This window comes from Streptomyces bicolor, from assembly GCF_000719285.1.
GTDB classification, from domain to species: Bacteria; Actinomycetota; Actinomycetes; order Streptomycetales; family Streptomycetaceae; genus Streptomyces; species Streptomyces bicolor.
On record NZ_JOFS01000025.1, the window covers coordinates 1 to 57,671 of the forward strand.

48 protein-coding genes and 2 pseudogenes (1 of these 50 running past the window's edge) are annotated in these 57,671 nt (G+C 70.7%); 24 read left to right on the forward strand and 26 right to left on the reverse strand.

Annotated features, from left to right (window positions below; all coding sequences use genetic code 11):
• Positions 1-402: 402 nt before the first annotated feature.
• Entirely contained in the window at positions 403-1,410 is a 1,008-nt protein-coding gene (locus tag IF78_RS0128825) for a stage II sporulation protein M (protein ID WP_031481217.1), read from the reverse strand.
• A gap of 130 nt (positions 1,411-1,540) precedes the next feature.
• Between IF78_RS0128825 and IF78_RS0128830 the strand changes: the two genes are divergently transcribed.
• Entirely contained in the window at positions 1,541-2,590 is a 1,050-nt protein-coding gene (locus IF78_RS0128830; RefSeq protein WP_031481218.1) for an RDD family protein, read from the forward strand.
• Positions 2,591-2,723: 133 nt separating this feature from the next.
• On the opposite strand, the gene IF78_RS0128835 is transcribed toward IF78_RS0128830, so the two are convergent.
• Together IF78_RS0128835 and ahcY are read right to left on the reverse strand one after the other, a co-directional pair.
• Complete coding sequence (locus IF78_RS0128835; RefSeq protein ID WP_031481219.1) at positions 2,724-3,338, reverse strand: hypothetical protein; 615 nt, start codon at positions 3,336-3,338, stop codon at positions 2,724-2,726.
• Between the two features lie 265 nt (positions 3,339-3,603).
• Positions 3,604-5,061, reverse strand: coding sequence for an adenosylhomocysteinase (gene ahcY / locus IF78_RS0128840; RefSeq protein ID WP_031481220.1), 1,458 nt, complete (start codon positions 5,059-5,061; stop codon positions 3,604-3,606).
• Positions 5,062-5,576: 515 nt separating this feature from the next.
• On the opposite strand from ahcY, the gene IF78_RS0128845 reads away from it, so the two are divergent.
• Positions 5,577-7,676, forward strand: a complete 2,100-nt coding sequence (locus IF78_RS0128845) for a fructose-specific PTS transporter subunit EIIC (RefSeq protein ID WP_031481221.1) — start codon at positions 5,577-5,579, stop codon at positions 7,674-7,676.
• A gap of 111 nt (positions 7,677-7,787) precedes the next feature.
• On the forward strand, positions 7,788-8,486 hold the full coding sequence (gene lepB / locus IF78_RS0128850) for a signal peptidase I (RefSeq protein WP_324617270.1): 699 nt from the start codon (positions 7,788-7,790) through the stop codon (positions 8,484-8,486).
• A gap of 69 nt (positions 8,487-8,555) precedes the next feature.
• Here lepB and IF78_RS0128855 read toward each other — a convergent pair whose 3' ends face one another.
• From IF78_RS0128855 to IF78_RS0128885, 7 genes and pseudogenes are all read right to left on the reverse strand, one after another.
• Positions 8,556-9,536, reverse strand: a complete 981-nt coding sequence (locus IF78_RS0128855) for a cation diffusion facilitator family transporter (protein ID WP_031481223.1) — start codon at positions 9,534-9,536, stop codon at positions 8,556-8,558.
• A 197-nt stretch (positions 9,537-9,733) separates the two neighbouring features.
• Complete coding sequence (gene manA / locus IF78_RS0128860; RefSeq protein WP_031481224.1) at positions 9,734-10,885, reverse strand: mannose-6-phosphate isomerase, class I; 1,152 nt, start codon at positions 10,883-10,885, stop codon at positions 9,734-9,736.
• A 121-nt stretch (positions 10,886-11,006) separates the two neighbouring features.
• On the reverse strand, positions 11,007-12,134 hold the full coding sequence (locus IF78_RS0128865) for an SIS domain-containing protein (RefSeq protein WP_031481225.1): 1,128 nt from the start codon (positions 12,132-12,134) through the stop codon (positions 11,007-11,009).
• Positions 12,135-12,535: 401 nt separating this feature from the next.
• A complete protein-coding gene (locus IF78_RS46570; protein WP_078662629.1) occupies positions 12,536-12,706 on the reverse strand; it encodes a Trm112 family protein in 171 nt (56 codons plus the stop codon).
• A gap of 322 nt (positions 12,707-13,028) precedes the next feature.
• Complete coding sequence (locus IF78_RS0128875) at positions 13,029-14,393, reverse strand: phosphomannomutase/phosphoglucomutase (RefSeq protein WP_031481226.1); 1,365 nt, start codon at positions 14,391-14,393, stop codon at positions 13,029-13,031.
• Positions 14,394-14,507: 114 nt separating this feature from the next.
• Positions 14,508-15,616 (reverse strand): annotated as a pseudogene (locus IF78_RS50935) (L-lactate permease).
• A 205-nt stretch (positions 15,617-15,821) separates the two neighbouring features.
• Positions 15,822-16,199, reverse strand: coding sequence for a DUF3499 domain-containing protein (locus IF78_RS0128885; RefSeq protein ID WP_031481227.1), 378 nt, complete (start codon positions 16,197-16,199; stop codon positions 15,822-15,824).
• Between the two features lie 343 nt (positions 16,200-16,542).
• Between IF78_RS0128885 and IF78_RS0128890 the strand changes: the two genes are divergently transcribed.
• Positions 16,543-16,992 (forward strand): metallopeptidase family protein, encoded by a 450-nt coding sequence (locus IF78_RS0128890; protein ID WP_107050031.1) that lies wholly within the window; start codon positions 16,543-16,545, stop codon positions 16,990-16,992.
• A 96-nt stretch (positions 16,993-17,088) separates the two neighbouring features.
• Here IF78_RS0128890 and IF78_RS0128895 read toward each other — a convergent pair whose 3' ends face one another.
• The 3 genes from IF78_RS0128895 to IF78_RS0128905 all read right to left on the reverse strand — a co-directional run bounded on the left by IF78_RS0128895 (position 17,089) and on the right by IF78_RS0128905 (position 22,722).
• Positions 17,089-18,597 (reverse strand): DUF5719 family protein, encoded by a 1,509-nt coding sequence (locus IF78_RS0128895; protein ID WP_031481229.1) that lies wholly within the window; start codon positions 18,595-18,597, stop codon positions 17,089-17,091.
• Positions 18,594-22,268, reverse strand: coding sequence for a glycosyltransferase family 2 protein (locus tag IF78_RS0128900; RefSeq protein ID WP_078662631.1), 3,675 nt, complete (start codon positions 22,266-22,268; stop codon positions 18,594-18,596). The genes IF78_RS0128895 and IF78_RS0128900 overlap by 4 nt, the downstream gene beginning before the upstream one ends.
• Before the next feature lie 190 nt (positions 22,269-22,458).
• The gene (locus IF78_RS0128905; RefSeq protein ID WP_003975777.1) at positions 22,459-22,722 is read right to left on the reverse strand and encodes a WhiB family transcriptional regulator; all 264 of its coding nucleotides are present in this window, start codon (positions 22,720-22,722) and stop codon (positions 22,459-22,461) included.
• A gap of 650 nt (positions 22,723-23,372) precedes the next feature.
• On the opposite strand from IF78_RS0128905, the gene IF78_RS0128910 reads away from it, so the two are divergent.
• The 4 genes from IF78_RS0128910 (at position 23,373) to IF78_RS0128925 (ending at position 27,349) form a co-directional block, all read left to right on the forward strand.
• Positions 23,373-23,879: a cysteine dioxygenase gene (locus tag IF78_RS0128910; protein ID WP_031481231.1), complete on the forward strand. Its 507-nt coding sequence runs from the start codon at positions 23,373-23,375 to the stop codon at positions 23,877-23,879.
• A 91-nt stretch (positions 23,880-23,970) separates the two neighbouring features.
• Positions 23,971-24,930, forward strand: coding sequence for a 2-phospho-L-lactate transferase (cofD, locus tag IF78_RS0128915; protein ID WP_031481232.1), 960 nt, complete (start codon positions 23,971-23,973; stop codon positions 24,928-24,930).
• Complete coding sequence (locus IF78_RS0128920) at positions 24,927-26,237, forward strand: coenzyme F420-0:L-glutamate ligase (RefSeq protein WP_031481233.1); 1,311 nt, start codon at positions 24,927-24,929, stop codon at positions 26,235-26,237. Before cofD ends, IF78_RS0128920 begins: the two co-directional genes overlap by 4 nt.
• A 98-nt stretch (positions 26,238-26,335) precedes the next feature.
• On the forward strand, positions 26,336-27,349 hold the full coding sequence (locus tag IF78_RS0128925) for a DNA-3-methyladenine glycosylase family protein (RefSeq protein WP_078662632.1): 1,014 nt from the start codon (positions 26,336-26,338) through the stop codon (positions 27,347-27,349).
• Positions 27,350-27,529: 180 nt separating this feature from the next.
• On the opposite strand, the gene manB is transcribed toward IF78_RS0128925, so the two are convergent.
• Together manB and IF78_RS0128935 are read right to left on the reverse strand one after the other, a co-directional pair.
• Positions 27,530-28,612, reverse strand: coding sequence for a mannose-1-phosphate guanylyltransferase (gene manB / locus IF78_RS0128930; protein WP_031481235.1), 1,083 nt, complete (start codon positions 28,610-28,612; stop codon positions 27,530-27,532).
• 384 nt (positions 28,613-28,996) lie between these two features.
• On the reverse strand, positions 28,997-30,490 hold the full coding sequence (locus IF78_RS0128935; RefSeq protein ID WP_031481236.1) for a peptidoglycan recognition protein family protein: 1,494 nt from the start codon (positions 30,488-30,490) through the stop codon (positions 28,997-28,999).
• Between the two features lie 141 nt (positions 30,491-30,631).
• Between IF78_RS0128935 and IF78_RS0128940 the strand changes: the two genes are divergently transcribed.
• The 4 genes from IF78_RS0128940 (at position 30,632) to IF78_RS0128955 (ending at position 36,853) form a co-directional block, all read left to right on the forward strand.
• On the forward strand, positions 30,632-31,387 hold the full coding sequence (locus tag IF78_RS0128940) for a TIGR03089 family protein (RefSeq protein WP_031481237.1): 756 nt from the start codon (positions 30,632-30,634) through the stop codon (positions 31,385-31,387).
• A gap of 238 nt (positions 31,388-31,625) precedes the next feature.
• Complete coding sequence (locus IF78_RS0128945) at positions 31,626-32,861, forward strand: LCP family protein (protein WP_078662633.1); 1,236 nt, start codon at positions 31,626-31,628, stop codon at positions 32,859-32,861.
• A gap of 226 nt (positions 32,862-33,087) precedes the next feature.
• Positions 33,088-34,872: an LCP family protein gene (locus IF78_RS0128950; protein WP_031481241.1), complete on the forward strand. Its 1,785-nt coding sequence runs from the start codon at positions 33,088-33,090 to the stop codon at positions 34,870-34,872.
• A gap of 394 nt (positions 34,873-35,266) precedes the next feature.
• Complete coding sequence (locus tag IF78_RS0128955; protein ID WP_078662638.1) at positions 35,267-36,853, forward strand: LCP family protein; 1,587 nt, start codon at positions 35,267-35,269, stop codon at positions 36,851-36,853.
• A gap of 69 nt (positions 36,854-36,922) precedes the next feature.
• Here IF78_RS0128955 and IF78_RS0128960 read toward each other — a convergent pair whose 3' ends face one another.
• A complete protein-coding gene (locus tag IF78_RS0128960; RefSeq protein WP_031481245.1) occupies positions 36,923-37,951 on the reverse strand; it encodes a glycosyltransferase family 2 protein in 1,029 nt (342 codons plus the stop codon).
• Between the two features lie 143 nt (positions 37,952-38,094).
• Between IF78_RS0128960 and IF78_RS0128965 the strand changes: the two genes are divergently transcribed.
• Positions 38,095-39,549: an LCP family protein gene (locus IF78_RS0128965; protein ID WP_078662634.1), complete on the forward strand. Its 1,455-nt coding sequence runs from the start codon at positions 38,095-38,097 to the stop codon at positions 39,547-39,549.
• 88 nt (positions 39,550-39,637) lie between these two features.
• On the opposite strand, the gene IF78_RS0128970 is transcribed toward IF78_RS0128965, so the two are convergent.
• Positions 39,638-40,195, reverse strand: a complete 558-nt coding sequence (locus tag IF78_RS0128970) for an acyl-CoA thioesterase (RefSeq protein ID WP_031481249.1) — start codon at positions 40,193-40,195, stop codon at positions 39,638-39,640.
• Positions 40,196-40,314: 119 nt separating this feature from the next.
• Here IF78_RS0128970 and IF78_RS0128975 point away from each other — a divergent pair, with 119 nt between their 5' ends.
• On the forward strand, positions 40,315-41,610 hold the full coding sequence (locus tag IF78_RS0128975) for an LCP family protein (protein ID WP_031481251.1): 1,296 nt from the start codon (positions 40,315-40,317) through the stop codon (positions 41,608-41,610).
• A 61-nt stretch (positions 41,611-41,671) separates the two neighbouring features.
• Here IF78_RS0128975 and IF78_RS0128980 read toward each other — a convergent pair whose 3' ends face one another.
• Both IF78_RS0128980 and IF78_RS0128985 read right to left on the reverse strand, forming a co-directional pair.
• Complete coding sequence (locus IF78_RS0128980; protein ID WP_031481253.1) at positions 41,672-42,034, reverse strand: four-helix bundle copper-binding protein; 363 nt, start codon at positions 42,032-42,034, stop codon at positions 41,672-41,674.
• A gap of 217 nt (positions 42,035-42,251) precedes the next feature.
• Positions 42,252-43,409, reverse strand: coding sequence for an acyl-CoA dehydrogenase (locus IF78_RS0128985; RefSeq protein ID WP_031481255.1), 1,158 nt, complete (start codon positions 43,407-43,409; stop codon positions 42,252-42,254).
• Between the two features lie 189 nt (positions 43,410-43,598).
• On the opposite strand from IF78_RS0128985, the gene IF78_RS0128990 reads away from it, so the two are divergent.
• From IF78_RS0128990 to IF78_RS0129015, 6 genes are all read left to right on the forward strand, one after another.
• On the forward strand, positions 43,599-44,942 hold the full coding sequence (locus tag IF78_RS0128990; RefSeq protein ID WP_031481257.1) for a UDP-glucose dehydrogenase family protein: 1,344 nt from the start codon (positions 43,599-43,601) through the stop codon (positions 44,940-44,942).
• Between the two features lie 365 nt (positions 44,943-45,307).
• A complete protein-coding gene (locus IF78_RS0128995; RefSeq protein ID WP_031481259.1) occupies positions 45,308-45,937 on the forward strand; it encodes a hypothetical protein in 630 nt (209 codons plus the stop codon).
• Complete coding sequence (locus tag IF78_RS0129000; RefSeq protein WP_078662635.1) at positions 45,934-47,253, forward strand: copper resistance CopC/CopD family protein; 1,320 nt, start codon at positions 45,934-45,936, stop codon at positions 47,251-47,253. Before IF78_RS0128995 ends, IF78_RS0129000 begins: the two co-directional genes overlap by 4 nt.
• Positions 47,254-47,280: 27 nt before the next feature.
• The gene (locus tag IF78_RS0129005; protein WP_031481263.1) at positions 47,281-48,336 is read left to right on the forward strand and encodes a cupredoxin domain-containing protein; all 1,056 of its coding nucleotides are present in this window, start codon (positions 47,281-47,283) and stop codon (positions 48,334-48,336) included.
• 117 nt (positions 48,337-48,453) lie between these two features.
• Positions 48,454-48,960, forward strand: a complete 507-nt coding sequence (locus IF78_RS0129010; protein ID WP_031481265.1) for a hypothetical protein — start codon at positions 48,454-48,456, stop codon at positions 48,958-48,960.
• Positions 48,957-49,664, forward strand: a complete 708-nt coding sequence (locus IF78_RS0129015; RefSeq protein ID WP_063762180.1) for a cupredoxin domain-containing protein — start codon at positions 48,957-48,959, stop codon at positions 49,662-49,664. Before IF78_RS0129010 ends, IF78_RS0129015 begins: the two co-directional genes overlap by 4 nt.
• Positions 49,665-49,761: 97 nt before the next feature.
• Here IF78_RS0129015 and IF78_RS0129020 read toward each other — a convergent pair whose 3' ends face one another.
• On the reverse strand, positions 49,762-50,262 hold the full coding sequence (locus tag IF78_RS0129020) for a CGNR zinc finger domain-containing protein (RefSeq protein WP_031481269.1): 501 nt from the start codon (positions 50,260-50,262) through the stop codon (positions 49,762-49,764).
• Between the two features lie 126 nt (positions 50,263-50,388).
• Here IF78_RS0129020 and IF78_RS0129025 point away from each other — a divergent pair, with 126 nt between their 5' ends.
• Together IF78_RS0129025 and IF78_RS0129030 are read left to right on the forward strand one after the other, a co-directional pair.
• Positions 50,389-50,748, forward strand: a complete 360-nt coding sequence (locus IF78_RS0129025; protein WP_031481271.1) for a VOC family protein — start codon at positions 50,389-50,391, stop codon at positions 50,746-50,748.
• 24 nt (positions 50,749-50,772) lie between these two features.
• On the forward strand, positions 50,773-51,159 hold the full coding sequence (locus IF78_RS0129030) for a VOC family protein (RefSeq protein WP_031481273.1): 387 nt from the start codon (positions 50,773-50,775) through the stop codon (positions 51,157-51,159).
• Between the two features lie 41 nt (positions 51,160-51,200).
• Here IF78_RS0129030 and IF78_RS47865 read toward each other — a convergent pair.
• From IF78_RS47865 to IF78_RS0129045, 4 genes and pseudogenes are all read right to left on the reverse strand, one after another.
• Positions 51,201-51,332, reverse strand: a pseudogene (locus IF78_RS47865) (membrane dipeptidase); the annotation flags it as partial.
• Between the two features lie 38 nt (positions 51,333-51,370).
• Positions 51,371-52,564, reverse strand: coding sequence for a dipeptidase (locus IF78_RS0129035; RefSeq protein ID WP_031481275.1), 1,194 nt, complete (start codon positions 52,562-52,564; stop codon positions 51,371-51,373).
• Between the two features lie 5 nt (positions 52,565-52,569).
• Complete coding sequence (gene purE / locus IF78_RS0129040; RefSeq protein ID WP_199921401.1) at positions 52,570-53,097, reverse strand: 5-(carboxyamino)imidazole ribonucleotide mutase; 528 nt, start codon at positions 53,095-53,097, stop codon at positions 52,570-52,572.
• Positions 53,094-54,233 carry a 5-(carboxyamino)imidazole ribonucleotide synthase gene (locus tag IF78_RS0129045; protein ID WP_031481279.1) on the reverse strand — a complete coding sequence of 380 codons (1,140 nt, stop codon included), beginning with the start codon at positions 54,231-54,233 and terminating at the stop codon, positions 53,094-53,096. Before IF78_RS0129045 ends, purE begins: the two co-directional genes overlap by 4 nt.
• Before the next feature lie 174 nt (positions 54,234-54,407).
• Here IF78_RS0129045 and IF78_RS0129050 point away from each other — a divergent pair, with 174 nt between their 5' ends.
• Positions 54,408-54,974, forward strand: coding sequence for a GtrA family protein (locus IF78_RS0129050; RefSeq protein ID WP_031481281.1), 567 nt, complete (start codon positions 54,408-54,410; stop codon positions 54,972-54,974).
• Between the two features lie 88 nt (positions 54,975-55,062).
• Here the strand turns inward: IF78_RS0129050 and IF78_RS0129055 are convergent, their stop codons facing one another.
• Together IF78_RS0129055 and IF78_RS0129060 are read right to left on the reverse strand one after the other, a co-directional pair.
• Positions 55,063-56,337, reverse strand: coding sequence for an ATP-binding protein (locus IF78_RS0129055; protein WP_031481283.1), 1,275 nt, complete (start codon positions 56,335-56,337; stop codon positions 55,063-55,065).
• A 54-nt stretch (positions 56,338-56,391) separates the two neighbouring features.
• Positions 56,392-57,069: a response regulator transcription factor gene (locus IF78_RS0129060; RefSeq protein WP_031481285.1), complete on the reverse strand. Its 678-nt coding sequence runs from the start codon at positions 57,067-57,069 to the stop codon at positions 56,392-56,394.
• A 412-nt stretch (positions 57,070-57,481) separates the two neighbouring features.
• On the opposite strand from IF78_RS0129060, the gene IF78_RS0129065 reads away from it, so the two are divergent.
• Positions 57,482-57,671 carry the 5' portion of a peptide MFS transporter gene (locus tag IF78_RS0129065; protein ID WP_031481287.1) on the forward strand. 1,310 nt of this gene lie beyond the right edge of the window, so 190 of the gene's 1,500 nt are visible here — the first part of the coding sequence; its start codon is at positions 57,482-57,484; its stop codon lies beyond the right edge, outside the window.

Sequence of the window (57,671 nt, forward strand, 5' to 3'; positions counted from 1 at the left end):
GCACGCTGTTGAGTTCTCAAGGAACGGACGCTTCCTTTGTACTCACCCTCTCGGGCTTTCCTCCGGGCGCTTCCCTTCGGTCTTGCGTTTCCGACTCTATCAGATCTTTTCTCGATCCGATTTCCTCGGCGCTTTCCAGGTTCTCGCTTTCGCGTTTCCCTTTCCGGCGGTTCCGACTTTATCAGAAGTTCCGGACCGGACTGACCGGCCACTCATTTCCGAATCATCGGGAGGGGCTTCTTGGGAATCGATGTTCCACTGAAGCAGATAGATGCTCACTCGGCCCGGCTGGACTAGGTCCATCTCCAGGCAACTGTTCAAATCTACCTCCCCAGTCGCTCCGTGTCAACGGCTCTTGTGGGGCGAAGAGGAGACTAGCAGTTCAACGGGTGTGTCCGCACATCAGGCCGCTGTTGGAACGGCAGCGCTGCGCTCGGCCGCCTCGACGTCGCCCGTCTCTCCGGCTCGGGCAGCACGGCCACCGAGGACGTAGACGTATGCGAGGAAGGCAAGCTCTGCGACGACACCGATGGTGATGCGCGCCCATGTCGGCAGGCCCGACGGGGTGACGAAGCCTTCGATGGCACCCGAGACGAAGAGGACCAGAGCGAGGCCTATCGCCATGCCGATCGCGGCTCGGCCTTCCTCGGCGAGGGCTGTGCGTCGGGTGCGGGGGCCGGGGTCTATGAGAGTCCAGCCAAGGCGCAGGCCGGTGCCGGCTGCTACGAAGACCGCGGTCAGCTCGAGGAGACCGTGCGGCAGGACAAGGCCGAGGAAGGTGTCCAGGCGTCCCGCCGAGGACATCAGACCGAAGCCGACAGCGAGGTTGAGCATGTTCTGGAAGAGGATCCAGAGGACCGGGAGGCCGAGGAAGACGCCCAGGATCAGGCAGAGGGCGGCGGCCCAGGCGTTGTTCGTCCAGACCTGGGCGGCGAAGGAGGCCGCGGGGTGGCTGGAGTAGTACGTCTCGTACTGGCCGCCGGGGCGGGTGAGCTCGCGAAGTTCGTTGGGGGCCGCGATGGTCGCCTGCACTTCGGGGTGGGTGCCGATCCACCAGCCCAGGAGGGCTGCGACGAGGGTGGAGAGGAGTGCTGTGGGTACCCACCAGTGGCGCGAACGGTAGACCGCGGCTGGGAAACCGTGGGCGAGGAAGCGGGTGACGTCGCGCCACGAGGCGCGTCGTGTGCCTGTCACGGCACTGCGCGCGCGTGCCACCAGCTGGCTGAGCCGGCCCGTCAACTGGGGATCGGGGGCGCTGGACTGGATCAGGGAGAGGTGGGTGGCGGTGCGCTGGTAGAGGGCGACGAGTTCGTCGGCCTCTGCGCCGGTGAGACGGCGCTGGCGCCCGAGCAGGGCTTCGAGGCGGTCCCACTCGGCTCGGTGGGCGGTGACGAAGACGTCGAGGTCCATCTGCTTTCCTGCTCCCCGGCTGTTCGTCGGCGACTCGTCGTGGATGTCAGCTTGTCGTACTGCGGCGCGATGCGCCCTCAGCTTGGCAGACTGGCCATTCGAGGGGCAGGTCAGGGGAAGGATGGACGGTGTGAGTGAGCTGGTCACGGGTGAGGCGGTGGCCCTTGAGTTGCGCCCCGCGAAGCTGCCCAGCAGGGCGCTGGCCGTCCTGGTCGATCTGGCGGTGGCCGTGATCGCCTATATCGCCGTGACCATTGGCGTAGTAGCTGCCACCGCCTCTCTGGACGAGGCTGCGCAGACCGCGCTGTCGATCGCGACGTTCGTCCTACTGCTGGTCGGCGGGCCGATCGCGGTGGAGACGCTCAGCCATGGGCGTTCGCTCGGGAAGTTGGCGTGCGGGCTGCGGGTGGTTCGTGACGACGGCGGGCCGATCCGGTTCCGGCACGCGCTGGTTCGGGGTCTCATCGGTGTGATCGAGATTCTGATGACGCTCGGAGTCGTCGCCGTCATCGCTTCACTGGTGTCCGCGCGCGGGCGGCGGCTCGGTGATGTCTTCGCCGGGACTCTTGTCGTGCGGGAACGCGTGCCCCTCGCGCGGACGGGCTTCGTTCCCCCGCCTCCGCCCTGGTTGGCCGGACGGTTCTCGGGGCTTGATCTGTCTGCGGTTCCCGATGGGCTGTGGCTCGCGATTCGCCAGTACCTGACGCGCATGCAGCAACTGGACCCCCAGGTCGGTTGGAGGATGGCGGAACAGCTCGCGACGGACCTCGCGGCGCGGACGGGTACCCCGGCGCCTCAGGGCGTGCCGCCGGCCGCGTATCTGGCGGCTGTTCTGCAGGAACGGCAGACGCGAGAGGCTCGGCGCGCCTTCGGGAACGGGCCGGGGTCGGGTCGGGCGGCTGCTGGTGTCGGTGCTGTGGGTGGTGCCGGCGCTGTGGTGAGCGGGGCGGGGCCTGCCGCTGGTGCACCGGGTCCGTACGGCCCGCCGGTCGTCCCACCCGGCGCTGTGCCTCCGCCGGGCGCGTACGGCGTGGGGGCTGCTGCGGTCGGCGGTCAGCTGGGAGTGGGACCGGTAGTGGATCGTTCCCCCGTACCGCAGGACGTCGTAGAGCAGGCCCCGGCGCCGCAGGACGCGTCATCGGCCGATGGTCCCGCCACCGGGTTCGTGCCACCGGCGTAGGTCTTCTCCTCCCTCCAAGCGCATCGCCGCGACGGACTTGCGGTCGCGCGGTCCAACCCGACCGTGCGATCTTCCTGACTCCTCGGTCCGCTCCCCAACCGGCTCTCCCATCGACCCATCTGCGCGGCCTCGCTCAAGCGAACGTGGACGGCGGCGATTCCAGGTCCTCCAGTTCGAGGCCGGGGGCCGCCAGGACCACGTCGCCCGCGATGTGTACGGCGTGCTGCTCGCCCGTGTCCAGGGCTGTGACCTGGTATTCGTCCACGGTCAGGGGGGTGTTGTCAGTGGCGTGTGTTTCTCTGTTCACCAAGGCCCAGGACTGGTCCACGGTGCGCGGGGCGAGGACCGGGTCCGTGAAGGCCACAAGGCGTACCCGGGTTGCCGAGGCGGAAGGGGTGAGGCGCAGGAGACGAGTGGTGGCGATGAGGAACGCCGGGGATGTGCCGGTGAAGGCATGGGCGCGCACATTGCCTTCGGTGGCGTGAGCCCCGGTGGGGTCGGTACGGACCCAGGTGACGCCGTCGAGGGCGGCACCGCGTACCTGCCAGCCGCCGGCGTGGAGTTCGAGACGGATGGGGCGGCCGAGTTCGTCCAGGGCGAGGTCGACGGAGCCGCTGTGATCGCCCGCGGGAGTGGTCAGCTGGGAGACGTAGCGCCAGCCGGAAGGGCCGGGGGCGCAGTGGAAGTGCTCTTCTGCGAGGGGGGTGTGATCGTGCGGATCGTGGAGCGAATATCGGCCGCGGGGCATCGGGGTCCTGGGGCTTGACGGGTTGGTCCGGTTACACGGCCGACGGGCCGCATGAGCCAAAGGGGCAGGCCCCCGGCACGGGGGTGCGGGGGCCTGCCTCTGAGGACGTGCTGCTGAAGGACGCGCCAGTGCACGGGCGCGCCCGCCGGGAGCCATCGTGCGGACCGCGCTCGCCGGAGGTTGCCGTACGCCGTACGAATTCCGTCGCACGGCAACCTGGCTCACACCGTTCGGCGCCGACTGGTCGGTCCGGTGACGGTTCGGCTCAGTAGCGGTAGTGGTCCGGCTTGTACGGGCCCTCGACCTCGACGCCGATGTACGCGGCCTGCTCGGGGCGGAGCGTCGTCAGCTTCACGCCGAGCGAGTCCAGGTGGAGGCGGGCGACCTTCTCGTCCAGGTGCTTGGGCAGCGTATACACACCGGTCGGGTAGGCGTCGGGCTTGGTGAACAGCTCGATCTGGGCCAGCGTCTGGTCCGCGAAGGAGTTGGACATCACGAACGACGGGTGGCCGGTGGCGTTGCCCAGGTTCAGCAGGCGCCCCTCGGACAGGACGATGATCACCTTGCCGTCGGGGAAGGTCCAGGTGTGGACCTGGGGCTTCACCTCGTCCTTGACGATGCCCGGGATCTTCGCGAGGCCGGCCATGTCGATCTCGTTGTCGAAGTGGCCGATGTTGCCGACGATGGCCTGGTGCTTCATCTTGGCCATGTCCGAGGCCATGATGATGTCCTTGTTGCCGGTCGTGGTGATGAAGATGTCGGCCTTGTCGATGACCTCGTCGAGGGTCGTGACCTGGTAGCCGTCCATCGCCGCCTGGAGGGCGCAGATCGGGTCGATCTCGGTGACGATCACGCGGGCGCCCTGCCCGCGCAGGGACTCCGCGCAGCCCTTGCCCACGTCGCCGTAGCCGCAGACGACCGCGGTCTTGCCGCCGATGAGGACGTCGGTGGCGCGGTTGATGCCGTCGATCAGGGAGTGACGGCAGCCGTACTTGTTGTCGAACTTCGACTTGGTGACGGCATCGTTGACGTTGATCGCCGGGAACAGGAGGGTGCCGTCGCGCTGCATCTCGTACAGGCGGTGGACGCCGGTCGTGGTCTCCTCGGTCACGCCGCGGATCTCGGACGCCAGCTGGGTCCACTTCTGGGGGTTCTCCCCCAGGGTGCGGTGGAGCAGTTGGAGGATGACGCGGTGCTCGTCGGACTCGGCGGTCTCGATGGCCGGGACCTGGCCGTCCTTCTCGTACTCGACGCCCTTGTGGACGAGGAGGGTGGCGTCACCGCCGTCGTCCAGGATCATGTTCGGGCCGCCGGTGGGGGTGTTCGGCCAGGTCAGGGCCTGCTCCGTGCACCACCAGTACTCCTCCAGGGTCTCGCCCTTCCAGGCGAAGACCGGGACGCCCTGCGGGTTGTCCACCGTGCCGTTCGGGCCGACGGCGATGGCGGCGGCCGCATGGTCCTGGGTGGAGAAGATGTTGCAGGACGCCCAGCGGACCTCGGCGCCCAGGGCGACCAGGGTCTCGATGAGGACGGCGGTCTGCACGGTCATGTGCAGGGAGCCGGTGACGCGGGCGCCGGCCAGGGGCTGCGCCTCGGCGTACTCCTTGCGGATCGCCATCAGGCCGGGCATCTCGTGCTCGGCGAGGGTGATCTCCTTGCGGCCGAACTCGGCCAGGGAGAGGTCGGCGACCTTGAAGTCCTGTCGGTTCTCGACAGTCGTCATTGCGAGCTGCTCCTCGGGGTTGGGTCGAGGGTGGGTACGGCTGGTCTGCGCGGCGGCGGTAACCGGGGTGCCCGAAGAGGACACAGGCATGCCCGCGTACGCGCAGCGCAGTCCGTCGGAGGCCCTCTCTCCCTCGGTCGGTCCGTGTCGGGACCGCCCGACCGCCATCAGCAGCGACGTCTGGCTCTGTCCCAAGCTACACCGGGAGGTCCGGGCGGCCCCAGTCCGCCTACGTACGGATCGCGCCATCAAGGGGCTGTGGGCGGTTGGGGCGAGGTTTGTTCATGGGGTGGTGGCGGGTGGGTGGCGTCGAGTGTGGGGGCGATGGGCGGGAGCGATAACAGGACACCAACGAACGGCCGCCAGGAGGCGGCGAACCGGGATTATTAGGGATCTTCGGGCCTTTGAGCCTGCGGCTAGGTGGTGCAGGATGCCCAGGAGATCTGAACAACTGATCGATCTTGCGGAGCGTCCGGGACGGCGATTCCGCATGACAAAGGCGTTAGGAGATCGATGTGACCAGTCCGGCCGGCCCTCCCCCCACGGGCAGCGGCGGTGGCGAGCGGAAGCGGTTGAAGCTGCTCGCGGTGACCGCGTGCCCGACCGGCATCGCCCATACGTACATGGCGGCTGAGAAGCTCGCGCAGGCGGGCGAGAGCCACGGTATCGACATGAAGGTGGAGACCCAGGGATCCATCGGGGCTGAAAATGTTCTCGATGACAACGATGTCAAAACCGCCGACGGCATCATCGTCGCCGCGGACAAGGACGTGGACCTGAGCCGTTTCGTGGGCAAGCGGGTCCTCACCGTCGGGGTGACGGAGGGCATTCACCACCCGGAGCGGTTGATCGAGCAGGTGCTGTCGGCGCCCGTGCACACGGCAGGGGGCGCCCCCACGGCCTCCGCGGCCGGCCGTGGCAAGGAGCGGAGCGTCGGGTACAAGGCGTTGATGAACGGGGTCAGTTACATGATCCCGTTCGTCGTGGTCGGCGGACTGTTGATCGCGATCTCGCTCTCGCTCGGCGGGCACACGGACCCGTCCGGCGGTCTGGTCATCCCGAAGGACTCCTTCTGGATGGACGTGAACAACATCGGCGTCATCGGCTTCACGCTGATGGTGCCGATCCTGTCCGGCTACATCGCGTATGCGATCGGGGACCGCCCCGCCCTCGTGCCCGGCATGATCGGTGGCTGGATCGCCAACACCGGTGAGCTGTACGACTCCAAGGCCGGGGCGGGCTTCATCGGGGCGATCGTGACCGGCTTCCTCGCCGGGTACCTGGTGCTGTGGATCAAGAGGGTCAAGGTCCCGAAGTTCGTGCAGCCGATCATGCCGATCATCGTGATCCCGATCGTGGCGACCACGGCGCTCGGGCTGTTCTTCATCTACGTCATCGGCAAGCCGATCTCCTGGGTGTTCGAGCATCTGACCAGCTGGCTGAGTGGGATGACGGGCACCAGCGCCGTTCTGCTCGGCGCGATCCTCGGGCTCATGATCGCGTTCGACATGGGCGGGCCGGTCAACAAGACGGCGTTCCTGTTCGGTGCCGGGCTCATCGCGACCGGCAACCAGACGGTCATGGGCATGTGCGCGGCCGCGATCCCCGTCATGCCGCTGGGTCAGGGCCTGGCCACGCTGATACGGAAGCGGCTGTACACCGAGCAGGAGCGGGAGACGGGGCTCGCCTCGCTCTTCATGGGCTGCTTCGGTATATCCGAGGGAGCGATCCCGTTCGCCGCGGCGCGACCCGCGCAGGTCATCCCCGCCAACATGCTGGGCGGCGCGGTCGCCGGCGCCATCGCCGGGATCGCGGGCGTCGAGGACGCGGTGCCGCACGGCGGGCCGATCGTGGCCGTGCTGGGCGCGGTGAGCGGCGTGCCGATGTTCTTCGCGGCCGTGGTGATCGGCTCGGTCGTCACGGCGCTGACCACGGTCGCCCTGGTCGACCTGCGTGAGCGCGGGCGGCGTGGGGAGGCGTTCGCCGACACGGGTACGGCCGGACCCGCGCCGGCGCCCGCGCTGGTCGGGGCGGCGGGTGTCGGAGCGCCGGGGACCGGTGCCGACGGTGCGGTGCCGGGTGCCGGGGCCGTCGTAACGCAGCGGGGCGTACGTGAGCCGGAGGCTGTCGACGTCGCCGGTGCCGGTGACGTTCCGGGCGGGGTTCTCTCGGGCTATCTCACCGAGCGGACCGTGAAGGTCGAACTCGACGCCGCCGACAAGGAGTCCGCGATCCGGGAGATGGCGGGGCTGCTCGCGCGTACCGGCAGGGTCGCGGATGTGGACGAGTTGGTGGCGACCGCGCTGCGGCGGGAGGCGCAGGGGACCACGGGTCTCGGTGAGGAGATCGCGATTCCGCATGCCAAGACGGATGCGGTCACCGCACCGGTCGTCGGTTTCGCGCGGTCCGCGGAGGGCGTCGAGTGGGGCTCGCCGGACGGTACGAAGGCGAGGCTGGTGTTCATGATCGCCGTACCGGAGGCGGCCGCGGGTGACGAGCATCTGCGGATTCTGGCGCTGCTGTCGCGGAAGTTGATGGACGCGGGGTTCCGGGAGCGGTTGCTGGCCGCGTCGGATGCGTCGTCCGTCCTCGGAGTACTGCGCGAAGTCGGGTAGCCGCGCGAAGCCGGGTAACCACGCGATCGGGTCAGTGTCCGTACGGGGGGCGCGGGCCCGCATCGCACGTTCACAGACGCCCGCTACTCTCAGCGCCCGCGGATGGGCCGCATGGGGAGGAACGAGATGTCGGGCAAGGGGCGGGGACTGGGGATCGCAGCCATCGTGGTGGGGCTGGTGGGGTTGTTGCTGGGGCTTGGCGGTCTCGGCTATGCCCGGCAGGCCTTCGGTGGCTCCGTCGTGTCGAGCGACAGCATGACGCCGACGTACGGGCCGGGCGACCGGATCTTCTACGAGCGGATCGACGGAAGCGAGGTGCGGCCCGGGGATGTCGTGCTGCTCTCGGCGCCGGACCGGTACGGCTTCGACGGTCTGGTGATGATGCGGGTCATCGGCGCGGGCGGCGACCGCGTGGCGTGCTGCACCGGGGAGGGAGCGGGTGCGCGCGTCACCGTGAACGGGAAGCCGCTCGAGGAGCCGTATGTGAAGGGCGGGGACGTGCACGGCGGGTACCCCGCGCGTTACGACGTGGAGGTTCCCGACGGGCGGCTGTTCATGCTGGGCGACCACCGCGCGAACTCGCGTGACTCGCGGGCCTTCCTCGACGATCAGGGCGGGACGCTTCCGGTGTCCGCGATCCGGGGAAGGGTGATCGACGACTACACCGTGCCGGCGGTACTCGGAACGGCGATGGTGCTCGGCGTGGTGCTGGTGCTCGTCGGCGTCGGGCTGGGGATCGCCGCCCTCGTCGTGCGACGGAGGGCACGGGCCATGGTGCCGCCCCCGCCGCCATGGGCGGTGCAGGTCTGAGGAAGCGGCCGCAGGACAAGGCCGAGGGGCCCGCCGGGATTCCGGCGGGCCCCTTCTGTGTCAGTCGGGTCAGTGCTCGTCACCATGCGATGCCGGTCCCCCGGGCGTCGCGTCGCGGTCGGCGCCCTTGGCTGCCTCGGCCTCGCTGTAGATGTCGGGCTCGAGGTAGATGACGCGGGCGATCGGTACGGCCTCGCGGATGCGGGCCTCGGCGGCGTCGATGGCGGCGGCGATCTCGGCGGCCGTGGCCTCGCGCCGGACGGCGATCTTGGCGGCGACCAGGAGTTCCTCGGGACCGATGTGCAGCGTGCGCATGTGGATGATGCGGGTGACCGCCTCGCCGTCGACGACGGCGGCCTCGATCTTCTGGACCTCCTCGACACCCGCGGACTCGCCGAGCAGCAGCGACTTGGTCTCGATGGCCAGGACGACCGCGATCAGGACGAGCAGGACGCCGATGCAGATGGTGCCGATGCCGTCCCAGACACCGTCGCCGGTGATCAGGGCCAGGCCGACGCCACCCAGGGCGAGGATCAGGCCGACCAGCGCGCCGAGGTCCTCCAGGAGGACGACGGGCAGCTCAGGGGCCTTGGCGTGGCGGACGAACTCTTTCCAGGACTTCCTGCCCCGCAGGACGTTGGACTCCTTGATGGCCGTCCGGAAGGAGAACGTCTCGGCGATGATCGCGAAGACGAGCACGCCGACCGGCCAGTACCAGTGCTCGATCTCGTGCGGGTGCTTGATCTTCTCGTAGCCCTCGTAGAGGGCGAACATGCCGCCGACCGAGAACAGGATGATCGAGACGAGGAAGGCGTAGATGTAACGCTCGCGGCCGTAACCGAAGGGGTGCTGCGGGGTCGCCTCGCGCTGCGCCTTCTTGCCGCCGACCAGCAGCAGGGCCTGGTTGCCGGAGTCGGCGAGCGAGTGCACGCCCTCGGCGAGCATCGACGACGAACCGCTGAACGCGAACGCCACGAACTTCGATGCCGCGATCGCGAGGTTGGCGGCGAGTGCCGCCACGATCGCCTTGGTACCGCCTGACGCGCTCATGTGTCGCGTTGTCCCTTCGCCTTCGTATGCGTGCGTACGCCGTGCAGGACGTCGCCTGTCAACGGGCGCTGTGTCAGAGGCTTCGCCCGTCGTCTGCCGCAGGCTTCGTCCGTCTTCGGCTTTGCCCGTCCTTTGCCGGTGGGCCATTGTTGCAGCCCGGTCCGACAACGGCGCGCCGGGTCGTCGGATGGCCTCGGTCAGGCGACGACCGTGGCCCGGAAGACCGTACCGGCCCCGGACACTTCGGCCTTTTCGCCCGCCGGGACGAAGACGGAGCCGCCGGGCGTCAGTTCGTGCTCCCCCGCGCGGACGGAACCCGCGGTGCACAGCAGGATCTGCGGGGTCGCGCGCGTGAGGTCGTGGGCGGCGGTGCCCTCCGGGAGGACGTACCGGGACAGGCGGAACTCGTCGATCGGGGTCTCGTAGACCTCCTCGCCGTCCGGGGACGCCTCCGGGCGCAGCACACCCGGGTCACTCGCTTCGAAGCGGACGATGCGCAGGAGTTCGGGGACGTCGACGTGCTTGGGGGTGAGGCCGCAGCGCAGGACGTTGTCGGAGTTGGCCATGATCTCGACGCCGAGGCCGTTGAGGTAGGCGTGCGGGATGCCGGCGCCGAGGTACAGGGCCTCGCCGGGCTGCAGGCGGACGTAGTTGAGGAGCATCGCGGCGATGACGCCGGAGTCGCCGGGGTAGTGGTGGGCGATGTCGGCGTACGGGGCGTAGGCGCCGCCGAGGCGGGAGCAGGCGGCCGCGGCCTCGGCGACGGTGCTTGCCATGTCGTCCGGGTCGGCGGTGAGGATCGCGGTGAGCACCTCGCGCAGGGCCGCGTCCTCGGGGTGCGCGTGCAGCAGGTCGACGTACGGCTTGAGGGAGTCGACACCGAGGCCGTCGAGCAGGTCGGCGGCCTCGACGGGGTCGCGGAAGCCGCACAGGCCGTCGAACTCGGTGAGCGCGCAGATCAGTTCGGGCTTGTGGTTGGCGTCCTTGTAGTTGCGGTGGCCCGCGTCCACGGGGATGTTGCGCCGCTCCTCGTCCTCGTAACCCTCCTTGGCCTGCTCCAGGTTGGGGTGCACCTGGAGGGAGAGCGGGGCGCCGGCGGCGAGGATCTTGAGGAGGAAGGGCAGGCGGGGGCCGAACTTCGCCACGGCCGCGGCGCCGAGCTCGCGCTCCGGGTCGGCCTCGATGACCTCGACGAGCGTCCCGCGCGCGGTGCGCGAGGGTGCGCCCGGGTGTGCGCCCATCCACATCTCCGCCTGCGGTTCGCCGGTCGGCTCGACTCCGAGGAGCTTCGGGATCGCGGTGGTGGAACCCCAGGCGTAGGGGCGGACGGTGTTGTCGAGGCGGTCCATGCGGTTGTCTGCCTGCTCTCTGTGCGGACGGCGTGGGTTCTCTTCGGGTAGGACGCGGGTTCGCCTTGTGTACGACTGCCGGTTCCTTGTGCGTACGGCTGCCAGGGCGCCCTGGGATAGATCAGGCTCCCGAGGCGAGCGCCAGGTAAACGGCGGCGAAATCCGTGATGGCGATCAGTTCCGCGAGCGTCTCGAGTTCGCCGCCGGCCTCCGGCTCCAGTTCGCTGATCGGCGTGTCATGGCTCAGGGCCAGGTCGCGGGCGGCGGGCGCGGCGGTGATTCCGCCGATCGGGCGGTCGCGCAGCAGCAGCACGCGCGCGTGCAGTGCCGGTGTCTCCTCCACGCGGTCGCGGAAGAAGTCGTCCGGGTCGGCGCTCGCGGCGAGCCGGCCGGCGAGCAGGGCGCTGTGCGAGGCGAGTGCCTCGGGCAGTTCGGCGACGAGAGCGGGGTGGCCGGAGAGCTCGGCGAGCGCGGCGGCGAAACGGCGGCCGGCCGGGCCGGCGGAGACGCCCTCGGTCCAGATCAGGGGAAGCGCGTCGGCGAGTTCGGCCGCCAGGGTCTTGGCGGGGTTGCTGTACGTCGCGATGGCGGGGCCGCAGCGTTCGGCGATGTGGTCGAGGCGGTCGGCGATCTTCTCGAGGGCCTCGGGCGGGGCGGCGAGCAGGCCGGTGCGGTCCAGGAGCGCCAGGAGCGGGGTGAGCAGCGCCCACAGGACGCCGGGGGCGGAGGCGGCGAGGGGTGTGTCCTGCTCGTAGGGGGCGGTCGCCATCGGGACGAACAGGCCGTGGTTGTCGTGCACCGCTTCGGTGAGCGGGGAACGGGCGGGGGCCACGGCGACGACCGTGCAGCCGCGGCGGTACGCCTGCTCGGCGAGGAGGCTCAGGCCGGGTTCGCTGCCGTCGGGGGTGGCGATCAGCACCAGGTCCACGGAACCGGCCCAGCCCGGCAGCTCCCAGCGCAGGGCGCCCGCCGCGGGGGCGACGCCGGAAGGAGCCAGTCGGGTGACCGGGCTGGTGGCGCCGGCGAGTGTGCCGAGGAGATCGGCGACGCAGGTGGCGGCGGCGCCGGGGCCCGCGATCAGGATGGCGCGGGGGCGGCCGTCGGGCTTGAGGTCGTTGACGCCGGCCTCGGCGGCGTGCCGGGCGGCGGTGCGGACGCGGGCGCCTGCCTCGGCCGCGCCGCGGAGCAGGGCGCGGTGGTCGGCCTCGGCGAGCGCCTCCGGCGCGTCGAGCAGCGATTCGTCGAGCATGGGCGACAGCCTCCGATCGCCGGGTCTTGTGGGGCGGGGCGGGTGTCTTGCGCGGGTGTGTTCGCCGGGGGGTGCTCGGTGGCGGGCGGCTTTGGAGTGGGTTTGCTTGGGGTGGGGGTTGTGCCGCCGGTTTGCGGATGTGGGTGCGGGTGCCCGTTTAACAGGTGCTGGTAGCGGTTTGCGAGTGCCGGTTCGTGGGTGCGGGTTGCGGTGGCCGGTCGTCTTCGCTTCGGTGACTGTGGCGTCCGGCCAGTGGTTGTGGCGTCTTTGCGAGGGTGGCCGTGGCGTATCCGCGCCGGTGGCTGGGGCGTGTTCATGCCGGTGGTCATGGCGCCTCTACGACGGTGACCTTGGCGTCCTTACGCCGGTGGCCTCCGTACGCCGGTGGCCTTCGCCTCGCGTCATGCGGGGCGGCGGGCCTCGTCCACGAGCAGGACGGGGATGCCGTCGCGGACGGGGTACGCCAGGCCGCAGTCCTGGCCGGTGCAGATCAGCTCGGCGTCCTGCTCCTTGAGGGGGGCGTGGCAGGCCGGGCAGGCGAGGATCTCCAGGAGGGCGGCTTCCAGGGGCATGAGGGGTCCCTTCTGGGGTGGTTGGGTGCGGTACGTGCGTGTGTGCGGATGTGCCTGGTCAGCGTACCGCCGGTGGGGGCGGGGTGCCGGGGTTGGGCGGGGGAGGGGGTCTGGGGGGCGGGTGGGGGTGCGCGTTTGGTTTTCTCGCCCCCGCCGCCGCCCCTACCCGTCCCATCCTGAAGGGGTGCCGTCCCTTCGACCCCGGTCCCTTCTGGGGGCTGCCGCCCCCAGACCCCCGCTTCGGCCCCTAAAGGGCCTCGTCCTCGAACGCCGGACGGGCTGGGCGGTGCGGACCGGCGCCTAGAGGTGAGCTTGCTTGGGCTCAGCCTCTGATGATCCCCAACGCCTCGTCCCGCACCTTCGCCATCGTCGCCTCGTCCCGCGCCTCCGCGTTCAGGCGGAGCAGGGGTTCCGTGTTGGACGGGCGGACGTTGAACCACCAGTCGGCGGCCGTGACGGTCAGGCCGTCGAGTTCGTCCAGTTCCACGCCCTCCTGGCCCTCGTATGCGGCCTTGATGGCTGCCAGGCGGCCCGCCTGGTCGGCGACCGTGGAGTTGATCTCGCCGGAGCCGGCGTAGCGGTCGTACTGGGCGACCAGCGACGAGAGGGGGCCCTCCTGGCCGCCGAGGGCCGCGAGGACGTGGAGGGCGGCCAGCATGCCCGTGTCGGCGTTCCAGAAGTCCTTGAAGTAGTAGTGGGCGGAGTGCTCGCCGCCGAAGATCGCGCCGGTCCTGGCCATCTCGGCCTTGATGAAGGAGTGGCCGACGCGGGTGCGGACCGGGGTGCCGCCGTTCTCCTCGACGACTTCCGGCACCGACCAGGACGTGATCAGGTTGTGGATGATCGTGCCCTTGCCGCCGTGCTTGGCGAGCTCGCGCGAGGCGACCAGGGCGGTGATGGCGGACGGGGAGACCGGGGCGCCGTGCTCGTCGACGACGAAGCAGCGGTCGGCGTCGCCGTCGAAGGCGATGCCGAGGTCGGCCGATTCTTCGCGGACCCGCTTCTGGAGGTCCACGATGTTCGCCGGGTCCAGGGGGTTGGCCTCGTGGTTGGGGAAGGTGCCGTCCAGTTCGAAGTACATCGGGACGAGCGTGAGGGGGAGGCCGGCGAAGACCGTCGGCACCGTGTGCCCGCCCATGCCGTTGCCCGCGTCGACGACGACCTTCAGGGGGCGGATGGAGGTCAGGTCGACGAGGGAGCGGAGGTGGGCCGCGTAGTCCTCCAACGTGTCGCGCTGTGTGATCGTGCCCGTCCGCGCGGCCGGTTCCGGGGCGCCCGACTCGGACCAGCCCTCGACCAGTTCGCGGATCTGCGCGAGGCCGGTGTCCTGGCCGACCGGGGCGGCACCGGCGCGGCACATCTTGATGCCGTTGTACTGGGCTGGGTTGTGCGAGGCCGTGAACATCGCGCCCGGCAGGTTCAGCGCGCCCGAGGCGTAGTACAGCTGGTCGGTGGAGCACAGGCCGATCTCGGTGACGTCGACGCCCTGGGCCGCGGCTCCGCGCGCGAAGGCGCGGGACAGACCGGGCGACGAGGGCCGCATGTCGTGCCCGATCACGATCGCGCTCGCGGCGGTCACCTGGACGAAGGCGGCCCCGAAGAGCTCGGCCAGCGGCTCGTCCCACTGGTCGGGGACGACCCCGCGGACGTCGTACGCCTTCACGAGCTGTGACAGATCAGCGGCCACGGCCAACCCTCCTGAAAGTCCTGTCGGTCACCACAAACTACCCGCCCGCACTGACAGTGCGCTGTGTGCCCACTGAGTGGACCCCGAGCCGTAACCTCAAGGTCAGCGCGGACGTCAGGGCAGCATCCAGTCCAGCACCGGTGAACTCTGTCCGACCACGATCAGGCACATCACCAGCAGCAGGCCCAGACTCCACGGCAGCACCCGCCGCAGCAGGTCGCCCTCCCGGCCCGCGAGCCCCACGGCCGCGCACCCGATGGTGAGGTTCTGCGGCGAGATCATCTTGCCGAGCACACCACCTGAACTGTTGGCGGCGGCCAGGAGTTCCGGCGCCAGCCCCGATTCCCGAGCGGCCGTCACCTGCAGGGCGCCGAACAGCGCGTTGGCCGAGGTGTCCGACCCCGGACACGGCCACCCCGAACCAGCTGAGCACCGGTGACAGGAACGCCAGCCACGTCGGCGCTGTTCACTCGATCGAGTGGGAGTTGACTCAACTCCGTGGCAGCGATGCCAAGTTGGCCGCCCCAGCGCGCGAGCCCCTGAAGGCACAACTCCGGATGCGTCCGGTGGACCCGGTTGTACGGGGTGTCGACCACGCTAGGTGCGGGCGCAGTCAACGCCCCAGCTCCTCGCTCCGCGCCCCGGTCAGCACGGAGGCGCGTACGGCGTCGGCAGCGGGCACGCGCGCGCGGTACGGCGACCAGGGCGCCCGCACCGGCCAACGCGGCGCCGATGTCGGCGAGATGCGCGGAGACATAGTTCGAGGCGGCGAACTGTGCGACGGCGAAGGCGACTCCGCACACCACGGCGGGCACCCAGGTCTCCCGCAGCCCACGCCGCCCGTCCACGAGCCCGACCAGCACGAGCGGCACGGCCAGGGCCAGCAAGGGCGTCTGACGCCCCACCACGGAGGCAACGTCGTCCAGCGGAAGTCCGGTGACCTGAGCCAGTGTCACCACCGGTGTGCCCATCGCCCCGAAGGCCACGGGCGCGGTGTTGGCGACCAACGCGACGACCGCCGGTCATCCGGTACACCCACAGCGCGTTGACGACGATCCACAGGATGCGACCAGTACGGCCGCCAGGAGCCCCGTGAGCCCCGCCAGATGCGCCTTCATCCGGACCCCGCCCAGCAGGACGAGGACGATCACCAGCGGCAGTGCGGCAACGAGCGCGGACAGGCCGAGCGAGCCTGCGACGGGTTCCAGTTCCTGGACGTACACGGGCGCATCCCCAGATTCCGTCATGCGGAAAGCGATTTCTCGTTCCGGTATAACGGAATGGTCGTGTCCGCGCCAAGCGCGCGTCAATGCCTGTGCATCACTCAACGAAACGGATGCGCGAGGAAGGGCCGCACAGGCACAAGCAAGGACCCCCAAGGGGAAGGCCCCCACAAAGGGAGGACCCACAAAGAGGGGAAGCCGCCCGTCAGTTGTCGGGTGACCGCAGCACTCGCAGATGCCCCCGCCGCGCGACCTCCATCGGGTCGGCGCCGCGCGCCCCGCCGCCACCGGCCTGGGCCGCCCGCTCCTGCGGACGAGCCGCCTCACGCACGGCGTTGGCAAGCGCTTCCAGGTCATCGCCGCTCGGGCGGGCCGGAGCCGAGCCGTCCAGCAAGCGCACTACCTCCCACCCGCGCGGGGCGGTGAGGCGCTCGGAGTGCTCGGCGCACAGGTCGTAGCAGTGCGGTTCGGCGTAGGTGGCGAGCGGGCCGAGGACCGCCGTCGAGTCGGCGTAGACGTACGTCAGCGTCGCTACGGCGGGACGGCCGCAAGCGGTGCGCGAACAGCGACGTACAGGGCTCACGACGTTGGACGGTACCGCACTCTTGAGCGGGCCGCGACGACTCTCCCCCAGGCCACTCCCCCGTGTCGTGCTGTGAAACACCCCACACACCCCTTCCGTCCCACGGCACTGACCTGCGCGGAAGCCCGAGTCCGAGATCCCGAACGCGTTCCGAACCGGTCACCACTCGCTACAAACCCCAACAATTACCTCGAGCTCGCCGGTCTCGGAGAGAAGCGGAATCGAGCCCAACCTTGGCTGGAATGGTCATCTGCCGACATGCCGTACCAGCGGACGGACACCGCCCCGGCCACCACACGCCGCTCGGACACGCACCCGTCGCGAGGACTACCCTTCACCAGTGATGGACACCCCTGTACCGCCCCGTGCCGTCGGCCCCGGGCCCCGTCGCCGTGATCGTCACGGGCGGGGCATGCGCGGCCCGATCGCACCACCCCAGGTCCCCCTCGCTGCGAGCCGTGCCGACGCCTTCGCCGACCTCGTGCAGGACTCCGTGGAACGCCTCGAGCGCCGGTGGCCGCAGCTCGCCGACATCGATTTCCTGGTCCTCGAGGTGCCTCGGTTGGACGGCCCTGGCCGCACTTGGAACGACGAGGCGGTTCCTCTCGGCGGGACGATCCCTGCGCGCGAGGGGCGGCCGGCGCGGGTTGTCATCTACCGGCGGCCCGTGGAGATCCGTACCAAGGGGCGGGACGAGCGGGCTGCGCTGGTGCATGAGGTGGTCGTGGAGCAGGTGGCCGAGCTGTTGGGACTGACGCCGGAGACGGTGGACCCGCGGTACGGGGAGGACTGACGGCGTCGGCGTCACGGCGAGGACCGATGCGGTCGGCCGTGAGGTGCCGCCCCAGCGGCACGACTGCCCGCAGGCTGGGCAGGCTGCGGCGGCTGCCTACTTCTGCAGGACCGACAGGTCCTCGGCCGCCTCCGGCACCGCCACCATCCCCCGGTCGTCCGGCAGTGTCTGCACCGTGAAGCCGGGTACGCCCTCCGAGGTCACCGCGAGCATCCGAGCCCCGTACACCGGGCCGCCCGCCACGGTCTCCACCGTCAGTGCGTACGTGCCCTTCAAGCCGCTCGGCACCGGTAGCTCCACGTCCTGTGTGGTCCCGGACTTGATCGTGTACGTCTTTGAGGACGCCGTGCCGCCCTCGCTGCCCGCGGACGCCGTGACCTTGATCTCGGCCGAGCGGAACGGCGCCGTGAGGGACAGTGTCGTGCCCTTCGCCCTGTTGTCGACCACCGTCGCGCGCGTGCCGATCGGTCGGCTCGCCGGGATGAAGGCGGTCTCCTGCTTGGCGCCCTCCCCGCGGACCACCCGCACCGCCGCGACCACCGGCACCGCATGATCCGTGGGCGTCAGCACCAGCGAACCCGCCTCGCCCCGCATGACTTCCCCGAGGTCCACCGCGCTGGTCATACCGGCCTTGACGTGCAACGTCTCGTTCCCCGCGGGCGTGATCTGCCCGGACGGCGAGGCGAGCCGTACCTTCAGGTCCGCATCCGCGTCGCCCGGCGTGAAGGCGACCAGCCGTACGGCCTTGGCGTCCTTCGGGATACCGGGGACCACCAGGCTCCCCGCGGGATCGGCGGACGCGGCCAGCCAGTCCCCGCCGAGCTTGTCGTCCAGCGCCTGCACCGAGGCACCCACCCGGCCGCTGCGCACACTCACGTGCACGGTCACGTTCTCCAGCTTCTCACTGGTGAGCGTCGACAGCAGGATCGGCTCGTCGGAGCGCGGCTGAACCGTGATCTCCTCCCCCACCGTGGTCTCCAGGGCACCGTCCTTGCCGTACAGCTCGATGTCGACGACGGCGGCGGAGTCGTCGGGGTTGGTCAGATGGACGTAGTCCGTACGGTCGGCCGCGGTGCTGGCTCCCGGGAACCAGAACTCGGTGTCCGGCGCGGTGCAGTTGACGCCCTGCAGCCCACGCCCCGTGCCCGCCGCGACCTCCGTGCTCTCCTGCACGGTCCAGCCGGGCGCGAACTTCCCGTCGGCGCTCCCGATGAGCGCCGGCGAGTCCGCGCCGGACACGTCCTCGGTGACCGGCGTACCCGGCTCCTTGGCCGCCAGGACGGGCTTGTCGGCCTTGCCCGTCGCGTCGGCCTTCTCGCCCTTGGCGTCCGTCGCGCCGCCCGACGCCTTCGCCCCGGACCGCAGTTCCGCCTTCCCGTCGCTCCCCGTCCCCTTCGTGACGGGTGTGAACGACGTGTACGTCGTCTCGGCGAGGTCCGAGGTGCTCGGCGCCGGACACACCAGGCTCGAACGCTCCACGGGCAGCTCGGCGGCCGCCTTGGCGGTGTTCGTCCCGGACGCGTGCGGCGTGGTGAGCGCCGCGACCCCGGTTATGGCCGCGAGGGCCGTGACACCGGCGATCAGGGACAGGGTCGTGCGGTTCACTGCTGGCTCCCGTCGGAACGCTCACTGCCGTGCGGATGCGGCTGCGCCGGGTCGTACGTGGCGTCGTAACCCTGCTGGTACGTCTGGTCGTACGAGGCGTCGTAGGAGGTGTCGTACGCACCCGCCTGGGACTGCCCGCCGTACGCGTACGGGTCGTACTGGCCGCCCTGGTACGGGTCCGCCTGATAGGTCTGGTCGTAGGCGCCGCCCGCCGGGTACTGCCGGCCGTCCGGGTACTGCTCGCCGCTGTAGCCGCCGTACTCGGAGCCCGCGTAATTGGGCGTGTCCCAGTCGCCGTAGGACTGCTGCTGGGGAATCGCCGGGGCGGCCTCCTCAGCAGGAGGAGACGGGAACTCCCCTTCCTGACCGGTCCCTTCGGTCTCGGCCTGGGCGCGGAGGCGACGGGCGCGCCGTCCCTCGCCGGCCATGGCCTCGGCCGGGACGGCCTGCTCCTCGGGCAGATCGTCGTCGATGTCACGGCGGCGTCCGGGCAGGGCCATCACCACGAGGACGAGGGCGAGGAAGCCCTGGGCCCACAGCCAGGCGGTGTGGCCGATCGGGTCGTCGTAGGTGACGTCCAGCCTGCCGCCGTCGGAGGGGAGCTCGAAGCCCTGGGCCCAGCCGTCGACCGTCGTCGGGGTGAGCGGCCGGCCGTCCAGGGTGGCCGTCCAGCCGTCGCCGGCGCTGTCGGCGAGGCGCAGGACGCGTCCGTCGGCGCCGGCGGGAATGGTGGTGTGGATCTCGACGGGCCCGGCGGCGACGGGCTGGGGCTCGGCCGAGCCGGATCCCGAATCGGCCCCGGAGACGATGGCCGCCCGCGACACCTGCCGGTCGACCCGCCACAGCGCACTGCCGTTCTGCTCGCTCAGCCGCTCCAGCCCCGGCGTGGCGTCCAGCACGCGCGTGACGTCGCGAGGCGCGCCCTTGAGGACGAGGACGTAGCGCACCGCGAAGGCGCCCAGTTGGTCGGCCTGGTCGGCGCCGGAGCCGGCGACGAGGTTGGCGACGATCTTGTCGAGCTTGGCGTTCTCCCCGCCGGCGGCGGCGAGTTCGGCGTCGCCGAGACGCGCGCCGGAGCCGCGGACGAGCATGTAGCCGACCTGGGCCGCGGACTCGCTGTCGAGGACGAGGGTGCGGGCCTGGTCGCGGTTGCCGGCGTCCTCGGCGACGAACGCGGGCACCTGTACGGGGTCGCGCCGCTCCAGCGGTCCGTCGGCACCGCGGATCATCCAGCCGGCGGCGACGAGCAGCGGGCCGGCGGCCGCGGCGAAGGCGACCAGCGCGGCGACCGGCTGGCGCCAGCCGAAGCTCTGCTCGGCCACGCGCGAGCGTGCCCCGTCGGCGCCGAGCAGCGCGGCGGCCAGGAGGGCGATGCCGTAGACGAGGGTCGCGGGGCCGGCCCAGGTGGAGCTGTTGGAGAGGACCGCGAAGACGAGGCCGACCAGGGCGACCGCCCAGGCGGTCCAGATGCCGAACTGGCGCTCGGAGCGCATCAGGGCGGCCAGCGCGGCCAGTACGACGCCGACCAGCATCAGTCCGTTGACCGTGCCGGGCCCGCCGGGGCTGGCGCCGAGCAGGGCCAGGGCGGATGCGGCCGTGGAGCCGTACTCCAGACCGGCCTCCTGGAAGAAGCCGAACGGAAGCAGCGACAGCGACCAGGGCGCGAGCACCAGCAGGGGCACCCCGAACTGGGCGAGGAAGCGCAGGCCGTACGCGGTGATCTCGGTGCGCCGCACCGCCAGCAGGCCGAGCCCGAGCACCAGCGCGATCGGCCACACGATCGGCGTGAAGGCCGTGGCGATCGTGAGCAGCAGTGCGTACGCCCAGGTCGCGCGCCAACTGCCGCGCGCACCGGAACTGTTCGCCAGGCCGCTCGCCGCGACGCCGGCGCGCGCGATGAGCGGCAGCAGGACGGCGAGTACGGCAGTGCCGATGCGGCCGCCGGCGAGGGCGCCGGTGGCGGCGGGCAGGAAGGCGTAGACGACGGCCGCCCACGCGCGCAGGAGGCGGGACTCGACGAGCGGACGGGAGGCGAAGTAGGCGGTGAACCCGGCCAGCGGCACGGAGCAGACCAGCAGGATCGTGACCGCGAGCCCGGTCGAGCCGAGCAGGGTGGAGGCGAGCATCGCCACGATCGCGAGATACGGCGGCGCGGACGGGGTGCCACCGGCGCCGACCGGATGCCAGGCGTCCAGGTAACGGGACCACAGTTCGGCGGAGTCGGCCGGGGCGGGCAGCAGCGCGCCACCCGCGAGGGCGCCGCCGCCGAGGAGTTCGCGGCAGGCGATCAGCGAGACGAACAGCAGCACCAGGAAGAGCATCGGGCCGGGGTTGCGGGCGATGCGCTTGAGGCGCGCGAACTGCTCTATCTCCATGAAGTCGGCGTCGTCGCCGCCGGGCCCGGACTCGATCGCGCCGCCGTGCCGGCCCGCTCCGGAGGCCACCTCGGGGTCGGAGCGGCCCACGACGCTGCTCGCGACCTGTTCGACGGTTGCCCGCACGGTCGCGCCGGGCGGCGGGAACAGCGCCCGTAGCTCGCCCTTGTCGATGACGGGAGTCCCGCGCCTGCGCCGCCCGGCGATGATCCGCTCGGGGCGCAGCAACGTGCCCATGAGGCCGCGGATCTCGTCGAGGGCCTGTCCGGGGACCTTGCCCACGAGGTAGGCGAGGGTGCGCAGGACCGTGCCGAGGACCAGGCGCAGCAGGACCCAGGGCAGCACGGCCGTACGACTGTTGACCAGCAGGGTGTAGACGGCGCCCGCCTTGTCGACCTTGTGCGGGGAGGCGGCGGTGCGGCCCACGCAGTCGACGGTGCGGCGCTCGCGGGAGGCCGCCTCGGCGTGGCGTACGACTGCTTCGGGGGCGATGAGGACGCGGTGGCCGGCGGCGGTGGCGCGCCAGCACAGGTCGACGTCGTCGCGCATGAGGGGCAGCCGCCGGTCGAAGCCACCGAGTTGTTCGAAGATGTCCCGCCGGACGAGCATGCCGGCGGTGGACACGGACAGCACGGAGCGGACGTGGTCGTGCTGGCCCTGGTCCTGTTCGCGGCGGTCGAGGCCGGTCCAGCGGCGGCCGGAGTTGGCGATGGTGACGCCGACCTCGAGGAGCTGCCGGCGGTCGTACCAGCCGCGCAGTTTGGGGCCGACGACGGCCACGTCGTCCCGCCCCAGCTCGTACTCGTTCTCCACGACGCGCAACAGCTGGGCCAGGGCGTCGGGTTCGGGGGCGCAGTCGTCGTGCAGGAGCCACAGCCACTGCACCGGCTCCCCGTGCGGGAGTTCGGGCATGTCGTAGGCGTCGTCGCGCCACGTGCGCGTGACGGGGTCCCAGCCGCTCGGCCGCTTCAGATAGGTCAGCTCGTCCGGGGTGAGGACCGGGGCCGTGCGGTTGGCCTCCTCGACGGCCTGGCCGAACCCGGTGCGCCGGGCGAGGTGCAGTACGCGGTCGGCGCCGAGGGCTTCGGTGACCAGTTGCGCGGAGTGGTCCGCGCTGCCGGTGTCGGCTCCCACGGCGAACTGGACGGGGCGCTCCTGGCCGAGCAGCCCGGCGAGCGCGTCGGGCAGCCAGCGGGCGCCGTCATGGGAGACGAGCACCGCGGTCACCACATGACGCGCAAACTCAGGTGTGGCAGCGGAGTCGTGCTGGGCTGCCGGGTGGCTGTGCACGGACATCGAGGTACGGGCCCCGGTTCGATGGACTGCGGTGGACGCCTGTGCCCCGAGGGGACAGCGGTGCGTCCCGGACGAGCGACCACACTATCGGCTGGGCATGAGAGCGGCCCGCCGCCTGTGGATAACCCACCGCGACGGGCCGTACGTGCGTATGTACGTGCGGTTGTACGTGCCGTTCTGAGCCGTTTCGTCAGACGGCGGCCTTCTTCAGCCGGCGGCGTTCACGCTCGGACAGGCCGCCCCAGATCCCGAAGCGCTCATCGTTGGCGAGGGCGTACTCGAGGCACTCGGAGCGGACCTCGCAGGCGAGGCAGACCTTCTTGGCCTCGCGGGTGGAGCCGCCCTTCTCGGGGAAGAAGGACTCGGGGTCGGTCTGGGCGCACAGCGCGCGCTCCTGCCAGCCGAGTTCCTCGTCCGCGTCGTCGACCAGCAGTTGCTGCACCAGCTCGGTCATGTGCGCCCCTCGTCTGTCTTTCGCGTCCCCGTGATGTTGCCGTTACCGATTTCGGCTGAACGACACGAGTGAAATTACAAGTGTGCTGCTCCGGGCGAGTCAAGCCGAGATCTGCTATTGAGCCCCTTATTCACTCTGCGGAACCAAGGCCTAGCGGAAAGTGTTCAAATCGGCCTAAACCTTGACAAGCAGACGAGCCCCGGGAGGGCCTCCGGCCCTCCGCAGAGCCTGTACGGAAAAGGACGCCCAGAAGTTCGATCTCGTTGCACACGTGCGGAGAAGCGAACCGGATCACAGTCGGATCACAGGATCACAACGACGCCCGCGCGCCGGTTGTGCGCCATGTGTCCCGGCTACTCCAAGAACAAACCTTTCACCACCAAGATGAACCGGATGAGGTGAAACATGCGCCACATCGCCGGGCGTCGAGTTGACAGTGAAGGCATGAACCGATGTCCTTGTGGGCATGCACGCGAACTCGGCACTCACCTCGACCCGCACCGCCGGGTCCCACGGTGCTGCCCGCGCTCGCTGTAGCTGTTGCTGTCCCAGCTGTTGAGCCACATCTGCTCCAGCTGTAGGCCGAGTCCTTCCTGATGCTCGGCTGCCGTTCCCTCTGACCTTCTTTCACTGAGGAACCACGACACCCCATGAACAGCGACAGCGACCTCCAGATCGCCGGCGACATCCTCGAAGTCCCGCACCTCCTCCAGGCGCCGCGCGAGCACCCGGCCACCGTCGCCGACTTCGTCGGCCTGGCCCGCTCCATCGCCGCCGACCGCTCCCAGTGGGAGCACCTCGTCCGGTACGACGCGACCACCCGCTGGTACCACCGGCTGCGCACGGGCCCCGGCTACGAGGTGTGGCTGCTGTCCTGGGTCCCCGGGCAGGGCAGCGGACTGCACGACCACGGCCGGTCCTCCGGCGTCCTGACGGTCCTGGACGGCACGCTGACCGAGCGCACGGAGCGCGGCACGCGCGCGTTGGCGGCGGGCGCGCAGCGGGTGTTCGCGCCGGGTTATGTGCACGAGGTGGCCAACGACGCGCTGGAGCCCGCGGTCAGCCTGCACATCTACTACCCGGGCCTGACCGAGATGCCGATGCACACCTCCACCGCCTGCGAGGCTCGTATCGAGCCGCGTCCGGTGACTGCCTGACCCGTTGTCGTACCCGCCTGCAACACTGGCCCACCCGTCACCCGACCACCACCCCTCAACGAGTCAGCCTGACGGCTGACACACTGTTTGAATGCGCATTGTGGTTCTGGCAGGCGGCATCGGCGGTGCCCGTTTCCTGCGCGGTCTGAAGCGGGCCGCGCCGGACGCGGACATCACGGTCATCGGCAACACCGGGGACGACATCCACCTCTTCGGCCTGAAGGTCTGCCCGGACCTCGACACGGTGATGTACACGCTGGGCGGCGGCATCAACGAGGAGCAGGGCTGGGGGCGGGCCGACGAGACCTTCCATCTCAAGGAGGAGCTCGCGGCGTACGGCGTGGGCCCGGAGTGGTTCGGGCTCGGCGACCGGGATTTCGCCACACACATCGTGCGGACGCAGATGATCGGCGCCGGTTATCCGCTGAGCGCCGTGACGGAGGCGCTGTGCGACCGGTGGAAGCCGGGAGTCCGCCTCATCCCCATGACCGACGACCGCGTGGAGACACATGTCGCGGTCGAGGTGGACGGCGAGCGCAAGGCCGTCCACTTCCAGGAGTACTGGGTACGGCTGCGGGCCCAGGTGCCGGCCGAGGCGATCGTGCCGGTCGGGGCCGAGCAGGCCAAGCCGGCGCCGGGCGTCCTGGAGGCCATCGCCGAGGCGGACGTCGTCCTCTTCCCGCCGTCCAACCCGGTCGTCTCGGTCGGCACCATCCTCGCCGTGCCCGGCATCCGTGAGGCGATCGCGGACGCGGGCGTGCCGGTCGTGGGCCTCTCACCGATCGTCGGGGACGCGCCCGTGCGCGGGATGGCCGACAAGGTGCTCGCGGCGGTCGGCGTGGAGTCGACGGCCGCGGCGGTCGCAGAGCACTACGGCTCCGGGCTCCTCGACGGCTGGCTCGTCGACACCGTCGACGCGGGTTCCGTGGAGCGGGTCGAGGCGGCCGGCATCCGCTGCCGTGCCGTACCGCTGATGATGACCGACGTCGACGCGACCGCGCAGATGGCCCGCGAGGCGCTGACGCTGGCCGAGGAGGTGCGGGGCGCTTGAGCGAGGTGTCTGCCGACGGCTACCGGGTCTGGGCCGTCTCCGGAATCCCCGAGGTCCAGCAGGGCGACGACCTCGCGAAACTGATCGCCACCGCCGAGCCCGGCCTCGCCGACGGGGACGTGCTCCTGGTCACCTCGAAGATCGTGTCCAAGGCGGAGGGGCGGATGGTCGAGGCGACCGACCGGGAGGCCGCCATCGACGCGGAGACCGTGCGGGTGGTGGCGCGCCGCGGCACGCTGCGGATCGTCGAGAACCGGCAGGGGCTGGTGATGGCCGCCGCCGGGGTCGACGCCTCCAACACACCCGCCGGAACCGTGCTGTTGCTGCCCGAGGACCCGGACGCGTCCGCGCGGGCGATCCGGGACGGGCTGCGGGACGCCCTGGGCGTCGACGTCGGGGTCGTCGTCACCGACACCTTCGGACGGCCCTGGCGCTCCGGGCTCACCGACGTCGCGATCGGGGCCGCGGGGGTGCGTGTGCTCGACGATCTGCGTGGCGGCACGGACGCGTACGGCAACCCGCTCAGCGCGACCGTCGTGGCGACGGCGGACGAACTCGCCGCCGCCGGTGATCTGGTGAAGGGCAAGGCCGCCGGTCTGCCCGTCGCCGTCGTGCGCGGGCTGGCGCACACGGTGGCCGAGGAACACGGGGAGGGGGCGCGGGCCTTGGTGCGCGGCGCGCGTGACGACATGTTCCGGCTGGGGACGTCCGAGGCGGTACGGGAGGCGGTCACCCAGCGCCGTACCGTAAGGGCCTTCACGGACGATCCGGTCGACCCCGGGGCCGTACGAAGAGCGGTCGCGGCGGCTGTCACGGCTCCGGCGCCGCATCACACCACGCCCTGGCGGTTCGTGCTGCTGGAGTCGGCGGAGTCACGGACGCGGCTGCTCGACGCGATGCGGGATGCGTGGATCGCCGATCTGCGGCGGGACGGCAAGAGCGAGGAGTCGATAGCGAAGCGGGTGCGGCGCGGGGATGTGCTGCGGAACGCGCCGTATCTCGTCGTGCCGTGTCTGGTGATGGACGGTTCGCACACGTACGGCGACGCGCGGCGGGACGGGGCCGAGCGGGAGATGTTCGTCGTCGCCGCCGGGGCCGGGGTGCAGAACTTCCTGGTCGCGCTGGCCGGGGAGCGGCTGGGCTCGGCGTGGGTGTCGTCGACGATGTTCTGCCGGAGTGTGGTGCGGGACGTGCTGGGGCTGCCGGAGGAGTGGGATCCGATGGGGGCGGTGGCGGTCGGGCATCCGGCCGAGGAGCCCAGGCCGCGGGCGGAGCGGGATGCGAAGGCCTTCATCGAGGTGCGGTGACGCTCCGCTGGGACCTGGCTCGCGGTACGCGCTGTCGGGTGCCGTGTGAGCGCCTAGGCTCGTAGCTCTCGTCGGTATCTAGCATCCCGGGATTCTTCGTGGCAGGACGTTTCACTCCGCGGCCCACGCGTACGACTGTGCGCGGTGGGCAGGTCGGTGTGCCCGCGGGTGTGCCTCGGCAGGCTGTCGCGCCGGGGAAGGTGCCGGGGAAGGTACGGACGGTGGTGCCGGACGGGCCGCTCGATCTCGGGCTGGTGCTGGGGCCCTTGCGGCGTGGGCCGGGGGATCCGACGTTCCGGGCGATGCCCGACGGGTCCGTGTGGCGGGCCTGCCGTACGCCGGCCGGGCCCGGGACGCTGCGGGTCGGTGTCCGGGGGGTCGAGGTGCGGGGGGAGGCCTGGGGGCCGGGGGCCGAGTGGCTGCTGGAGCAGCTGCCGGAGCTGCTCGGCGCCGCCGACGATCCGTCCGTGTTCGTGCCGCGGCATCGGGTGGTGGCGATGGCTCGGCATCGGCGGCCGGGGCTTCGGCTGACGCGGACCGGGCTGGTGATGGAGTCGTTGATTCCGTCGGTTCTGGAGCAGAAGGTCACGACCGATGAGGCGTATCGGGCGTGGCGGTTGCTGGTACGGAAGTACGGGGAGCCGGCGCCGGGGCCCGCGCCCGGGCGGATGTGTGTGATGCCGGATGCGGGGACCTGGAGGCTGATTCCGTCCTGGGAGTGGCATCGGGCCGGGGTCGACAACAAGCGGGCGTCCACGATTCTGCGGGCCGTGCGGGTTGCTGCGCGGCTGGAGGAGGCGGTGGGGATGTCTCCGGCTCAGGCGCAGGCTCGGTTGGAGGTTGTGCCGGGGATCGGGCCGTGGACGTCGGCGGAGGTCGTGCAGCGCAGTCATGGGGCGGCGGACGCGGTGACCGTGGGGGATCTGCATCTGCCGGGGATTGTGGGGTTTGCGCTTGCCGGGGATCGGGATGCGGATGACTCCGTGATGCTGGAGTTGCTGGAGCCGTATGCGGGGCAGCGGCATCGGGCGGCTCGGTTGATTCTGTTGAGTGGGCGGGTGCCGGGGCGGCGGGCGCCGAAGATGCCTCGGGTGGATATCGGGCGGCTGTGACGGGGTGGCGGGCCGGGCTGCGGTTGCCGTCGGCGGTGTTTCGCCCCCGCCGCCCCTACCCGTCCCATCCCAGGGGCTCTGCCCCTTCGACCCCGCTGGGGCTGCCGCCCCGGACCCCGCTTCGGCCCTGAAGGGGCCATGTCCTCAAACGCCGGACGGGCTGGAACACGCGCGGCAGCGTCAGAGGTCCGGCGAGAAGCGCACCGCCCCCGCCGGGATTCGGGCGTCGCACCACACCCGTGCGCCGTCCCTCAGTTCGTTGTCGGCGCCGATCACCGCGCCGTCGCCGATGACCGTGCCGGTGAGGACCGAGCGTTCGCCTACGCGGGCGCGGGTGCCGATGAGGGAGTCGGTGATGATGGCGCCGGGTTCGATGACGGCGCCCGGGAGGATCGTGCTGCCGAAGACGCGCGCGCCCTCGGCGACGAACGCGCCCTCGCCCACCACCGTGCCCCCGGTCAGCTTGGCGTCGGGGGCCACCCTGGCCGTGGGCAGGACCAGGCGGTCGCCGCAGCGGCCGGGGACCGCGGGGGACGGGGCCCGGCCCAGGACGAGGTCGGCGGAGCCGCGGACGAAGGCCGCGGGCGTGCCCAGGTCGAGCCAGTACGTCGAGTCGACCATGCCCTGGAGGTGGGCGCCGGCCGCGAGGAGGTCCGGGAACGTCTCGCGCTCCACCGACACCGGGCGGCCCGCCGGGATCGTGTCGATGACCGAGCGGCGGAAGACGTACGCCCCGGCGTTGATCTGGTCGGTGACGATCTCCTCGGGGGTCTGCGGCTTCTCCAGGAACGCCGTCACCCGGCCCGTGTCGTCGGTGGGGACCAGGCCGTACGCCCTCGGGTCGGTCACCTTGGTGAGGTGGAGCGAGATGTCCGCGCCCGTCGTCTCGTGCGTGCGGACCAGGCCCCTGATGTCCAGGCCCGTCAGGATGTCCCCGTTGAAGATCAGCACCGGGTCGTCCGGCGCGGAGTGGAGACGCGACGCCACGTTGCGGATCGCGCCGCCCGTGCCGAGGGGCTCCTCCTCCGTCACGTACTCCAGATGGAGGCCAAGCGCCGAGCCGTCGCCGAAGTACGGCTCGAAGACCTCGGCCAGGTACGACGTCGCGAGGACGATGTGCTCCACCCCCGCCGCTCTCGCTCTCGCCAACTGGTGTGTGAGGAACGGGACCCCTGCCGCCGGGACCATGGGCTTCGGCGTGTGCACGGTGAGCGGGCGCAGCCGAGTGCCCTTGCCGCCGACCAGGAGGATCGCTTCTGTCACCTGTCGTCTCTGCTTCCTGCCGGGACCGGCCGAACTGTCTTTCGGCCGGCCAGTGTATGCAGACCGTTGTGTGGCGTCCTCGACGGCGGTGCGATGCGATCGTTCCGCATTCCGCCACTTGTCCTACGACGGCGATGAATGCGGCCCCGTTCCCCGTACATGCCCCCGCACATACCCCGTTACCCCCGCGGTTGCCCCCGGCACGCCCCCCACATGGCCCCCAATTGCCCCTATATACCCCTTGGCACGCCCTTCCGTACACCTCCCGGCGCACCTTCCCGTATCCCCCGACGCGCCTTCCCCTGCGCCTCCCGCCCGGTCGGCGCGCCACTCCCCCGAGTGAACTCCCCCGAGTGAGCTCAGCCGAGTGAACTCCGGCGATCCTCAGCGCCCCTGGTAGCGGGCCGCCGCGGCACGGGCCGTGCCGAGCTTGCGATAGAGCTGCAGGCCGGGGCACTCCGTGGCGAAGCCGTCCCGGTGGCCCGAGATCGCGTTCAGTCGTACGTTCGTTCCCTTTCGGTAGAGGTTGCCGCCGGCGGACTTCAGGTATGTCTTGCCGCGCGGATTGACGCCGAAGAGGCCGAGCTTCCAGGCCGTGAGCCGGGCGACGGCGCGCACCGCGGCGGCGGACGGCTTGCTGGAGCCGTAGCTGCCGAGGACGGCGATCCCCATGCTGTTGGTGTTGAAACCGAGAGTGTGGGCACCCAGGACCGGCTTCGCCACTCCTCCGGCGCGCCCCTCGTAGATGTTTCCGCACTTGTCGACGAGGAAGTTGTAGCCGACGTCGCGCCAGCCCATGCTCTTGACGTGGTAGCGGTAGATACCGCGAATGAGCGAGGGAACCTGCGTGCACCAGTACTTGGAGCCGGTCGCCGTGTGGTGCACGAAGGCCGCCTTCACGCGCTTCGTGTAGACGAAACCCTTCTCCCGCAGCCCCTCGTTCGCGCCCCATCCGCGCCGTGTGACGATGCGCGGCCGCGGCCCGATGTACGGCTTCGCCCGCTGCTCCTGCGTCAGCTCGCTGCCGCGCAGGACCTGCAGTTCCGCCTCCGTCTCGGTGCGGCCGAGCTCCGGGATCTCGGTGGCGCCGAGGGGGGCGAGTTCGACATTGACGGCGGAGGCGGCGGCGGCCGCGGTGGCGGTGACGCCGAGGGCCTCGGCGGCCTCGTCGGTCCCGGTCGTCAGGGATCCCGGGCGGGGCGCGCCGGGGTCGTCGGGTGGGAGCGCCGCCTCGCCGGGATCGACGAGTTCGAGCCGGAGGCCGGCGGGCAGCGGGGAGGTGACGGCGGTGCCGGCGGTCGGCGTCGGGTCACCGGCGCCCGGTGCCGGACTGTCGGGCCGGGTCACGGCGGCCTCCGACGTGACCCGCACCTCCACACCGTCGGACTCCCCGACCCACAGCGGTGCCGTGGAGCCGCGCACCCGGCCCGAGGAGCTTTCGGCCGTGTCGGGGTCGGCCGCATGGTCGGCGTTGTGCGTCTCGACGTCCTGCCAGTCCGACCAGGTGCCGGTACCGACCGAGCGGGTGCGGACCTGGACGCGGCCGTGCAGTTCGACGTTCGGGTCGTCCCAGATGACGCCGACGAGGGAGAAGTGCGGTACGTCCCGTCGGGACAGGCCCTGTTCGGCGGGCTCACCGAGGATGCGGTCGTCGTTGAGGGGGATGAGGGGCAGCGACTGGGTGCTGCCGGGGACGGACGGCTCGGCGTTCTTACGACGCGCTGCCTGCCCGCGCACCATGGCCACTGTCTCGGCGCTCGTGGCCACTTCCGCGCCGTGCGCCGGTCTCGCGGTCGCCGCGACGGCGGGTGGGGTGAGCGGGAGAGCCAGAGCGGCCGCGCACGTGACACCGATGGAGGAAGCAAGGAATCCACGCATGCTCCCGATGGTGGACATCGTCATACAAACCTGTCCATTTGGGAATTGATGGGGCGTTGGCCGGCGATTCGTTCGAACCGGTGACGGCCGGGTGCGGCCAACTGGGGGTGCGCGGGGGCGGGTCCGCGTACCCTTGCGCGGGTGAACGCCACCGATCGCACCCCTGCCGACCTGCTGCGTTCCGCGCTTGCCGCGGATCCCGGACGCCCTCTGGTGACCTTCTACGACGACGCCACCGGGGAGCGCGTCGAATTGTCCGTGGCCACCTTCGCCAATTGGGTGGCCAAGACCGCGAATCTGCTCCAGGGCGATCTCGGGGCCGGGCCCGGCGACCGGGTCACTCTGTTGCTGCCCGCGCACTGGCAGACGGCGGTGTGGCTGCTGGCGTGTTCGTCGGTGGGCACGATCGCGGATGTCGGCGGGGATCCGGCGGCGGCCGACGTGGTCGTGAGCGGACCGGACTCGCTGGAGGCCGCGCGGGCGTGCCGGGGGGAGCGTGTCGCGTTGGCGCTGCGGCCGCTGGGAGGCCGCTTCCCGCAGCCGCCGGCCGGTTTCATCGACTACGCGGTGGAGGTGCCGAGCCAGGGTGACCGCTTTGCGCCGTACGCCCCGATCGACCCCGAGGATCCCGCACTGATCGTCGCCGGACGGGAGTTCAGCGGCGCCGAGGTCGTCGAACGGGCGGGGGCCGAGGCGACGGGGCTGGGGCTTACGGGGCCGGGCTCACGGATCCTGTCCGCCTTGCCGTACGACACATGGGAGGGACTGAATGCCGGGCTGTACGCGGCGCTCGCGACCGGTGGGTCGGTGGTGCTGTGCCGGCATGTGGAGTCACTCGGCGAGGAGGCGCTGGCCAAGCGGATCGAGAGTGAGCGGGTGACGGCGACGGCGCGGTAGGCACGGCACGGGTACTGCCTGAACCGGTACTGCCTGATCCCGGGGTGCCCGGTGTGGGGGCTGGGCGGGGGTGGGTGCGCAGCCCGGCGCTACGGGGTGCCGCCTGCGCCCGCTCCACCGCCGGAGGCCGGCATCACCCGTTCAGCCCACCACCACCCACCCCTCACCCCCCACCCGGGTCATGGTCGTAACAGCAGCCCACACCACAAGCAGCACGCCCTGAGGAGTGGAGCCAGACGTGACCGGCATATCGCGCCCACGCCCCGGACAGTCCGGTGTTGTCGGCGGCGGGCTGTCGGGCGGTGGGCGAGGGGGTCGGCGTTGGCGGTGGGTGCGGCGGGGGGCCGTGGGGGTCGGGTTGGTGGTCGTCGCCGCCGCGGGTGCCGGGTGGGCCGTCTACACCAAGCTCGACTCCAACATCACCGCCGACGAGGCCGCCGCCGCGGAACTCGAACGGTACGAGAAGGAGCGCCCCACCTCACTCGTGCGCGACGCGCGGAACATCCTGCTGATCGGGTCCGACTCCCGGGCGGGCAGCGGAAACCGCCGCTACGGGCGCGACTCGGGCACCGAGCGCTCCGACACCACCATCCTGCTGCACCTGTCCGCCGGCCGCCGCAGCGCCACCGCCGTCTCGATACCCCGGGACCTGATGGTGGACGTGCCCGGATGCCGGAGATCCGACGGCAGCCGCAGCGGCCCGATGTTCGCGATGTTCAACTACGCCTTCCAGGTGGGCGGTTCGGCCTGCACCGTCCGCACCGTGGAGCGGCTCACCGACATCCGCGTCGACCACCATGTGGTCGTCGACTTCGACGGCTTCAAGAGGATGATCGACGCCCTCGACGGCGTCGAGATCTGCCTCACCGAGCCCATCGACGACAAGGCCGCCAAGCTGCGACTCCCGGCCGGCAAGGTGACCCTCAACGGCGAACAGGCCCTCGGCTACGTCCGCGCCCGCAAGACCCTCGGCGACGGCAGCGACACCGACCGCATGGAGCGCCAGCAGCGATTCCTCGCCGCGCTGGTCAGCAAGGTGAAGAGCAACGACGTACTGCTGAACCCGGTGCGGCTCTACCCCGTCCTCGACGCCGCCACGTCCTCCCTGACCACCGACCCCGCCCTGGCCAGCTTGCGTGGTTTGTACGAACTCGTGCGCGGCGTGCGCGACATCCCCACCGAACGCGTGCAATTCCTCACCGTTCCCCGGGAGTCGTACATCCACAACTCCAATCGCGACCAGCTCGTGAAGCCCGCGGCCGAGCGGCTTTTCGAGCGGCTGCGCACCGACACGCCGGTGGAAGTCGCGGATTCGTCCGAAATGCACCAGGGTGCACCACGCAAGTCATCGCACAGGAGTTCCCCTGGCGACGACCGGAAGTCCGGCGCCAAGCCGCCCGGCGCACCCTCCGACCCCACTTCCCCGCCGCCCACCTTCCGCGGCAACACCGCCGCCGAGAACCACTGCGGGTAAAGCGCTCGCCAAGTCCACGAACCTCAATTCAAAGAAATGGGGCGGATTGCCCAGTTGTAGGGACGTGGAATTTGTCACCGTCGTCGCTTGACGCTGAACTGGACGGATAGTGTGAGCGATCCGGTGCACCCGGCCGTAGTTAGGCTTGCGCACTGTTTGACCGAGAGACCCGAGCGCCTTGGAGGGGGAAGGCGCCGCGTGGCCCCGACGGAGGATTCAGACAACCGTGGACGCGCAAGGCCGTGGGCGGGCGGACGACATCGACCCCGCAGACCAGTGGGTGCTCAATCCGAACACCGGCGAATACGAACTGCGACTGACTCCTTCCGCTCCGCAGTCATCGGTTCCCGGACCCCGCAGAGCCGCCTCCCGCACCGGCGCCGCCGCACGCGCCGCCGGCAAGAGCGCCCAGGGCGCGGCGGGCGGCACGGCCGGCGGCGCCGTACGCAACCGGGCCGCGGCGCCTGGGCGCGAGACGCGGACGGCGCCGGGGCGTGAGGTGCCGCCGCAGCGCCGCCGCCGGGGCGCGCCGGAGGAGCCGTCGCCTGGCCGGCGCGGTCGCCGGCCGGCGAACAAGGCGAAGAAGGCCGTGCTCTGGACCGGCGGGATCATGGCGTTCGTGGTCGTCGCCGCCGCGGCCGGGGCGTACCTCTACATCGAGCACCTCAACGACAACATCACGTCCATCTCCGACGACGGCGCGAGCACCGGTGGCTTCAGCAAGGACAAGGCCATCAACATCCTGCTCATCGGCACGGACAAGCGCACGGGCGCGGGCAACGGCAGCTACGGCGACAAGGGCAGCGCCGGGCACGCCGACACCACGATCCTGCTGCACGTCTCGAAGGACCGCTCGAACGCGACCGCGCTCAGCATCCCGCGCGACCTGATCGTCGACATCCCGGACTGCCAGACGGAGCAGGAGGACGGCACCCAGAAGGTCATCGCGGGCGAGACCGGTGTCCGCTTCAACACCAGCCTCGGCCAGGAGGGCCGCACGCCCAGCTGCACCATGCGGACCGTGACCGAGCTGACCGGGATCAAGCCGGACAACTTCATGGTCGCCGACTTCAACGCGGTGAAGACCCTGACGTCGGCCGTCGGCGGCGTCGAGGTGTGCCTGGCCAAGGACATCAACGACCCCGACTCCAAGCTCAACCTCACCAAGGGCGAGCACGTGATCGAGGGCGAGCAGGCGCTGGCCTTCGTCCGTACCCGGCACTCGGTCGGCTTCGGCGGTGACCTGAGCCGGATCGGGCTCCAGCAGCAGTTCCTGAGCGCGCTGATGCGCAAGCTGAAGTCCAACGACACGCTCACCAGCCCGACGAAGATGATCAAGCTGGCCGAGGCGGGCACCAAGGCGCTGACCGTCGACAGCAACCTGAACAGCATCGACAAGCTCAAGGACCTCGGCCTGGAGCTGGGCAAGCTCAACACCAAGAACCTCACCTTCACGACGATCCCGGTGATCGACAACCCGGCCGAGAAGGTGAAGGCGACGGTCGTACTCAACGAGACGAAGGCGCCCGAGGTCTTCGAGGCGATCCGCAACGACGTCTCCTTCACCGCCGTCAAGCAGCAGAAGCGGCAGGAGGCCGCCGCCGTGGCCGCCCGGCTCAAGGGCACCAAGGCCGACCCCTCCGAGGTGCGGGTGCAGGTCATGAACGGCGGTGCGCCCGCCGGCAGCGCCCAGGAGACCCTCACCTGGCTGCAGACCGAGGAGGGCGTGGACAAGTCCGAGAACGCGGGCAACGCCCCGGCGACGCTGGCGAAGACGACGCTCGAGTACGCGCCGGACCAGGCGGACCAGGCACGCCGGCTCGCCGCCATCATGGGGCTGTCCGGGTCCGCGATGAAGCCCGGCAAGAGCGTGACCAACTCCCAGGGCCTGCCCACGATGACACTGACGCTGGGCAAGGACTTCAAGGGTGCGGGCGTGTCCCTGACCGCTCCGACCAAGGCGCCGGACGTGGAGAAGTCCACCGCCGACAAGGTCGAGTGCGCGAAGTAGCCGTCGCCTCAACGGGCCCGCCCCACCGCCGACTTGGGGTGGCCGGGCCCGTGCCGGTACGCGGGCTCCGGCACCGAAACTCCGGCCGGGAACGCAACTGTCCCGGCCACTCGTTGGTCTGACACAGGACGTGGTTGTGTCAGGCGGCGTTCGCCCGGCACACCGCGCGGCCGTGCCGGGCGTGGATTTTGCCGACACGTGGCCAACCCGGTTCGGACCCACAGGGGTCTGACAGGTTGCGAACCGGTGTCGGACAGGGTGTCCGACATGGTGCGCTCCGCACCGGACAGGGAGGTCCGGCGCGGAGCGATGCCGTGTCGGGCAAAGGGTGGGGAAGGGCGAAGAGTTGGCGCAGAGCAGTGTGCGAGGGGAGGCCCCCGCGGTGGACGACACCATGTCGCTCGCCCCGAAGGCCGACCAGGCCACGCCGGCCGACCTGGGCGGCCGGCACGGCGGCGGGGGACGCAGGGGCGGCCGGGGAACCGACAGCAGGCGCCGCAGACGGCGTGTGCTGCGCTGGTCGGCGACGGTTCTGGCGGTGGTGATACTGGGCACCGCGGGTGCCGGATATCTCTACTACCAGCACCTCAACGGCAACCTGAAGAAGGACGACCTCAACATCGGCGACGCCAAGGACCGCGCCGCCAAGACCGAGGCGAACGCGGCCGGTCAGACGCCGCTGAACATCCTGCTGATCGGCTCGGACGCACGCGACAGCAAGGAGAACCAGAAACTCGGCGGTGCCAGGGAAACGTTCGGCGCCGCCCCGCTCGCCGACGTCCAGATGCTGCTGCACGTCTCCGCCGACCGCACCAACATGTCGGTCGTCAGCATGCCGCGCGACACGCTGGTGGACATCCCCAAGTGCACGGACCCGGACAGCGGGGAGGTCCACGAGGCCCTCGACCGGGTGATGACCAACCGCTCGCTCGGCCGCGGTGGCCCGGGCTGCGCGGTGGCGACGTGGGAGAAGCTGACCGACATCCACATCGACCACTTCATGATGATCGACTTCTCGGGTGTGGTGTCGATGGCGGACGCGATCGGCGGCGTCCCGGTCTGCGTCGACAAGAACATCGAATCCAGGGACAGCAAGGGCCACGGCTCCGGACTGAAGCTGGAGAAGGGCACGACCTACGTCAAGGGCAAGCAGGCCCTGCAGTGGCTGCGCACCCGGTACGGCTTCGAGGACGGCAGCGACCTCGCCCGCGCCAAGGCACAGCACATGTACATGAACTCGATGGTCCGCCAGCTGCGCGAGAACGCCACGCTGAGCAACCCGGGCAAGCTGCGCTCCCTCGCCGAGTCGGCCACCAACGCGCTCACCGTCGACCCGGGCCTGGGCACGGTGGCGAAGCTGTACGACCTGGCGGGCGAGCTCAAGAAGGTGCCGACCTCGCGCATCACCATGACGACGATGCCCAACGAGTACGACACCATCCAGACCGGCCGAGTGGTGCCCACCGACGACGCGACCAAGCTGTTCCGGCTGGTGCGTGAGGACATCGCGCTCGACGGCAAGGACAAGAAGAAGACCACCGAGGAGAAGGCCTCCACCGACCCGGCCGCGGCGGACGGCGAGATAGCCGTCCAGGTGCAGAACGGCACCCGCACCGACATCCTCGGCCCGGTCTCCGGCCGCGCGACCACCGTCGCCGGGCTGCTGGCCGACAAGGGCTTCACCCAGGCCGTGGCGGACGGCTCGGCGGCCCCGGCCACGGAGACGACGCTGGTGCGCTACCCGTCCGCCGACCTCCAGGGCGACGCCGAGCGGGTCGCCAAGGCCCTCGGCATCCCGACCAGCGCGGTGAAGAAGTCCACGGACGTCTCCGGCGTCACCCTCGTCGTCGGCGCCGACTGGCGGGAGGGTACGGCGTACAAGGCCCCGAAGCAGGACGACAAGACGCCGAAGACGGCGGACGCGCTGAACGCCTCCGACACCAAGGCGTGCATGAAGGTGGACCCGGACTTCACCTGGTGACGGAACCCCGGCCGACGCCGAAAGGCCGCCCCGCGCCAGTCTTGGCGGGGGCGGCCTCGGTGACCGGGCTCAGTCGGCGGTGAGCACCGCCGGGCGGCGGGAGGCGATGACCTTCCGCGCCAGGGATCGCGGGCTGGTGAGGAAGCCGTAGCCCCACGACATGTGCATGGTGGCGAGGGCGACGGGGATCTGCAGGCGGGCCTTCAGGGGCAGCCCCTTGCCGGCCGGCACCGAGCCGGCGGTGATGGCCGCGAGGTAGCCGCCGGGGACCACCAGGGCCCACGGGGTGACCAGGGCGCCCAGCACGAGGCCGGCCGCGATCGCGCACACGGCCGTGGGCGGGGCGAGGTAGCGCAGGTTGATGGAGCCGGAGTGGTAGCGGGCGACGACATGGCGCCAGCGGCCGTAGTCCTTGTACTGCTTGGCGAGGGCCTTCACCGACGGCCTCGGCCGGTACGACACCTTCAGCTCGGGCGAGAACCAGATGAGCCCGCCCGCCTCCCTGATCCGGAAGTTCAGCTCCCAGTCCTGGGCGCGGATGAACTCCTCGTTGTAGCCGCCCTGTTGCTCCAGCGCCTCGCGCCGGAAGACACCGAGGTACACGGTCTCGGCGGCCTGCGCATCGCCCCCCGTGTGGAAGGCGGCGTTGCCGACGCCGATCTTCGAGGTCATCGCGGCCGCGACGGCGTGCTCCCAGTCGTTCTCGCCCTCGGCGTGCATGATGCCGCCGACGTTCTGCGCACCGGTCTCCTCCAGGAGCCGTACGGCGGTGGCGATGTAGTTCGGCGAGAGCATGCCGTGGCCGTCGACGCGGACGACGATCGGGTGGCGGGAGGCCTTGATCGCGGCGTTGAGGGCGGCGGGCGTGCGGCCGGTCGGGTTCGGGACGGTGTGGACGCGAGGATCGTCCCGTACGAGCTCGGCGGCGATCTCGTCCGTGCGGTCCGTGGACGGACCGAGGGCGATCACGACCTCCATCTCGCCGGCGTACTCCTGCGCGAGGATCGCTTGGACTGCTCCGCGCAGATGCCGCTCCTCGTTGAGGACGGGCATGATGACGGACACGGCGGGGAGCTGCACGTCGGGATTGGCGTTCATAGGGGGCTCACGTTACCGCGAACGGGGGACACCCTTGCGCGCCGCCGGGGTCGCTGCACCGGGCAGGAGATCGTATGGGCCTACGGTGCTCACGGATCCCACGTACGGCCCCCAGGGCAAGCGACAGCGGAGGTATCTCCCCCATGCCCACGCCGCCCCGCCAGTCTCCCTCCCCCGCGCAGCGCCGTTCGCGGCCGTCCCGCCGTGGGGCGCGGCCGGCCGCGCCGGTAAGGCGGAAGAGGCCGCGGTGGGCCATGCGGGCGGTGACCACACTGTCCGTCGTGGTCCTCGCCTCGGCGGGGATCGGGCACGCGGTGGTCACGAGCCTGGACGCGAAGATCGAGCGCGTGGACCCCTTCAAGGACATGAAGAACCGGCCGCAGGCGGGTACCGGGATGAACGTGCTGCTCGTCGGCACGGACGGCCGCGACCGCATCAGCGAGGAGGAGCGGCGCAAGTACCGGCTCGGCGGGGCGCCCTGTCACTGCACCGACACGATCATGATCGTGCACATCTCGGAGGACCGGGAGCGGGCGAGCGTGGTGAGCCTGCCGCGCGACTCGTACGCCGAGGTGCCCGCCGGTGAGGGGCACAAGGCGCACCCCATCAAGATCAACGCGGCGTACGCGGAGGGCGGCCCGAATCTGACCGTGCGCACGGTCGAGCACATGACCCATGTGAAGATCGACCACTACCTGGAGGTCGACTTCACCAGCTTCATGAAGACGGTGGACGTGGTCGGCGGCGTGCAGATCTGCACCGCGGAGCCGCTGAAGGACTCGTACACCGGACTCGACCTGCCGGCCGGCACGCACCGGCTGATGGGCGGCGAGGCGCTGCAGTACGTGCGCGCGCGGCACATCGACAGCGGCTCCGACCTGGGCCGGATGCAGCGGCAGCAGCGCTTCATGGCGGCGCTCATCGAGCGGGCGACGTCGTCCGGGATCCTGCTGAACCCGATGCGTTTCCGGGACGTGACGCGGGCGGTGCTGGGCTCGGTGCGGGCCGACAAGGGGTTCGGGACGGGTGAGCTGCTCGACCTCGGGCGGGCGATGCGGAACTTCTCGCCGTCGTCGTCGGAGTTCACGACCGTGCCCATCCGGCAGATGGCGTATCCCGTGAAGGGCGTCGGTTCCACGGTGAAGTGGGACGTCGCGAAATCCGAGCGGCTCTTCCGGGCCCTGCGCGAGGACCAGCCGCTGGCGGCACACCGGGTGCGGACCAGGGTGGTGCCGGTGGAGGTGGCCCCGCAGGACATCCACGTCCAGGTGGAGAACGGCACGCGGACGGAGGGCATCGGCAAGCGCGTCGACGCGGCGCTGGCGGCGACCGGGTTCCGGACGACCGGGCGGCCGGTGGACGCGCAGGGCCGCCCCGTGCCGCGGACGGTCGTCGCCCACGACCCTCGCTGGGACCGCTCGGCGAAGTCCCTCGCGGCCGCGCTGCCCGGGAGCCAGCTGCGGCCGGTGAAGGGGCTGGGGCCGACGCTGAAGGTGACCGTCGGGGAGGACTTCAGGCAGGTACGGAAGGTGCGGTCCGAGGACCCGACGCGGGGTGAGTCGATCGTGGTGCGGGGGGACGAGGCGGTGTGCTCGTAGCCACGTCCGAGCCCGTCGGCCCCGCGGGGAGGTCCGGGCCCCTCGGTCCTCGTATCCCTCGGTCCTCGGCCCCTCCGTCCTCGTAACCTCAGTCCTCGTAGCCCTCCGCCGCCCGCTTCTCCCGCAGTTCCTTGATCGCGCGCCGCCGGGCCAGCCGGTGGGTCCGCCTGATCTGTGCCTCCTGGTAGCGCCGCTTGTCGCGCTCGGTTTCCGGTATCACCGGGGGCACCCGGCGCGGCTTGCCGTCCGCGTCCACCGCCGCGAACACCAGGTAGGCCGAGCCGACCTGGGTGGCCGGTGCCGATTCGTTCCAGCGCTCGGCCAGGACCCGTACGCCGACCTCCATCGAGGTGCGGCCGGTCCAATTGACCTGGGCCTTCACATGGACGAGGTCACCGACGCGGACCGGCTCCAGGAAGGCCATCTCGTCCATGGACGCGGTGACGGCGGGGCCGCCGCTGTGCCGGCCGGCCACCGCGCCCGCGGCATCGTCGACGAGCTTCATGATCACACCGCCGTGCACCGTCCCCAGAAGGTTGGTGTCGCCGTGGGTCATGATGTGGCTGAGGGTGGTGCGGGACGCGGATGTCGGCTTGCCCGGGATTTCCGGAGTGCCCGACTCCGCTGCGGTGACCTGGTCTGTCATGGCGTCCACCTTATGCGGCCCCGACATTCGCGGACTTTGTGTTGGGTTCGCAACAGCCGTGACCCTATTTTCCGCCGAACCTTGTAAGACACCTGGCCGTGCCCTGCATAGTGGGGCGCATGAATGACTGGCCCCAGGGATGGTCCGACGACAACCGCGGCAACCGTTACGGACGCGGCAGCGCGAGCGCACAGCCCGAGGGCGCGCGCGTGATGCGGCAGGTCCGCCGCGGTCAGGCGGCACCGCCCGGCCAGCTGTACGGCGGGGTGCCTCAGCAGCCGTCGTACGTGAACGGCCGGGGCCACGGCGGCTACACCGACGACACCGTCCACGACGACGGGTACGACAGCGGCTACAACACCGGCCAGGTCTACGGCGGTGGCTCGGGCGGCTCCGGCGGTTCGGGGGTGCGCGAGCCGCGGCCCGCGCCGAACTGGCGGCGGCGTATCAAGCTGACCTCGATAACGCTCGCGACGGTGCTCCTCGTGACGACCGTCGCCACCTACTTCTGGGCCGACTCCAAGCTCAACCGCGAGGTCGACCTGTCCAAGGTCATCGAGCGGCCGGAGGCGGGCGAGGGCACGAACTACCTCATCGTCGGCTCCGACAGCCGTGAGGGCATGACGGACGAACAGAAGAAGGAACTCCACACCGGCTCCGCCGACGGCAAGCGCACGGACTCGATGATGATCCTGCACGTCGGCAGCAACGGCGACACCCTGATCTCCCTGCCGCGTGACTCGAACGTCACGATCCCGTCGTTCAAGGGCTCGGACTCCGGGAAGTTCTACGAGGGCACCGGCCGGCAGGTGAAGCTGAACGCGGCGTACGCCGAGGACGGCCCCGAACTGCTCGTCCGTACCGTCGAGGCCAACACCGGGCTGCACATCGACCACTACGTCGAGATCGGCTTCGCGGGCTTCGCGAACATCGTGGACTCGGTCGGCGGCGTCGAGATCGACATCCCGAAGGGCGGCATCAAGGACTCCAAGTCCGGGGCCGACCTCAAGGAGGGCAAGCAGACCCTGAACGGCCAGGAGGCGCTCGCCTTCGTCCGCACCCGGTACGCGCTGCCCGGCTCCGACCTGGACCGTACGAAGAACCAGCAGAAGTTCCTCTCGGCGCTGGCCAACCAGGTGGCGACGCCGAGCACGGTCCTCAACCCGTTCAAGCTGTACCCGACCATGGGCGCCGGACTGGACTCCCTGATCGTCGACAAGGACATGAGCCTGTACGACCTGGCGTCCATGTTCTGGGCGATGAAGAGCGTCAGCGGCGGCGAGGGCAAGTCGATGAACATGCCGCTCTCGACGAGCAACGCCGCGAACGGCAACCTCCAGTGGGACAAGGCGAAGGTGAAGCAGCTCGTGGAGCAGCTGAAGAACGACGAGACGGTGACCGTCTCCGGCAACTGAGCACCTGTGACAGCGCTCGAGGGCACCCCGGCGGGTGCCCTCGAGCGCTGTCAGGCGGTTGTCACATCGTGGCGCCCGACATCGCGCGACAGGTCTCGGCGCAGCGGCGACACGCCTCGGCACAGCGCATCATCTGAGGGTCGTCCGGCATGGACATACACGCCTCGGCGCACATCTCACAGGCCTTGGCGCACATCGCGCACATCTCGGCCGACATGGGCGAGCGGCGCATCATCATGTCCGCGCACATACGGGTCGTCTCGGCGCAGTCCATGAGCGCCCGCATGATCTGCATCTGCGGCTGACCGCCCATCTGCATGCAGGAGCTCATCGTCTCCTCGCAGACGACGTGGCAGGACATGCACGCGTCGACGCAGGCCTGCATCTCCTTGCTCATCGCGGGCATGTTTCCGAGCTGGGTCATGGCTCCTCCTGGGGGGTGCGGGAGCCCGGGGCGGGCCCCGTGCCCTTCCGTCCTACGCCCGTCGAGCACGGGGCGCCATCGGGCGGACGGGAACAATCCGCACCAGATGCCGCGCACGGCACGATCCCCCACGTTCCGCCAGAGGCCAGGCCACGGGGCCGAACAGGTGAAGGGCGCCCGGGTCTCCGGGCGCCCTTCGACGTCAAATCCCCTGGTGCTACGGCAGGTTGCGCGCCATGACGATGCGCTGCACCTGGTTGGTGCCCTCGTAGATCTGCGTGATCTTGGCGTCACGCATCATGCGCTCCACCGGGTAGTCACGGGTGTAGCCGTATCCGCCGAGCAGCTGGACGGCGTCCGTGGTGACCTCCATCGCCACGTCCGAGGCGAAGCACTTGGCCGCGGCGCCCTGGTAGGTGAGGTCGGCGTCGCCACGCTCGGAGGCGGCGGCGGCCTGGTAGGTCAGGGCGCGGGCGGCCGAGATCTTCATGGCCATGTCGGCGAGCATGAACTGGATGCCCTGGAAGTCGGCGATCGGCTTGCCGAACTGCTTGCGCTCCTGGACGTAGCCCTTGGCGTAGTCCAGCGCGCCCTGCGCGATGCCCAGCGCCTGCGCGGCGATCGTGATGCGGGTGTGGTCCAGCGTCTTCATCGCGGTGGCGAAGCCGGTGCCCTCGTCGCCGATCATGCGGTCCGCCGGTATGCGAACGTTGTCCAGGTAGACCTCGCGGGTCGGGGAGCCCTTGATGCCGAGCTTCTTCTCGGGGGCGCCGAAGGAGACGCCCTCGTCGGACTTCTCGACGACGAAGGCCGAGATGCCCTTCGAGCGCTTGGCGGGGTCGGTCACGGCCATCACCGTGTAGTACTCGGAGACGCCCGCGTTGGTGATCCAGCGCTTCACGCCGTTCAGGACGTAGTGGTCGCCGTCGCGGACCGCCTTCGTCTTCATGCCGGCCGCGTCCGAACCGGCGTCCGGCTCGGAGAGGCAGTACGAGAACATGCCCTCGCCCTTGGCGAGCGGGGCCATGTACCGCTTCTTCAGGTCCTCGGAGCCGGAGAGGATCACCGGGAGCGAGCCCAGCTTGTTCACCGCCGGGATGAGGGAGGACGACGCGCACACGCGGGCCACCTCCTCGATCACGATCACCGTGGCGAGCGCGTCGGCGCCCGCGCCGCCGTACTCCTCGGGGACGTGCACCGCGTGCAGGTCGTTCGCGACCAGCGCCTCGAGGGCCTCCTGCGGGAAGCGGGCCTCCTCGTCCACCGCGGCGGCGTGCGGCGCGATCTTCGCCTCGGCCAGCGAGCGGATGGCGTCACGGAGCATGTCGTGCTCCTCGGACGGGCGGTACAGGTCGAAGTCAGCCGATCCGGCCAAGGTCTCTCACGCTCCAAGGACGCTGTGTGTAAGTGCGAAGCTGGCGCTAATTACCGTTAAGTAACTCAAATTTTAGGGGTCGGCTCACGGGAGTGATACGTGAGCTTGGCGACAGCGGGGAAGCTGCCCGTCAGACCCGCCGACTATGCTCGGGCCCGCACCGCCCCGTCCCCGTTTTCTGGAGTCCCCATGGCCCTCAAGATCACCGTGATCGGTACCGGCTATCTCGGCGCCACCCACGCCGCGGCCATGGCCGAGCTCGGGTTCGAGGTGCTGGGGCTCGATGTCGTGCCCGAGAAGATCGAGATGCTGGGCCGGGGCCAGGTCCCCATGTTCGAGCCGGGCCTGGAGGAGCTGCTGCGCAAGCACGTCGCCGGCATCGAGGGCTCCACCGGGCGGCTGCGCTTCACGATGGACTGGGCGGAGGTCGCCGAGTTCGGCGACGTGCACTTCGTCTGCGTGAACACCCCGCAGAAGCACGGCGAGTACGCCTGCGACATGTCCTACGTCGACTCGGCCGTCGAGTCCCTCGCCAAGCACCTGCGCGGGCCCAACCTGGTCGTCGGCAAGTCGACCGTGCCGGTGGGCAGCGCGGACCGGCTCGCGGCCCGCATCCTGGAGCTCGCCCCGGGCGGCGGCGAGGTGGAGCTCGCCTGGAACCCGGAGTTCCTGCGCGAGGGCTTCGCCGTCGACGACACCCTGCACCCGGACCGGATCGTGGTCGGCGTGCGCAGCGAGCGGGCGGAGAAGCTGCTGCGCGAGGTGTACGCGACGCCGATCGCGGACGGCTCCCCCTTCGTCGTCACCGACTTCCCCACCGCCGAGCTGGTGAAGACCTCCGCCAACTCCTTCCTCGCCACGAAGATCTCCTTCATCAACGCGATGGCGGAGGTGTGCGAGGCCGCCGGCGGCGATGTCGCCAAGCTCGCGGAGGCCATCGGGCACGACGACCGGATCGGCAAGAAGTTCCTGCGGGCCGGGATCGGGTTCGGCGGCGGCTGTCTGCCCAAGGACATCCGCGCGTTCATGGCCCGCGCCGGTGAGCTGGGCGCCGACCAGGCGCTGACCTTCCTGCGCGAGATCGACTCGATCAACATGCGCCAGCGCGGTCAGATGGTGGAGCTCGCCCGGCAGGCGCTGGGCGGCGGCCCCTTCCTGGGCAAGCGGGTCGCGGTGCTCGGTGCCACCTTCAAGCCCGACTCGGACGACGTACGGGACTCGCCCGCGCTGAATGTCGCCGGGCAGATCCATCTCCAGGGCGGCCAGGTCACGGTGTACGACCCCAAGGGCATGGAGAACGCCCGTCGCCTCTTCCCGACCCTCGGCTATGCCGGCAGCGCGATCGACGCGGTACGGGGCGCCGATGTCGTACTGCATCTCACCGAATGGCGGGAATTCCGCGAGCTGGACCCGGCGGCGCTCGGCGAGGTCGCGGCGGCGCGGGTCGTTCTGGACGGGCGCAATGCGCTCGATTCCGAGGTGTGGCGGAAGGCCGGCTGGACGTATCGGGCGATGGGGCGGCCGACGGCCTGAGAAAAGCGGGCCGTTCGGGCAAAGAAATCGCGCCCGCACGGCCCACCCCACGGCGGGACGGGTTGCGGACGCCCGCAGCCGGGCCCGGGGCGAGCCTGCACAACGGCATATGCCGTTCTCCTTGAAATCCCCACGCGGCTTCGAATTCTATTCGAGTAGTGCGAGGGAAAAGAAATGCTCGGGCGCAAATTCTTCACAGTCGTATTGCGCGGAATAGCGGCGTTCTCATCCGGTCTCACAGTGGGGACCCCCTCGAAAGAGAGGCGCCGCAACAGCCGTTTAACTGCCGCGTAGCCGGGCGGAATCCGCGCGCCACTCCACTGGTCGTCGTTCGCTGGTTTGAACAGACCATGCCAGGAGTGACCATGCCCCTGTTCCGCCGAGCCCTGTGGCCGCACGACCACCGCGACGAGCTGGTCGCGGGAGCGCTCGTCGGCGCCGTGGTGGTCGTCCTCGGATACGCGTCGGGGATCGGCGCGCCCGCCACCGCCTCCGACCCGACCGCCGCCCCGCCGCCCGCGGCCACCGCACCCACGTCCCCGAACGGCACCGCCCCGCCGGGAGCCCCGGGCGACGCTTCGGGCGCAGACGCGGGAGGCGCGGCGGGGACCGGGGCGCTGCCGGTCACCGGCGTCCACTACCCCGGCGACGCGGGCGGCCCGGACCACACCGGGCACACCGGTACATCCGGCGGCACGGGTGCGGGTCACACGGGCCACGGCGCCTCCCCCACGCCGCCCGACCCCACGTCCCCCGCCTCCCCCGCTCCCTCCACGCCGGGCACCACCCCGCCCTCCGACGACGACGCGACCTGCGAGGACGGCGAGGTCCGGCTCGCCCGACCGCTCCTGACCGGTCTCACCGAGCCCGTCTTCGGCCTCCTCAACCCGACGGCCGAGGCATCCCCGACCGCGCAGCCCTCCCCCTGCATCGGCCTCGCCCCGCTCCCGTCCCTCCTCGGCGGCATCACCCCCTCCCCGGAGGCGACGCCATGACCGCGCGCCGCGTCCTCGTCCTCCTCGCCCTCACCCCGCTCCTCTACGTCCTCCTCGGCACCCCGCCCGCCTCCGCCCACACCGAGCTGGTCACCTCCAGCCCCGCGAACGGTGCCGAGCTGAAGCGGGCCCCCGATCACCTCACCCTCACCTTCGACGAGCCCGTCGACCTCGCAGGCGTACGCGTGATGACGCTGGACGGCGACCGGCTGCCGGTGACCCTCGTGCCGGGCCACAGGGGCGCGGTCGTACGGGCCGCCCTGGGGCGCCCGGCGGACGGTGACCTGGCCGTCGTCTGGTCGGTCGTCGACGAGGGGGACGGACACGCCTCCTCAGGGCGGCTGGACTTCGGCATCGGCGCGCCCGCCGCCGCCGAGGACCGCGGCGACGAGGCCGCGCCCGCACCGTCCCCCCTGGTGCGGAAAGGCCTCGTCGCCGCCCGCTGGGCCGGCTACCTGTCGCTGGCGCTGTTCATCGGCGGCCTCGCCTTTGTCACGTTGCTGTGGCCACGCGGTGCGCACGAGCCCCGGGCCCGGGCGCTGCTGGGGCTGGCCTGGGCGTGCGGGCTGCTGGCGTCGGTTTCGAGCATCGGTCTCCAGGGGGCGTACGGCGCACTCGGCGGCCTGCGTGACGCGCTGCGCGCCGGGACGTACGCGGACGTGCTGACCACCGAACCCGGCGTCGTGCTCGCCGCCCGGGTGCTGCTGTGGGTGCTCGCGGCGGTGGTGCTGAGCGCACTGCTCCAGGGCGGGCCGCGCACGTCCCGCTCCCCCGGCTGGCGGGTCGGCGCGCTCGCCGTCGGTCTCGGGCTGCTGCGGGCGACCGGCATGGCGGGCCACAACTCCGAGGGCGGTGAGCCGGCTTGGGGTGCGATCGCCGACCTGGTGCATCTGCTCGGCGTCTCGCTGTGGATCGGCGGGCTGGTCATGCTCGGGGTGTCGGTGCTGCCGCGGCGCCGGCCGGCCGAGCTGGCCGCGGTGGTGCCGGGCTACTCGCGACTCGCGGCGGTGAGCGTGGCGGGCATCGTCGCGGCCGGGCTGGTGCTGGCGTGGCAGGTCGTGGGCTCGTACGACGCCCTGCTGCACACCTCGTACGGGCATCTGCTGCTGCTCAAGACGGGCGTCCTGGGCATCGTCCTGCTCGCCGCCCTGGTCAGCCGCCAGTGGGTACGCACCCGCCTCGATCTCGCCGTGCTGCTGCGCGGCGACGCCGCCACCGTGCGGCCCTTCGGTTACTCGGTCGCGGCCGAGACGGGGCTCGTCCTCGTCGTGCTCGCCGTGACGAGTCTGCTGGTCACGACCAACCCTGGCCAGTGAACTCCCAGGAAAATCAAAGGAGTTGCGTTGAAACGACGTAATGAGAGCGACGCGGCACCGCGCCGCCGGGCGCCCTCGGGCAACCGGGGTCTGCTGGTCGCCGGACTCGGCGCGGCACTGACCGCGGTGCTCAGCCTGGGGCTGCTCCAGGCAGCCGCGGGCAGCTCGGTGTCGGGGGCGTCCTCCACGGCGGACGCGGGCGCGGCTCAGGCGCCCGCTGCCGCCGCGGCGGACCGGCCGGCGGCCGATGCGGCACCCGACCACCAGATCGACATCATGAACAACGAGTTCGGCGACGGGAAACAGCTCGTCGTCGAGGTCGGTGACACGGTCCGCTGGACCAACCACGACAGCGTGCCGCACACGGTCACCACGACCAAGGGCCCGAAGAAGTTCGACTCGGGGACGCTGGAGCAGGGCGACTCGTGGTCGTACACCTTCACCACGGCGGGGACGTACGAGTACTACTGCGCGGTGCACCCGGACATGGTGGCGTCGGTGAAGGTCGTGGCGGCCGACGACGGCGGTTCGTCGGGCGGCTCGTCCGGTGGGTCCGGCGGCTCGTCCGGCGGTTCCTCGGGCGGGTCGAGCGGCGGCTCGTCCGGTGGATCCGGTTCGGGTGGCAGCACGGGCGGTACGTCCGGCGGCACGTCCGGTGGTTCGTCCGGCGGTACGTCGGGGGGCACCTCCGGCGGTACGTCGGGCGGTGGCTCCGGCGGCGGCGACGAGCAGTGCACCAGCGTCCAGGACGTGCTGCTGCCGATCCTCCAGCACCTCAACGCGGCGCACCTGGAGCGTTCCCCGAGCCAGCAGGTGCAGGACGCCCTCGCGCTGGACGCGTACATCAAGACGCACACGGTGTGGATCGAGAGCATCCTGACGCCCGCCACCGAGGGCGGCGGCACGATCGCCGACGACACGCTCAGCGTGCTGCTGAACCACATCAACAAGGCGCACCTGGAGGAGTCGCCGGGGCAGCAGGTCGCCGATCTGCTGAACGCCGACAGCTACGTGCAGATGCACACGGTGTGGGCCGAGCACCTGCTCGCCCCGACCGAGGACTTCCTCACCAACAACTGCTGACACCGCCGCACGGAAGACGGGCGCCGGTCCGGCCGAGGCTCAGTCGGCCGGACCGGCGCTCCCCCCATTGTCCCCGTCGCCGCCGCTTCGACGGAACCGCTTTCCAAGGAGACCGGGATGACAACCGTCACCCTCCCCACCGACCCGACCCCACCATCCGGGCGCCCCGGCCCGGCCCCCTGGCTGCCGCTCCCCGGCCGCTACACGGTGGCCCCCGACCGCTCGCTCGTCGAACTCACCGCGCTCTGCGGCCCGTTGCCCGTACGCCGCCGTCGCCTCACCCTCGCCGAGGCCGTGCTCACGGTGCCCGAGACCGACGAACACCCCACCCTCCGCTTCGAGTTCGACGACGCCCACCTCAAAGGCACCCTCACCCTCGACCACGCCCACGCGACCGCCGGCACCGTCCAGCTGACCGGCGATCTCGGCATCGACGGCACCGACGGCACCGACTTCCCCGTACTGCTACGGCTGAGGATCGCCGAGCGCTCCGACGACCGGCTGCTCGGCGTGGGCGTGACCCGGCTGCCGTACCGGCTGCTGCGCCGCGCCACCGGCTTCCGGTTCGGCCGGCTGCGCCCGGCCACGCGGCTGCGGCTGCTGATCGCCGGGGAGTTCGCGTGAGGGCGGCCCGGCGAGCGGTCCAGGGGGCCGTGCTCGCCCTGTCCGTCCTGCTCGGGCTGCTGTTCGTGGTGCCGGGCGGCCGGGCGTCGGCGGCGACGTACCGGGTGGCCATGAGCGGCTACGCCTACAGCCCCGGGACCCTGACGATCCCGGCCGGCTCCACGGTGACCTGGACCAACCAGGACACCGCACCCCATGACGTGAAGACCACGTCCGCCCCGGCCGCCTTCCACTCCCCCATGCTGAACAAGGGCGGAACCTGGAGCTTCACGTTCACCACGCCGGGGACGTACGCCTACTACTGCACGGTCCACCCGAACATGACGGCCCGGATCGTGGTCCGGGCGGCGCCGACGACTCGGGCGCCCGCGCCGACGCACGAGCACGCGGAGGCGGGGGCGGCTTCGGGGAACCAGTCTTCCGGCCATCACGCGACAGTGCCTGGCCGGACGGCACCGACGCGCACCGCGACGCCCCCGCCCGCACGGTCCACGCCCCCGAAGTCGGCTCCGGCGGCCGCACGGCCGGCATCGCCGTCACCGACGCCCACAACGACATCCCTGCCGCAGACGCAGGTCACCGCGACGGCGATCCGCCCCCTGGATCCCTTGCTTGTCCTGACCGGCATAGTCGCGGGGGTCGCGGTGCTGTGCCTCCTGCTGGTGGGCTCACGGGCAGCGCGGAGCCGCGAAGAGGAGGCTTGACGGCAACGCCCTCTTTTTCAGGGGCGCGGGGAACTGCGCGACCAGCCCCAACGGCGCCGCACCTGCTGGAAGACACCACCCGGCACCCCGGTAGGCGCTACTTCGCCCGATACCGCCGCATCTTCGCCCGCGCCCCGCACACCTGCATGGAACACCAACGTCCACGCCCCGCAGGACTGCGGTCGTAGTACGCCCAGTGGCAGTCGACGGCCTCACAGGCCTTGAGCCGCCCCCACGTCCCCTCGACCAGCCCCTGGGCAATGGCCGCCGCCACCCGGGAGAACAACGAACCCTCGTCAGCCGGAGCCAGCGTCGCCGATCCGTCGGCGGCGTCGACCGCGACCACCAACAAACTCGCCGCCAGCAGCTCCCCCAACGGCGCCACCGCACGATGCGGCGGATGCCCCGCGTGCGCGAGCAGCGCCACCCGCAGAGACTCCCGCAGCTCACGCGCCGCCGGCACGTCCTCCTCCGCCACGCCGAACCGCAACCGCCCCTCCACCGTGTCCAGCGAGTCGGCCCCTGACTCGATGTCCAGCGTGTTGACCAGGGACTGAACCAGCTCCAGGCCCCCGGGCGCGGGCGATCTCTCACTCATGGCTGCACGCTACCTCCCGCATTTCCCCTTGCGAGGTTACCGGCAATGGGGGAGCATGCGGTAACGGAAGTTACCTGTTGCCGCGTGCTGCAGGTAACCAAGACTCAAGACTTCAAGGAGGAAGCCATGGCCATCGCCGAACTGGGTGCCGTCGTCCTGGACTGTCCCGACCCTCGCGCCCTCGCCGACTTCTACGCCCGCGTGCTCGGCGGCAGTATCGAGGGCGAGGGCGACTGGGTGGACCTGAAGGTGCCCGGCGGGCGGTCGCTGGCGTTCCAGGCCGCCCCCGGCTTCGTACCGCCGAAGTGGCCGGCGCCCGATCACTCGCAGCAGTTCCATCTGGACCTGATGGTCGAGGACCTGGACGCGGCCGAGAAGGAGATCCTGGCCGTGGGCGCGAAGCCGCTGGACACCGAGGACCGCTCGCGGACCTTCCGGGTTTACGCGGATCCGGCGGGGCACCCGTTCTGCCTGTGCGCCTGCTGACGCCTCGACCGCCGGGAGGATCCCATGGCCCCCGTGGCAAGCCTGCGTTCCGTCGTCATCGACTGCCCCGACCCGCGCGCCCTGGCCCGCTTCTACGCCGATGTCGGCGGCGGTACACCCGAGGACGACGACCCCGACTGGGTCGTACTCCGGATCCCGGGAGGGCCACGGCTCGCCTTCCAGCCGGCGCCCGGGTACACCCCGCCGGAGTGGCCTCGGGCCGACCGCAATTCCCAGCAGTTCCATCTGGACTTCGACGCCGGCGCCACCTGGGAGGAGGTCGAGGCGGCTCAGGAGAAGGTGCTGCGGCTGGGCGCGCGGTTGCTGCACGCGGAGGACAAGGACGACTTCCGGGTGTACGCCGACCCCGCAGGCCACCCCTTCTGCCTCTGCCGGATCGAGCACCCCTGACCAGCCGTCGAACTCCGCGACCTTCGCCGTGGACGGCTGCCCAGCCCGACGCACTCCGGGCCCGCGACCCCTCGCACATGGTCGAGATGATCGGCGACGTCCCGCACGGACGGGCCGGCCTGCTCGGCCGTGAGCGGCACCATCCACAGGCCCTTGGCGGCGCCCACACGGGCGGGGCGACCGGATACACCGACTACCCCGCCCTCGACGGTCAGCCGTCCAGTCCGTCCAGTTCCTCGATGGTCGCGTTGGACGGGCCCCGCGTGGCCTGAAGGTCACGGGCGACGTCCTCCGCCGCGCCCAGTACCCGTACGGCGTTCTGCCAGGTCAGCTTGGCCAGGTCGGGCTTGGACCAGCCGCGGTCAAGGAGCTCGGCGAGCAGGTTGGGGTAGCCGGAGACGTCGCTGAGGCCGTCGGGGGTGAAGGCCGTGCCGTCGTAGTCGCCGCCGATGCCGAGGTGGTCGACGCCGACGACCTCGCGCATGTGGTCCAGGTGGTCGGCGACCGTGGACGCCGTGGCGATCGGGCGCGGGTTGCTCTCCTCGAAGGCGCGGTGCACCTTCATCGCCTCGGCGGTGGTCTCGAGGTGGTGGAAGCCGTGGGCGCGCATGTTCTCGTCGGCCGCGGCCGTCCAGTCGACCGCCGCCTGGAGCACGAACTTCGGCACGAACGTCACCATCGCGATGCCGCCGTTGCCGGGGAGGCGTTCCAGGACGTCGTCGGGGATGTTGCGCGGGTGGTCGCAGACCGCGCGGGAGGAGGAGTGGGAGAAGATCACCGGGGCGGTGGAGGTGTCGAGCGCGTCGCGCATCGTCGTGGCCGCCACGTGCGAGAGGTCGACCAGCATGCCCTCGCGGTTCATCTCCCGGACCACCTCGCGGCCGAAGGCGGACAGGCCGCCGACCCCCGGCTCGTCCGTCGCCGAGTCGGCCCACGCGATGTTGTCGTTGTGGGTGAGGGTCATGTAGCGGACGCCGAGCGCGTACAGCGCGCGCAGCGTGGCGAGGGAGTCGGCGATGGAGTGGCCGCCCTCCGCGCCCATGAGGGAGGCGATACGGCCCTCCGCGCGCGCCGCCTCCATGTCCGCGGCCGTCAGCGCCGGGCGCAGGTCGTTCGGGTAGCGCGCCATCAACTGCCGTACACAGTCGATCTGTTCGAGGGTGGCGCTGACCGCCTTGTCGCCGGCGTAGTCCGAGCGGACGTACACCGACCAGAACTGCGCGCCCACGCCGCCCTCGCGCAGGCGCGGGATGTCGGTGTGCAGATGGGCGGCCTGGTCGGTGGCGATGTCACGGGCGTCGAGGTCGTAGCGGACCTGCTGGCGCAGGGCCCACGGGAGGTCGTTGTGGCCGTCGACGACCGGGAACTCGCGCAGGAGTTCCCGGGCTGCCTCCAGCGAGGTCATCGTCGTCACTTCCCGGAGCCGAAGCCGAAGCCGTTCGAGCCCTCGACCTTGGCGCGCAGGCGCTTGCCCTTCTCGGTGGCCTGGTCGTTCAGGTCCTGCTGGAACTCGCGCATCCGCTGCAGCAGGTCCTCGTCGTGGGCGGCGAGGATGCGGGCGGCGAGCAGGCCGGCGTTGCGGGCACCGGCGACCGAGACGGTGGCGACGGGCACGCCGGCCGGCATCTGCACGATCGACAGCAGGGAGTCCATGCCGTCGAGGTACTTCAGCGGGACCGGGACGCCGATGACCGGCAGGGGCGTGACCGAGGCGAGCATGCCCGGCAGATGGGCGGCCCCTCCGGCCCCGGCGATGATCACCTTCAGCCCGCGCTCGGCCGCCTGCTCGCCGTACGTGACCATCTCGCGCGGCATACGGTGCGCGGAGACGACGTCGACCTCGTAGTCGATCTCGAACTCGTCGAGGGCCTGGGCGGCGGCCTCCATGACGGGCCAGTCGGAGTCCGAACCCATGACGATGCCTACAACCGGGCTCATTCGGTGATGGTCCCTCTCAGATAGCCGGCAGCGTGACGGGCGCGCTCCAGCACGTCGTCCAGGTCGTCGCCGTAGGTGTTGACGTGACCGACCTTGCGGCCGGGCTTCACGTCCTTGCCGTACATGTGGATCTTGAGCTGGGGGTCGCGGGCCATGCAGTGCAGGTACGCGGAGTACATGTCGGGGTAGTCGCCGCCGAGGACGTTGACCATGACCGTCCACTTGGCGCGCGGGCGCGGGTCGCCGAGGGGGAGGTCGAGGACGGCCCGGACGTGGTTGGCGAACTGGGACGTGATCGCGCCGTCCTGGGTCCAGTGACCCGAGTTGTGCGGGCGCATCGCCAGCTCGTTGACGAGGATGCGGCCGTCGCGGGTCTGGAACAGCTCGACGGCGAGGTGGCCGACGACGTCCAGTTCCTTGGCGATCGTCAGGGCGAGCTCCTCGGCCTTGAGCGCGAGGGTCTGGTCCAGGTCGGGTGCGGGCGCTATGACCGTGTCGCAGACGCCGGCCACCTGCTGGGACTCGACCACGGGGTAGGCGACCGCCTGGCCGTGCGGGGAGCGGACGACGTTCGCGGCGAGTTCGCGGACGTAGTCGACCTTCTCCTCGGCGAGCACCGGGACGCCGGCGCGGAACGGGTCCGCGGCCTCCTCGGGCGAGTCGACGACCCAGACGCCCTTGCCGTCGTAACCGCCGCGGACGGTCTTGAGGACGACCGGGAAGCCGTCGCCCTCCTCCGCGAAGGCGGCCACGTCCGCCGGGTCGCTCACGATCCGGTGCCGTGGGCACGGCACCCCGATCGAGTCGAGCTTCGCGCGCATCACCCCCTTGTCCTGGGCGTGCACGAGCGCGTCGGGGCCCGGGCGGACGGGGATGCCGTCCGCCTCCAGGGCCCTGAGGTGCTCGGTGGGTACGTGTTCGTGATCGAAGGTGATCACATCGCAACCGCGCGCGAACTCGCGCAGCGTGTCCAGGTCGCGATAGTCGCCGATGACGACATCGCTGACGACCTGCGCCGCGGAATCCTGAGGGGTGTCACTGAGGAGCTTGAACCTGATGCCCAGCGGGATGCCTGCCTCGTGTGTCATACGAGCGAGCTGGCCCCCGCCGACCATGCCGACTACCGGGAACGTCACGTGCCTAGGGTATCGGCCGTCCCGAGGTGCCCTCCCTTACCGAGGTTTCCAGGTCTCTTTCCGAACTGTTCCCGACCTATGAAGTTGCGCACAGGCAATCGAGGAGGGGGGTGGTTAGCATGGCTGCGTTGACGAAACCGTCCGACAAATCGACCGACAGGAGCCTTCACGACCATGGGACGTGGTTCCTCGGGGCTTCATGCGGCGCCTCCGGTACCCCGCAGTGCCGTTCGGCAGCGCTTCGACCGGCTGGTGCGTGAGGCCGTCAAGTTCGGGGCGGTGGGGGGAGCGGGGCTCCTGGTCAATCTCCTCGTGTTCAACCTGGTACGGCATGTGACCGACCTGCAGGTGGTGCGGGCGAGCGTCATCGCTACGGTCGTCGCGATCATCTTCAACTACGTCGGTTTCCGGTACTTCACGTACCGCGATCGCGACAAGAGTCGCCGTACGAAGGAACTGGGTCTGTTCCTGCTGTTCAGCGTGGTCGGCCTGGTGATCGAGAACGGGGTGCTGTACGTGGCGACGTACGGCTTCGGGTGGGACAGCCCGTTGCAGAGCAACGTCTTCAAGTTCGTCGGTATCGGGATCGCGACGCTGTTCCGGTTCTGGTCGTATCGGACGTGGGTGTTCCGGGCGTTGCCTGCGGAGGAGCCGACGGCGGCGGTGACGGGCGCGGAATCGTTCCTGGATGCGCGGCAGCCTGCGGCGCGTGAGCCGAGGGTCGGGCAGCGGGTGGGCTGAAAGGTCCCGGCGTAGGGGGCACCCCCAGACGGGCTGAGATGTACGAACCCGGCGTTGAGCCCTCCCGCATGCCTACCTGAGCGCATGCCTACCTGACCGTCGGGCCCGAATCCTGCGTCGGCTTCTTCGGCGGGGGTGTGCGGGACAGGAACAGGGCGATTACCGGGGGCTTCGTCTGGAGCATTTCCAGGCGGCCGCCGTCCGCTTCCGCCAGGTCGCGGGCCACCGCGAGGCCGATGCCCGTGGAGTTGCGGCCGCTGATGGCGCGCTCGAAGATGCGGGCTCCGAGGTCGGCCGGGATGCCCGGGCCCTCGTCGGTGATCTCGATGACCGCCTGGTTGCCGGTGACGCGGGTGCGCAGGGCGACCGTGCCGCCGCCGTGCATGAGGGAGTTCTCGATCAGGGCCGCCAGGACCTGGGCCACCGCGCCCGGCGTGCCCACCGCCTCCAGGTGCCGCTTGCCCGAGGTCACGATCGCCCGTCCCGCGCTGCGGTACGCCGGCCGCCACTCCGCCAGCTGCTGCTGGATGACCTCGTCGAGGTCGAAGGTGACGGCGGAGCCGTTGCGCGGGTCGCGGGAGTTGGTGAGGAGGCGTTCGACGACGTCGGTGAGGCGTTCCACCTGCGTCAGGGCGATGGTCGCCTCCTCCTTCACCGTGTCGGGATCGTCGGTGAGGGTGATCTCCTCCAGGCGCATGGAGAGTGCCGTGAGGGGAGTGCGGAGCTGGTGGGAGGCGTCGGCGGCCAGGCGGCGCTCCGCCGTCAGCATCCGCGCGATGCGTTCGGCCGAGGAGTCCAGGACGTCCGCCACCCGGTCCAGCTCCGGAACTCCGTACCGCTTGTGCCGGGGGCGCGGGTCGCCCGAGCCGAGGCGTTCCGCGGTCTCGGCGAGATCCGTGAGCGGGGAGGCCAGGCGGTTCGCCTGCCGCACCGCCAGCAGCACCGCCGCGATCACCGCCAGCAGCGCCACCGCCCCGATGATCAGCAACGTACGGCCGACCTCCCGCGTCACCGACGACCGCGGCTCCTGCACGGTGACCGTCTCGCCCTCCTCGCCCGTCTCCCTGGCGCTGATGACGTCCCCGGTCGGCCTGGAGCCCACCTCGATCACCGGCTTGCCGGGGATGCGGATCTCGGCGTAACGGTCCCCCTGGATCTGTTCCCGCAGCACCGAGGCGTCCACGGTCTCGTCCCCGAGCAGCCGGCTGTCCACGATGCTGACCAGCCGCACCGCCTCGGTGTCCACCCGCTCCTGCGCGGTGCTGGTGATCGTCCGCGTCTCGACGATCACGAGTGACACGCCGAAGACGGCGATGACGACGAGAACGACAGCGAGGGTGGACTGGATCAGTCGACGGCGCATGTCCTGTTACTACTTACTACTTATCTGTACTCAGCCCGTACGGTCCGCAACAGCTCAGCTCTTCTCGAAACGGAAACCCACACCCCGCACCGTGGCGATGTACCGGGGGTTCGCCGCGTCGTCGCCGAGTTTCTTGCGCAGCCACGAGATGTGCATGTCGAGCGTCTTGGTCGACGACCACCAGGTCGTGTCCCAGACCTCCCGCATCAGCTGATCCCGGGTGACCACCCGCCCGGCGTCCCGCACCAGCACCCGCAGGAGGTCGAACTCCTTCGCCGTGAGCTGGAGCTCCTCCTCCCCCATCCACGCCCGGTGCGACTCGACGTCGATCCGCACCCCGTGCGTGGCGGGCGGCTGCTGCGGTTCGGCGGCGCCGCGCCTCAGCAGGGCCCGGACCCGCGCGAGCAGCTCGGCGAGCCGGAACGGCTTGGTGACGTAGTCGTCCGCGCCCGCGTCCAGGCCGACAACGGTGTCCACCTCGTCGGCGCGGGCGGTCAGGATGAGGATCGGCACGGTGTGACCGTCGGTGCGCAGCCGGCGGGCCACCTCCAGGCCGTCCATGCCGGGCAGACCGAGGTCCAGCACGACCAGATCGATACCGCCCTGCATTCCAGCGTCGAGTGCGGTGGGGCCGTCCTCCCGCACCTCGACCTCGTACCCTTCCCGGCGCAGTGCGCGGGCCAGCGGCTCCGAAATGGACGCGTCGTCCTCGGCGAGCAGTACACGGGTCATGAGCTGATGGTAGTCCGCCCCGGACAAGAGCTGGGGTGTGATCGCAGCCCTTGATTCTTACCGGCCTTTGACCGGTCTCTTACCTTCGCCCGCCGTGGTACAGACCTATGGCTACGAAGTGCGATCCTGGAAAGGACCTTGGAAAGGGTGCCTGCGGTTCCGTCGACACCTGTGATCCCTCTCTCAAGTCCTTCCATATCCTCCCGTGTCCTGCCGTATGGTGAATCCACGCCTGTAGCACTGCGGGGACCTTTGGCGGTAGTTGACGCCGAAGGTCTCTTTCATGTGCGGATCAGTGTGCGGATCAAAAGGAATGACCGTGGCCGGGCGGCCCTACCCGCCGTAGCCGGCCGCCCCCACCGGGCGCGCGACCCCCAACGTCGAAGCGCGTCCCGACCAGCAAGGATCGACCATGGCGTCCAGCCTGACGAAGGACTCGGCCACCCCCTCCGAGCGCACCTTCTTCGGCCACCCCCGCGGTATGGCCACGCTCTTCATGACGGAGATGTGGGAGCGCTTTTCCTGGTACGGAATGCGCGCAATCCTCACCCTCTACTTGATCGCGGGTGTCCTCGACGGCCCCCTGGAGGACCGGGAAGCCC

Coding starts and splice junctions, on each gene's coding strand:
- IF78_RS0128825 (WP_031481217.1), bottom strand. CDS start 1,410: ATGGACCTCGACGTCTTCGTCACCGCCCACCGAGCCGAGTGGGACCGC.
- IF78_RS0128890 (WP_107050031.1), top strand. CDS start 16,543: ATGGACACCCCTGTACCGCCCCGTGCCGTCGGCCCCGGGCCCCGTCGC.
- IF78_RS0128960 (WP_031481245.1), bottom strand. CDS start 37,951: ATGAACGCCAATCCCGACGTGCAGCTCCCCGCCGTGTCCGTCATCATG.
- IF78_RS0129055 (WP_031481283.1), bottom strand. CDS start 56,337: ATGCGCCGTCGACTGATCCAGTCCACCCTCGCTGTCGTTCTCGTCGTC.
- IF78_RS0128905 (WP_003975777.1), bottom strand. CDS start 22,722: ATGACCGAGCTGGTGCAGCAACTGCTGGTCGACGACGCGGACGAGGAA.
- IF78_RS0128935 (WP_031481236.1), bottom strand. CDS start 30,490: ATGCGTGGATTCCTTGCTTCCTCCATCGGTGTCACGTGCGCGGCCGCT.
- IF78_RS0129000 (WP_078662635.1), top strand. CDS start 45,934: ATGACCGCGCGCCGCGTCCTCGTCCTCCTCGCCCTCACCCCGCTCCTC.
- lepB (WP_324617270.1), top strand. CDS start 7,788: ATGGGGAGGAACGAGATGTCGGGCAAGGGGCGGGGACTGGGGATCGCA.
- IF78_RS46570 (WP_078662629.1), bottom strand. CDS start 12,706: ATGCCCCTGGAAGCCGCCCTCCTGGAGATCCTCGCCTGCCCGGCCTGC.
- IF78_RS0128835 (WP_031481219.1), bottom strand. CDS start 3,338: ATGCCCCGCGGCCGATATTCGCTCCACGATCCGCACGATCACACCCCC.
- IF78_RS0128995 (WP_031481259.1), top strand. CDS start 45,308: ATGCCCCTGTTCCGCCGAGCCCTGTGGCCGCACGACCACCGCGACGAG.
- IF78_RS0129035 (WP_031481275.1), bottom strand. CDS start 52,564: ATGACCTCGCTGGAGGCAGCCCGGGAACTCCTGCGCGAGTTCCCGGTC.
- IF78_RS0128990 (WP_031481257.1), top strand. CDS start 43,599: ATGGCCCTCAAGATCACCGTGATCGGTACCGGCTATCTCGGCGCCACC.
- IF78_RS0128900 (WP_078662631.1), bottom strand. CDS start 22,268: ATGTCCGTGCACAGCCACCCGGCAGCCCAGCACGACTCCGCTGCCACA.
- IF78_RS0128965 (WP_078662634.1), top strand. CDS start 38,095: ATGCCCACGCCGCCCCGCCAGTCTCCCTCCCCCGCGCAGCGCCGTTCG.
- IF78_RS0129030 (WP_031481273.1), top strand. CDS start 50,773: ATGGCCCCCGTGGCAAGCCTGCGTTCCGTCGTCATCGACTGCCCCGAC.
- IF78_RS0128980 (WP_031481253.1), bottom strand. CDS start 42,034: ATGACCCAGCTCGGAAACATGCCCGCGATGAGCAAGGAGATGCAGGCC.
- purE (WP_199921401.1), bottom strand. CDS start 53,097: ATGAGCCCGGTTGTAGGCATCGTCATGGGTTCGGACTCCGACTGGCCC.
- IF78_RS0128975 (WP_031481251.1), top strand. CDS start 40,315: ATGAATGACTGGCCCCAGGGATGGTCCGACGACAACCGCGGCAACCGT.
- IF78_RS0129050 (WP_031481281.1), top strand. CDS start 54,408: ATGGGACGTGGTTCCTCGGGGCTTCATGCGGCGCCTCCGGTACCCCGC.
- IF78_RS0128955 (WP_078662638.1), top strand. CDS start 35,267: ATGTCGCTCGCCCCGAAGGCCGACCAGGCCACGCCGGCCGACCTGGGC.
- IF78_RS0129010 (WP_031481265.1), top strand. CDS start 48,454: ATGACAACCGTCACCCTCCCCACCGACCCGACCCCACCATCCGGGCGC.
- IF78_RS0128865 (WP_031481225.1), bottom strand. CDS start 12,134: ATGCTCGACGAATCGCTGCTCGACGCGCCGGAGGCGCTCGCCGAGGCC.
- IF78_RS0129060 (WP_031481285.1), bottom strand. CDS start 57,069: ATGACCCGTGTACTGCTCGCCGAGGACGACGCGTCCATTTCGGAGCCG.
- IF78_RS0129025 (WP_031481271.1), top strand. CDS start 50,389: ATGGCCATCGCCGAACTGGGTGCCGTCGTCCTGGACTGTCCCGACCCT.
- IF78_RS0128855 (WP_031481223.1), bottom strand. CDS start 9,536: ATGAGCGCGTCAGGCGGTACCAAGGCGATCGTGGCGGCACTCGCCGCC.
- IF78_RS0129020 (WP_031481269.1), bottom strand. CDS start 50,262: ATGAGTGAGAGATCGCCCGCGCCCGGGGGCCTGGAGCTGGTTCAGTCC.
- ahcY (WP_031481220.1), bottom strand. CDS start 5,061: ATGACGACTGTCGAGAACCGACAGGACTTCAAGGTCGCCGACCTCTCC.
- IF78_RS0128910 (WP_031481231.1), top strand. CDS start 23,373: ATGAACAGCGACAGCGACCTCCAGATCGCCGGCGACATCCTCGAAGTC.
- IF78_RS0128970 (WP_031481249.1), bottom strand. CDS start 40,195: ATGACAGACCAGGTCACCGCAGCGGAGTCGGGCACTCCGGAAATCCCG.
- cofD (WP_031481232.1), top strand. CDS start 23,971: ATGCGCATTGTGGTTCTGGCAGGCGGCATCGGCGGTGCCCGTTTCCTG.
- manA (WP_031481224.1), bottom strand. CDS start 10,885: ATGGACCGCCTCGACAACACCGTCCGCCCCTACGCCTGGGGTTCCACC.